Origin of the sequence: Streptomyces sp. NPDC047000, from assembly GCF_040644295.1 — a bacterium.
GTDB lineage: Bacteria > Actinomycetota > Actinomycetes > Streptomycetales > Streptomycetaceae > Streptomyces.
The window spans coordinates 224,249-280,613 of record NZ_JBEYWE010000008.1 but is presented as its reverse complement, the minus strand read 5'-3'; the positions used below and the strand labels follow the sequence as shown (position 1 = coordinate 280,613).

The 56,365-nt window shown below is 73.9% G+C and carries 49 protein-coding genes and 1 pseudogene (2 of these 50 cut by a window edge); 26 read left to right on the top strand and 24 right to left on the bottom strand.

The window, feature by feature from the left end; all coding sequences use genetic code 11:
- From ABZ862_RS16325 to ABZ862_RS16310, 4 genes are all read left to right on the top strand, one after another.
- Positions 1-52, top strand: partial view of a sulfite oxidase-like oxidoreductase gene (locus ABZ862_RS16325; protein ID WP_360958062.1) — the 3' portion only. 554 nt of this gene lie to the left of the window's left edge; 52 of the gene's 606 nt are visible here — the last part of the coding sequence; the start codon falls outside the window, past its left edge; the stop codon is at positions 50-52.
- A gap of 82 nt (positions 53-134) precedes the next feature.
- Positions 135-854, top strand: a complete 720-nt coding sequence (locus ABZ862_RS16320) for a ferredoxin reductase (RefSeq protein WP_360958178.1) — start codon at positions 135-137, stop codon at positions 852-854.
- Positions 855-1,134: 280 nt separating this feature from the next.
- A complete protein-coding gene (locus tag ABZ862_RS16315; RefSeq protein ID WP_360958060.1) occupies positions 1,135-2,103 on the top strand; it encodes an acetylxylan esterase in 969 nt (322 codons plus the stop codon).
- Positions 2,104-2,283: 180 nt separating this feature from the next.
- Positions 2,284-3,060 (top strand): GntR family transcriptional regulator, encoded by a 777-nt coding sequence (locus ABZ862_RS16310; RefSeq protein WP_360958057.1) that lies wholly within the window; start codon positions 2,284-2,286, stop codon positions 3,058-3,060.
- Here the strand turns inward: ABZ862_RS16310 and ABZ862_RS16305 are convergent.
- Positions 3,038-3,805 (bottom strand): class I SAM-dependent methyltransferase, encoded by a 768-nt coding sequence (locus ABZ862_RS16305; RefSeq protein WP_360958054.1) that lies wholly within the window; start codon positions 3,803-3,805, stop codon positions 3,038-3,040. The genes ABZ862_RS16310 and ABZ862_RS16305 overlap by 23 nt on opposite strands.
- A 119-nt stretch (positions 3,806-3,924) precedes the next feature.
- Between ABZ862_RS16305 and ABZ862_RS16300 the strand changes: the two genes are divergently transcribed.
- The 3 genes from ABZ862_RS16300 to ABZ862_RS16290 all read left to right on the top strand — a co-directional run bounded on the left by ABZ862_RS16300 (position 3,925) and on the right by ABZ862_RS16290 (position 7,710).
- On the top strand, positions 3,925-4,323 hold the full coding sequence (locus ABZ862_RS16300) for a nuclear transport factor 2 family protein (protein WP_360958052.1): 399 nt from the start codon (positions 3,925-3,927) through the stop codon (positions 4,321-4,323).
- A gap of 629 nt (positions 4,324-4,952) precedes the next feature.
- The gene (gene rho / locus ABZ862_RS16295; protein ID WP_360958049.1) at positions 4,953-6,110 is read left to right on the top strand and encodes a transcription termination factor Rho; all 1,158 of its coding nucleotides are present in this window, start codon (positions 4,953-4,955) and stop codon (positions 6,108-6,110) included.
- Between the two features lie 295 nt (positions 6,111-6,405).
- Positions 6,406-7,710 (top strand): serine hydrolase, encoded by a 1,305-nt coding sequence (locus tag ABZ862_RS16290; RefSeq protein ID WP_360958045.1) that lies wholly within the window; start codon positions 6,406-6,408, stop codon positions 7,708-7,710.
- Positions 7,711-7,934: 224 nt separating this feature from the next.
- On the opposite strand, the pseudogene ABZ862_RS16285 reads toward ABZ862_RS16290, so the two are convergent.
- The 9 genes and pseudogenes from ABZ862_RS16285 to ABZ862_RS16245 all read right to left on the bottom strand — a co-directional run.
- Positions 7,935-8,810 (bottom strand): annotated as a pseudogene (locus ABZ862_RS16285) (glycosyltransferase 87 family protein); the annotation flags it as partial.
- Positions 8,807-10,210 carry a polyprenol phosphomannose-dependent alpha 1,6 mannosyltransferase MptB gene (mptB, locus tag ABZ862_RS16280; protein ID WP_360958042.1) on the bottom strand — a complete coding sequence of 468 codons (1,404 nt, stop codon included), beginning with the start codon at positions 10,208-10,210 and terminating at the stop codon, positions 8,807-8,809. The pseudogene ABZ862_RS16285 and the gene mptB, both read right to left, overlap by 4 nt.
- Positions 10,211-10,410: 200 nt before the next feature.
- Complete coding sequence (locus tag ABZ862_RS16275) at positions 10,411-11,247, bottom strand: undecaprenyl-diphosphate phosphatase (RefSeq protein ID WP_360958040.1); 837 nt, start codon at positions 11,245-11,247, stop codon at positions 10,411-10,413.
- Positions 11,248-11,382: 135 nt separating this feature from the next.
- Positions 11,383-11,757, bottom strand: coding sequence for a fluoride efflux transporter CrcB (gene crcB, locus ABZ862_RS16270; protein ID WP_360958037.1), 375 nt, complete (start codon positions 11,755-11,757; stop codon positions 11,383-11,385).
- Complete coding sequence (locus ABZ862_RS16265) at positions 11,754-12,167, bottom strand: DUF190 domain-containing protein (protein ID WP_360958034.1); 414 nt, start codon at positions 12,165-12,167, stop codon at positions 11,754-11,756. The genes crcB and ABZ862_RS16265 overlap by 4 nt, the downstream gene beginning before the upstream one ends.
- Positions 12,164-12,625, bottom strand: coding sequence for a CrcB family protein (locus ABZ862_RS16260; protein WP_360958031.1), 462 nt, complete (start codon positions 12,623-12,625; stop codon positions 12,164-12,166). Before ABZ862_RS16260 ends, ABZ862_RS16265 begins: the two co-directional genes overlap by 4 nt.
- 196 nt (positions 12,626-12,821) lie before the next feature.
- Entirely contained in the window at positions 12,822-13,163 is a 342-nt protein-coding gene (locus tag ABZ862_RS16255; protein ID WP_360958028.1) for an ArsR family transcriptional regulator, read from the bottom strand.
- A 237-nt stretch (positions 13,164-13,400) separates the two neighbouring features.
- Positions 13,401-14,972, bottom strand: coding sequence for a glycosyl hydrolase 53 family protein (locus ABZ862_RS16250; protein ID WP_360958025.1), 1,572 nt, complete (start codon positions 14,970-14,972; stop codon positions 13,401-13,403).
- 224 nt (positions 14,973-15,196) lie between these two features.
- Complete coding sequence (locus tag ABZ862_RS16245) at positions 15,197-17,218, bottom strand: beta-galactosidase (RefSeq protein ID WP_360958023.1); 2,022 nt, start codon at positions 17,216-17,218, stop codon at positions 15,197-15,199.
- A 283-nt stretch (positions 17,219-17,501) separates the two neighbouring features.
- Here ABZ862_RS16245 and ABZ862_RS16240 point away from each other — a divergent pair, with 283 nt between their 5' ends.
- From ABZ862_RS16240 to ABZ862_RS16215, 6 genes are all read left to right on the top strand, one after another.
- Entirely contained in the window at positions 17,502-18,827 is a 1,326-nt protein-coding gene (locus tag ABZ862_RS16240) for an extracellular solute-binding protein (RefSeq protein ID WP_360958020.1), read from the top strand.
- Positions 18,824-19,801 carry a sugar ABC transporter permease gene (locus tag ABZ862_RS16235; RefSeq protein ID WP_360958017.1) on the top strand — a complete coding sequence of 326 codons (978 nt, stop codon included), beginning with the start codon at positions 18,824-18,826 and terminating at the stop codon, positions 19,799-19,801. Before ABZ862_RS16240 ends, ABZ862_RS16235 begins: the two co-directional genes overlap by 4 nt.
- Positions 19,798-20,703, top strand: a complete 906-nt coding sequence (locus tag ABZ862_RS16230) for a carbohydrate ABC transporter permease (RefSeq protein WP_360958014.1) — start codon at positions 19,798-19,800, stop codon at positions 20,701-20,703. Before ABZ862_RS16235 ends, ABZ862_RS16230 begins: the two co-directional genes overlap by 4 nt.
- Positions 20,700-21,731 carry a LacI family DNA-binding transcriptional regulator gene (locus tag ABZ862_RS16225; protein WP_360958011.1) on the top strand — a complete coding sequence of 344 codons (1,032 nt, stop codon included), beginning with the start codon at positions 20,700-20,702 and terminating at the stop codon, positions 21,729-21,731. The genes ABZ862_RS16230 and ABZ862_RS16225 overlap by 4 nt, the downstream gene beginning before the upstream one ends.
- A gap of 273 nt (positions 21,732-22,004) precedes the next feature.
- Entirely contained in the window at positions 22,005-22,355 is a 351-nt protein-coding gene (locus tag ABZ862_RS16220; protein ID WP_360958009.1) for a VOC family protein, read from the top strand.
- 86 nt (positions 22,356-22,441) lie between these two features.
- Complete coding sequence (locus ABZ862_RS16215) at positions 22,442-22,849, top strand: MarR family transcriptional regulator (RefSeq protein WP_360958006.1); 408 nt, start codon at positions 22,442-22,444, stop codon at positions 22,847-22,849.
- Between the two features lie 75 nt (positions 22,850-22,924).
- Here the strand turns inward: ABZ862_RS16215 and ABZ862_RS16210 are convergent, their stop codons facing one another.
- From ABZ862_RS16210 to ABZ862_RS16195, 4 genes are all read right to left on the bottom strand, one after another.
- Positions 22,925-23,326, bottom strand: coding sequence for an SseB family protein (locus ABZ862_RS16210; RefSeq protein ID WP_360958003.1), 402 nt, complete (start codon positions 23,324-23,326; stop codon positions 22,925-22,927).
- 595 nt (positions 23,327-23,921) lie between these two features.
- Positions 23,922-26,801, bottom strand: coding sequence for a BTAD domain-containing putative transcriptional regulator (locus tag ABZ862_RS16205; protein ID WP_360958000.1), 2,880 nt, complete (start codon positions 26,799-26,801; stop codon positions 23,922-23,924).
- Positions 26,802-26,948: 147 nt separating this feature from the next.
- Positions 26,949-29,984, bottom strand: coding sequence for a BTAD domain-containing putative transcriptional regulator (locus ABZ862_RS16200; protein ID WP_360957997.1), 3,036 nt, complete (start codon positions 29,982-29,984; stop codon positions 26,949-26,951).
- 165 nt (positions 29,985-30,149) lie between these two features.
- A complete protein-coding gene (locus ABZ862_RS16195) occupies positions 30,150-30,674 on the bottom strand; it encodes a hypothetical protein (protein ID WP_360957994.1) in 525 nt (174 codons plus the stop codon).
- 196 nt (positions 30,675-30,870) lie between these two features.
- Between ABZ862_RS16195 and ABZ862_RS16190 the strand changes: the two genes are divergently transcribed.
- On the top strand, positions 30,871-31,623 hold the full coding sequence (locus tag ABZ862_RS16190) for a hypothetical protein (RefSeq protein WP_360957991.1): 753 nt from the start codon (positions 30,871-30,873) through the stop codon (positions 31,621-31,623).
- Positions 31,624-31,679: 56 nt separating this feature from the next.
- Here ABZ862_RS16190 and ABZ862_RS16185 read toward each other — a convergent pair whose 3' ends face one another.
- Together ABZ862_RS16185 and lnt are read right to left on the bottom strand one after the other, a co-directional pair.
- On the bottom strand, positions 31,680-32,159 hold the full coding sequence (locus ABZ862_RS16185; RefSeq protein ID WP_360957988.1) for an NUDIX domain-containing protein: 480 nt from the start codon (positions 32,157-32,159) through the stop codon (positions 31,680-31,682).
- 37 nt (positions 32,160-32,196) lie between these two features.
- On the bottom strand, positions 32,197-33,804 hold the full coding sequence (gene lnt, locus ABZ862_RS16180; RefSeq protein WP_360957985.1) for an apolipoprotein N-acyltransferase: 1,608 nt from the start codon (positions 33,802-33,804) through the stop codon (positions 32,197-32,199).
- Between the two features lie 412 nt (positions 33,805-34,216).
- On the opposite strand from lnt, the gene ABZ862_RS16175 reads away from it, so the two are divergent.
- Positions 34,217-35,182, top strand: coding sequence for an O-antigen ligase family protein (locus ABZ862_RS16175; protein ID WP_360958175.1), 966 nt, complete (start codon positions 34,217-34,219; stop codon positions 35,180-35,182).
- A gap of 28 nt (positions 35,183-35,210) precedes the next feature.
- Here the strand turns inward: ABZ862_RS16175 and ABZ862_RS16170 are convergent, their stop codons facing one another.
- Entirely contained in the window at positions 35,211-35,759 is a 549-nt protein-coding gene (locus ABZ862_RS16170) for a hypothetical protein (RefSeq protein WP_360957982.1), read from the bottom strand.
- A gap of 105 nt (positions 35,760-35,864) precedes the next feature.
- Complete coding sequence (locus ABZ862_RS16165) at positions 35,865-36,650, bottom strand: aspartate/glutamate racemase family protein (protein ID WP_360957979.1); 786 nt, start codon at positions 36,648-36,650, stop codon at positions 35,865-35,867.
- 39 nt (positions 36,651-36,689) lie between these two features.
- On the opposite strand from ABZ862_RS16165, the gene ABZ862_RS16160 reads away from it, so the two are divergent.
- Positions 36,690-37,892 (top strand): glycosyltransferase, encoded by a 1,203-nt coding sequence (locus tag ABZ862_RS16160; protein WP_360957976.1) that lies wholly within the window; start codon positions 36,690-36,692, stop codon positions 37,890-37,892.
- Between the two features lie 54 nt (positions 37,893-37,946).
- On the opposite strand, the gene ABZ862_RS16155 is transcribed toward ABZ862_RS16160, so the two are convergent.
- Complete coding sequence (locus ABZ862_RS16155) at positions 37,947-39,350, bottom strand: TerD family protein (protein WP_360957973.1); 1,404 nt, start codon at positions 39,348-39,350, stop codon at positions 37,947-37,949.
- Between the two features lie 314 nt (positions 39,351-39,664).
- Here ABZ862_RS16155 and ABZ862_RS16150 point away from each other — a divergent pair, with 314 nt between their 5' ends.
- The 4 genes from ABZ862_RS16150 (at position 39,665) to ABZ862_RS16135 (ending at position 44,456) form a co-directional block, all read left to right on the top strand.
- Entirely contained in the window at positions 39,665-40,120 is a 456-nt protein-coding gene (locus ABZ862_RS16150) for a DUF6643 family protein (RefSeq protein ID WP_360957969.1), read from the top strand.
- Between the two features lie 40 nt (positions 40,121-40,160).
- Positions 40,161-40,985, top strand: a complete 825-nt coding sequence (locus ABZ862_RS16145) for an MOSC N-terminal beta barrel domain-containing protein (protein ID WP_360957966.1) — start codon at positions 40,161-40,163, stop codon at positions 40,983-40,985.
- A 310-nt stretch (positions 40,986-41,295) separates the two neighbouring features.
- A complete protein-coding gene (locus ABZ862_RS16140; protein ID WP_360957963.1) occupies positions 41,296-41,901 on the top strand; it encodes a hypothetical protein in 606 nt (201 codons plus the stop codon).
- A 119-nt stretch (positions 41,902-42,020) separates the two neighbouring features.
- A complete protein-coding gene (locus ABZ862_RS16135; protein WP_360957960.1) occupies positions 42,021-44,456 on the top strand; it encodes a right-handed parallel beta-helix repeat-containing protein in 2,436 nt (811 codons plus the stop codon).
- Here the strand turns inward: ABZ862_RS16135 and ABZ862_RS16130 are convergent.
- Positions 44,426-46,885 carry a hypothetical protein gene (locus ABZ862_RS16130; RefSeq protein WP_360957957.1) on the bottom strand — a complete coding sequence of 820 codons (2,460 nt, stop codon included), beginning with the start codon at positions 46,883-46,885 and terminating at the stop codon, positions 44,426-44,428. The two genes, ABZ862_RS16135 and ABZ862_RS16130, sit on opposite strands and share 31 nt — an antisense overlap.
- A gap of 269 nt (positions 46,886-47,154) precedes the next feature.
- On the opposite strand from ABZ862_RS16130, the gene ABZ862_RS16125 reads away from it, so the two are divergent.
- On the top strand, positions 47,155-47,985 hold the full coding sequence (locus ABZ862_RS16125) for a DeoR/GlpR family DNA-binding transcription regulator (RefSeq protein ID WP_360957954.1): 831 nt from the start codon (positions 47,155-47,157) through the stop codon (positions 47,983-47,985).
- A gap of 121 nt (positions 47,986-48,106) precedes the next feature.
- The gene (locus ABZ862_RS16120; protein WP_360957951.1) at positions 48,107-48,580 is read left to right on the top strand and encodes an SRPBCC family protein; all 474 of its coding nucleotides are present in this window, start codon (positions 48,107-48,109) and stop codon (positions 48,578-48,580) included.
- Position 48,581: 1 nt separating this feature from the next.
- Here the strand turns inward: ABZ862_RS16120 and ABZ862_RS16115 are convergent, their stop codons facing one another.
- Positions 48,582-49,631, bottom strand: a complete 1,050-nt coding sequence (locus ABZ862_RS16115; protein ID WP_360958172.1) for a PLP-dependent cysteine synthase family protein — start codon at positions 49,629-49,631, stop codon at positions 48,582-48,584.
- A gap of 501 nt (positions 49,632-50,132) precedes the next feature.
- Between ABZ862_RS16115 and ABZ862_RS16110 the strand changes: the two genes are divergently transcribed.
- Together ABZ862_RS16110 and ABZ862_RS16105 are read left to right on the top strand one after the other, a co-directional pair.
- Positions 50,133-50,456, top strand: coding sequence for a hypothetical protein (locus ABZ862_RS16110; protein ID WP_360957948.1), 324 nt, complete (start codon positions 50,133-50,135; stop codon positions 50,454-50,456).
- Positions 50,457-50,664: 208 nt separating this feature from the next.
- Positions 50,665-51,261 carry an ATP-binding protein gene (locus ABZ862_RS16105; protein WP_360957945.1) on the top strand — a complete coding sequence of 199 codons (597 nt, stop codon included), beginning with the start codon at positions 50,665-50,667 and terminating at the stop codon, positions 51,259-51,261.
- Positions 51,262-51,411: 150 nt separating this feature from the next.
- On the opposite strand, the gene ABZ862_RS16100 is transcribed toward ABZ862_RS16105, so the two are convergent.
- Complete coding sequence (locus ABZ862_RS16100; protein WP_360957942.1) at positions 51,412-52,650, bottom strand: ROK family protein; 1,239 nt, start codon at positions 52,648-52,650, stop codon at positions 51,412-51,414.
- Positions 52,651-52,909: 259 nt separating this feature from the next.
- Here ABZ862_RS16100 and ABZ862_RS16095 point away from each other — a divergent pair, with 259 nt between their 5' ends.
- Entirely contained in the window at positions 52,910-54,052 is a 1,143-nt protein-coding gene (locus tag ABZ862_RS16095; RefSeq protein ID WP_360958170.1) for a methyltransferase, read from the top strand.
- Positions 54,053-54,119: 67 nt separating this feature from the next.
- Here the strand turns inward: ABZ862_RS16095 and ABZ862_RS16090 are convergent, their stop codons facing one another.
- The gene (locus ABZ862_RS16090; protein ID WP_360957939.1) at positions 54,120-54,518 is read right to left on the bottom strand and encodes a luciferase family protein; all 399 of its coding nucleotides are present in this window, start codon (positions 54,516-54,518) and stop codon (positions 54,120-54,122) included.
- Positions 54,519-54,927: 409 nt separating this feature from the next.
- The gene (locus ABZ862_RS16085) at positions 54,928-56,094 is read right to left on the bottom strand and encodes a S1 family peptidase (RefSeq protein WP_360957937.1); all 1,167 of its coding nucleotides are present in this window, start codon (positions 56,092-56,094) and stop codon (positions 54,928-54,930) included.
- Positions 56,095-56,297: 203 nt separating this feature from the next.
- Here ABZ862_RS16085 and ABZ862_RS16080 point away from each other — a divergent pair, with 203 nt between their 5' ends.
- Positions 56,298-56,365 carry the 5' portion of an MFS transporter gene (locus tag ABZ862_RS16080; protein ID WP_360957934.1) on the top strand. It continues 1,165 nt past the right edge of the window, so 68 of the gene's 1,233 nt are visible here — the first part of the coding sequence; the start codon lies at positions 56,298-56,300; the stop codon falls past the right edge of the window.

The window sequence follows — 56,365 nt, the reverse complement described above, 5'->3', positions numbered from 1 at the left end:
CTATCACGCCCGGGGCAACCCCTGGGAGGAGCAGAGGTACTCCGGTGACTGACACCTCCACGGCCGGCCGCACCGCCGGTTCCGCCCCCGTTCCTGTCCCTGCCTCCGGCTTCACGGCTCCGGCCCGTTTCGCGATACCCGGCCGTATCGAGGTCGGGCAGCGGATCGCGGGGGTGTGGCAGCGGGCCGTGCTGACCGAGATCCGGCGCGAGACCCCGCGCGCGTCCACCTTCCGGTTCGCGGTGCCCACCTGGGCGGGCCATCAGCCGGGCCAGTATCTGATGCTGCGGCTGACCGCCGAGGACGGCTACACGGCGCAGCGACACTACTCCATCGCGTCCGCGCCGGACGATTCCGGCCATCTGGAACTGACCCTCGACCATGTCGGGGGCGGCGAGGTGTCCGGCTGGTTCCACACGGTGGCCCGGCCCGGTGACACCGTCGAGGTGCGCGGCCCGCTGAGCGGCTTCTTCGCGTGGCCGGGCGACCGGCCCGCGCTGCTGCTGGGAGCCGGTTCCGGGGTCGTACCTCTGATGTCGATGGTGCGCCACCACCGGGCGCGCCGCCTCGGCGTGCCGCTGCGGCTGCTGGTGTCGGCGCGCAGCCCCGAGGACCTGATCTACGCGGCGGAGTACGGTCCCGAGACCCGGCCGGTGTTCACCCGCGACGCACCGGCGGGGGTGCCGGTGGGCCGGCTGACCGCCGGTCATCTGGCCCCGCTGCTGGCCCAGGCGCCGCCCGGCGGCTGGGAGGCCTATGTGTGCGGCTCGAACGGCTTCGCCGAACACGCCTCACGGCTGCTGGCGGCGGCCGGCCAGCCGGTGGACCGCATCCGCGTCGAGCGCTTCGGCTGACCGCCGGGCGCCGCGGCCAGAACGGCGGGCGCCTGTCGTCGCGTACCGGACCCCGAGGTCACCCGATCACCAAGGCACGGCACGGGCGCCTCCCTCACCCCCACCGCCATAGGTCCCGGCCTCCGCCTTCTCCCCGTGACCAGCAGATCGACTACCCGCCGCACTACCGGCCCAGAGCCATGGACCGATGTCCCGCTCTGGTGAATCCTCCGACCATTCGCGTACGGTGTGATCATCCGCATGGCCCCTTCACGCTGTCTGCTGACAAAGGCGGTTCCGCATGGCCCAGTTCGACCTGACCCCGGAAGAACTCCAGGAGTACCGCAGCGAGTCCGTGGAGCCCGAGGACTTCGACGCCTTCTGGTCCAAGACGCTGCGGGAGGCCCGCGAGCACGATCTGGACGCCCGTTTCGAGCGGGTCGACACCGGGCTGTCGACGGTCACGACGTACGACGTCACGTTCGCCGGGTTCGGCGGGCACCCGGTGAAGGGCTGGCTCACGCTGCCCGCGGCGGCCGCGGAACCGCTGCCGCTGGTCGTGGAGTTCGTCGGCTACGGCGGCGGCCGCGGACTGCCGGTCGAGCATCTGCTGTGGGCGTCGTCGGGCCGGGCCCACTTCGTCATGGACACCCGGGGCCAGGGCAGCGCGTGGGGCGGTGGCGGCGGCACCGCGGACCCGGTCGGCGGCGCGCCCGCCTACCCCGGTTTCATGACCCGGGGCATCGACGCCCCGGAGAACTACTACTACCGGCGGGTCTTCACCGACGCCGTGCGCGCCGTCGAGGCGGCCCGCTCGCACCCGCTCACCGACGCCTCGCGCACCGTGGCGACCGGCACCAGCCAGGGCGGCGGCATCACGATCGCCGTCGGCGGTCTGGTGCCCGACCTGGCGGCCGTCGCGCCGGACGTGCCGTTCCTGTGCGACTACCCGCGCGCGACCACGCTCACCGACCGCCACCCGTACCGGGAGATCGGCCTGTATCTCAAGACGCACCGCGGCCGCGCCGCCCAGGTGCGGCGCACCCTGTCGTACTTCGACGGCGTCCACTTCGCCGCCCGCGGCACCGCCCCCGCCCTGTTCTCGACGGCGCTGGAGGACCAGACCTGCCCGCCGTCCACCGTCTTCGCGGCCTTCCACTCGTGGGCCCACGAGGACAAGCGGATCGAGGTCTACGACTTCAACGACCACGAGGGCGGCGGCCCCTACCAGGACGAGGCCAAGCTGCGCTGGGTGCGCGCCTACACGTGAGCGCCCGTGGGGGCGGGCCGGGCCGGACGGGCCCGGGAGGACGGGCGGCGCGGGACCGGCCACACGGCAGATTTTCGGCCGAACCCGCGGTACGGGCTTCACAACTGGTTTAGACCAATGCTAGATCTAGTGACGCCCCGAGCCCGCACGGCTACGTCTTGTCACCACAGGAGGCGCGGCATGGCCCGCACCACCCGCCCCACCCGCACGTCCCGTTCCGCCCGCGCCCCCCGCGCGGCCGGGGAGGGCGAGGAACAGCCCCTCTACTGGAAGGTCGCGACCCGGCTGCTCGCCGAGCTGCGCGACGGCACCGTCCCGCCCGGCGAGCGGCTGCCCGGCGAGCGCCGGCTGGCCGGGCACTTCGGGGTCAGCCGGGAAACCGTCCGGCAGGCGCTGGAGGTGCTGCGGCGCCGCGGTCTCGTGTCCACCGACCGGCGCGGCAGCCACGCGACCCTGCCGGGGCTCCCGGTGGAGGCCCCGGCCGCGCTCACCTTCCCGGTCGGCGCCCTCGGCGCGGAGCGGACGGCGGGCGACCGGACCACGGTCGCCTGGGAGACGCCGTCACCGGAGCACGCCGCCGCCCTGGGGCTCGCCCCGCACCGGCCGGCCCTGGTGCACCGCTACGAGTACGCCGCGGCCGACGGGAGCGGACACCGCCGGGCCGTGACAACGTTCTCCGCCGTCGCCCTCGCCGAGGTCGAGGAGCTGGGCCGTTACGCCGACCGCGCCGACGGCACCGGATCGGCCCAGCTCCGGCGTGCCTACGACTGGATGCGCAAGGCGGGCCTGACCCTCCATCACCGGGACGCCATCATCCCGCTCGCCGACGCCTCCTCGGTCCGCGTCGTCCGGCAGGTGCGCGACCAGTACGCCCGCCCGCTGGAGATCACCGACCTGCTGATGGACGACCGGCGGGAGGCGCTGGTCTACGAGTTCACGATGCCGTCGGCGGTGTGACGGTCCCGGTGACCGCCCGCCGGGCCACCACCAGCCGGGCCCGCGGGCTGCCGTCGGCGCGCCGCCCGAACCCGGGCAGGGCCCCGGTCTCCACCGTGAACCCGGCACGCGCCAGTTCCCGCCGCACGTCGCCGAGCCGGAAGGCGCGGTAGTACATCACGAACGGCGGCCGCCACACGGCGTTGCGCACCCGCATGACGGCGTCGAAGCCGAGCAGCATCCAGAACGCCCGGCTCGCGGGCCGGGGCGGCGCGAGGACGGGGAACGCGAACACGCCGCCCGGCCGGAGAGCGGAGTGGACCCCGTCGAACAGCCCCGGCAGTTCGCGGGGCAGGAAGTGGCCGTACGCCCCGAAGCTCACCACCAGGTCGAAGGCCTCCCGGAACGGCAGGGCGCGGGCGTCCGCGCGCACCCAGTCGGTCCGCGGGACACCGTCCGGCCGCGCCGCCCGCTGCCTCTCCCGGGCGACGGCGAGCATCCCGGCGCTGAAGTCGACCCCGGTGACGCTCTCCCGGCACACCCGGGCCAGCACGTCCGTACCGGCTCCGGTGCCGCAGCACAGGTCGAGGCCGTCACCGAAGGGCCCGATCCGCTCGAGCGCCGCGGCCACGGCGTCGAGCACGGAGTCAGGGGTGCGGAACGGGGTGTGGTCGAACTTGGGGGCGAGCAGGTCGTAGCCGTGCTCGACGGACGACAACGCCTGGACGGCGAGTTCACGCAGGCTCGGGCCTTCGGGGCTGAACATCCGGCCCAGCGTAGGCCCTGCGCGGCGGGAGGGCGGCACGGGGTGTGGACACCGTGTCGCCCCGGTCACTACGCTCACCTCGCTCAGCATAGTCAACTAGTTGCATATGAGGTGATCGGATGCGCGCGTTCCGCGAGGCCGTCGAGGCGAACGACCTGGACGCCGTCGAGGCCCTGCTCGCCGAGAACGTCGTCTTCACCAGCCCGGTGGTGTTCAAGCCGTACCCGGGCAGGGCGATCACCGCGGCGATCCTGCGCGGGGTGACGCGGGTCTTCGAGGACTTCCGCTACGTCAGCGAGCTGAGCGGCGGCGAGGGCCGTGAGCACGCCCTGGTGTTCACCGCGCGGGTGGGCGACCGGACCCTGGAGGGCTGCGACTTCATCCACCTCGACGAGGACGGGCTGATCGACGCGCTGACGGTGATGGTGCGTCCGCTGTCCGGGGCACAGGCGCTGGCGGAGGCGATGGGCGCGCAGTTCGACCGGATCGCGAAGGAGGCGGAGGCGCGGTCCGCCTGAGCGGCGGCCCGGGATGTCCGGCGCCCGAGCCCCGCGCCCGCGCCGGACCCCGCCCGGCCCGGCCGCGGGGCGGGTCCCCCGGCGCGGGCGGATCCCCCGGCGCGGGCGGGTGAGGCGGCGACAGAGGACGAGGCGGCGCCGGGGGACCGGCTGCCCGGCACCGGTCGGCCGTATCGGACAGGGCTCCACCGGGGCCGCGGACGCGCAGGGTGCGGCCAGGGTTATCCGTCCCGCCGGCTGGCGGCGAGGCCGCGGACGGACGGGAACGGACGGGGACTTCCGCGCACCGAAGGAAGCGGGAAGCGGGCGGGAAGCGCCGTCCTGCCCCTCCGCTCCGCCCGGGTCGGACCGGACCGGACCGTCGGGTGGTACAGTGATGTCAGCACTCGTGTACGCCCTGTTGTGGGCGCCGGTGCCAGTTCGTTTCTCCCGGTTCACCGACCGGTCCACAGGGACAGCCCAGGACGGTCGGTTCTCCAGTACCAGTCCGACGAGCGGCAGACACGTCGCCGCCGGTCGCAGTGCTGTTCCCGCCGCCCTCCCGAGGTGCCCCCAGGGCCCCGTCGCGCGGCCTCCCCCTCCCCACCCGTATGCCTCATGCCGTACGTCCGTGAAAGGACCCGACCCCTGTGACCACCACACTCGAACACCCCCCTGTCCGGCAGCGGCCCCCGGCCCGGCCCGTCACCGGTGTCCTGGACATCGACGCGAGCGGGAAGGGGCACCTGCGCGACGCCGGCTGCCTGGCCACGCCCGCCGATCCGCAGGTCTCCCCCGCGCTGATCCGCCGTCACGGACTGCGCAGGGGAGACCTCGTCGACGGCCTGCACGACGGGCGCACCCTCACCGAGGTCCGGCACGTGGACGGGCGCGCACCGGACACGCTCCGGGGGCGCCGCGCGTTCGGCGACCTCACCCCGCTCCATCCGCGCGAGCGGCTCCGGCTCGAGCACCCGGGGGCCGGGCTCACCGGGCGCCTCATGGATCTGCTCACTCCCGTCGGCAAGGGCCAGCGAGGGCTGATCGTGGCCCCGCCCAAGACCGGCAAGACGGTGCTGCTCCAGCAGCTCGCGGCCGCGGTCGCCGGCAACAGTCCCGGATGCCGCCTGATGGTCCTGCTGCTCGACGAACGCCCCGAGGAGGTCACCGAGATGCGCCGTTCGGTGCGCGGCGAGGTGTACGCCTCGACCTTCGACCGCACGCCCAGGGAGCACATCGCGCTGGCCGGACTCGTCGTCGAGCGCGCCAAGCGGCACGTCGAGGCGGGCGAGGACGTCGTGATCCTGCTCGACTCGCTCACCCGGCTGTGCCGGGCCCACAACAACGCCGCCGCGGCGGGCGGCCGTACCCTCAGCGGCGGCGTGGACGCCACCGCCCTGACCGGGCCCAAGCGGTTCTTCGGCGCCGCCCGGCTCGCCGAGGAGGGCGGCTCGCTCACCATCCTCGCCACCGTCCTCGTCGAGACCGGCTCCCGCGCCGACGACTACTTCTTCGAGGAGCTGAAGAGCACCGGGAACATGGAGCTGCGCCTGAGCCGCGAGCTCGCCTCCCGCCGCGTCTTCCCCGCCGTGGACCTCGTCCGGTCCGGCACCCGGCGCGAGGAACTCCTCTTCTCCCCGGCGGAGTCGGCCGCCTCCCTCGGCCTGCGCCGGGCGCTCCAGGGCCGGGACGGCCAGGGCGGCAGCGGCGGAGGCAGCGGCCTGGAGGCCCTGCTGGAACGGCTGCGCGCCACCCCCGACAACGCCACGTTCCTGCGGCAGATCATGCCGACACTGCCCACCGGGTGACCCGTTCGCGCACCGCCGGCCGGCTCCCCCTCAAGGGCGCGGCCAGCACCGGCAGGCGGGCACACCGACCGCCGCACCGTGGCGCACCGGTGACGCGCACACCCCCGTCCCGCCCGGCAGCGCACCGGCAGATACCGTCACCCCGCGCACTCAGGCGGCCCGGTGACGCACCGCCAGGTCTCCCCGGCCCGCCCGGACCCCGTGCCGGTGGTCCGCTGCGGCATCCGGGTGCCATCGGCACCGCCCCGGCCCGGTCGTCACGGCGTCAGGCGCCCGTATTCCTACGTTGAATCGTATGACTATCGGATTCTCGGCCCGGACGGTCATGGCGACCTGCGCGGTCTGTCTGTCGTCCGCCCTCGCCCTCGCTCCCGCCCCGGCGACCGCACGCACCGGGGCGGACCCCGCCCCTCCGGCCGGGCCGACGGCGCTGACCGCCCGGGCCGCACCGCCCCCGCCGTCCCTGCTCGACCGGCCCGGCACCCAGGTCCGGCCGCGGGCCGGGGCACCCGAGGTACCGGCCGTCTCCGCGCTGTCCTGGCTGGTCGCCGACGCCGGCACCGGCGAGGTGCTGGCCGCCTCGGAGGCGCACCGGCAGCTGCCGCCCGCCAGCACCCTCAAGACCCTGTTCGCGCTCACCGTGCTGCCCGCGCTGCCCGCCGGTCTGGAGCACACGGTGACCTCGGAGGAACTGGCCGGCATCGGCGCGGGCAGCAGTCTCGTCGGGGTCGCCGAGGGGCACACGTACCGCATCGCCGACCTGTGGCGCGGCGTCTTCCTCAGCTCGGGCAACGACGCCGTGCACGTCCTCGCCTCACTGGGCGGCGGCTGGGAGAGCACCGCCGCGCGGATGCAGGCGAAGGCCCGTGAGCTGGGCGCGCCGGACACCCGTGTCGTGTCTCCGGACGGCTACGACACGCCGGGCCAGGTGTCGTCGGCGTACGACCTGGCCGTGTTCGGGCGCGCCGGGCTGCGCAACGCGGACTTCGCGCGCTACTGCTCCACGGCCAGCGCGATGTTCCCGGGCGACGGGTGGCCGTACGGGATCCAGAACACCAACCGGCTGCTGACCGGGGCGAACGGCGTGACGCCGTACCCGGGACTCATCGGGGTGAAGAACGGTTACACCACCGACGCCGGCAACACCCTGGTCGCCGCGGCGCGCAGGGACGGCCGGACCGTCCTGGTCACCGTGATGAACCCGCAGTCGGGCGGGGGCTTCGCGGTCTACGAGGAGGCGCGCGAGCTGCTCGACTGGGGGTTCGCGTCCGCCGGTCACGTCGACCCGGTCGGCTCCCTCGACGCGCTGCGGCCCGACGCCCCGGCGCACGCCGCTCCCGCCGGGCGGCCGGTCGCGGCGACGCCCGTACGCGGCACACCGGCTGCCGGGGCGGCCTCCGGGCCCTGGTGGCCGGTGACCGGCGCCGTCGGGGGCGCCGCGCTGCTCGGGGCGGCCGCCGTGGCGCTGGTGCTGCGCGCCAAGACCGGCAGGTCCGGCACGCCCGGCACATGCGATACGCCGGACACGCCTGCCGGACCCGCCACGCCCGGCGCACCCGGGGGCCGGTCCGCCGGGACCGTCACGTCCGCGCGCGACTGACCCACGGGCAGCCGCAGCAGCAGGCCGAGCGTGATCCAGGTGTAGACGTTGCTGCCGAGGAAGCCGTCGAGGCCGGACGCGTCGTGGAACCACAGCCACACCACGCTGGTGCACAGCACCGCGTACAGGGCGCCCGCCAGCCGCGGGCGCCCGGCGCGCACCAGTACGGCGAAGGAGGGCAGCAGCCAGACGAGATGGTGCACCCAGGTGATCGGGCTGACCAGACAGGCAATCAGGCCGGTGAGGGCGAACGCGGCGGGCAGGTCGCCCGCGGTGACCGCCCGGCGGGCCCGCAGCGCCCACACGCACAGGACCAGCAGGACGGCGGCCGCCCAGACCGGGCGGTCCGTCACGCCGAGCCGGGCGAGGACGCCCTGCAACGACTGGTTGGAGACGTAGTCGAGACGGCCGACCCGGGCGGTGTCCCACAGGGCCGTCGTCCAGTAGAACCGCGAGGCGTCCGGGGCGATCAGGTGGGCCAGCAGAGTGGCCCCCGCGGCGACCGCCGTGGCCACAGCCGCGGCACGCCGGCGGCGGGCGAGCAGCAGCAGCCCGATGAACACGGCGGGAGTGAGTTTGACCGCCGCGGCGAGGCCGATCCCGGCGCCCGCCCAGCGGTGGTGCCGTCCGCCGAGCAGCCGTCCGTCGGCCAGGACCAGGGCCAGCAGGACGAGGTTGACCTGACCGAAGCTGAAGGTGTCGCGCAGCGGTTCGTACAGGGCGAGGAGGCAGGCGGTCAGCGCCCGGCCGTACCAGCCGTACCGCCGCAGCGCGGGCCCGGCGAGGAGGTGGACGGCCACGGCGAGGGCGGCGAGGTTCAGCAGGAACGCGAGGGCGATCGCGGTGTGCAGCCCGACCAGGGCCATCGGCAGCATGGCGACGGCGGCGAAGGGCGGGTAGGTGAACCCGTACCCGGTGCCCGGGACCCGGTAGTCGTAGACGCGGCCCCCGTGGTGGATCCAGGTGTGCACGGTGCCGTGGTAGACCCGCAGGTCGAACCAGTCGCGCAGCAGCGGCACGGTCGCGGTGAACGCCGTCACCGCGGCGGCCAGGGCGGCCAGCAGGACCAGGCGGCCCCGGTCGGTGCCCGGCAGGGTCATGCGGTGCGCTCCAGTGCCGGGGCCGGCAGGGGCCGGGTCGCCTGGCGGGCCTGCCACAGGACGACCAGGGCGAGGAGGCCGCCGCAGCCGGCGAGCAGCAGCTGTCCGGTGTCGGCGGCGGCGCCGCTGGGCAGCGCGGCGAGGGCGAGCACGCCGGTGACGGCGGCCATCCGGTGCCGTACGGAGGTGTCGGGCGCGGCGGCGGCGATCAGGAAGAGGCCCCACAGTGCGTACCAGGGGCGGATCGCCGGGCCGAGGGCCGCGACGGCGGCGAGGCTGAGGCCGAGGGCGTAGACGGGTGTGGGACGCAGCCGGACCCAGACGGCGAGGACGACGCCGGCGGTGATCACGAGCCCGAGCCCGTGCCAGACCGGGACGGCGAGGGGCGCGAGGCCGCTGCCGAGCCGTTCGAGCAGGGCGCCGGTGGCGCGGCCGAGGAGGCTGGTGAGGGCCCAGTTGTGCGGGGAGACGGGGGTGTCCAGGGCGCGTATCCAGCCGTAGCCGGTGCCGGTGGCGGCGGTCGCCAGGGCGGTGGTCGCGAGGGAGGCGGCCAGGGTGATGGGCACGGCACGGGCCGGGTGCCGTCCCGCCCGGATCTGGAGGACGGCCACCACGACGAGTCCCAGGGCGGCGGGTGCCTTGACCAGTGCGGCCAGGGTGATCAGCACGGCGCCCAGGACGGGGCGGCGGCCGAGCGCCGCGACCAGGCCCATGCCGAGCAGCCCGAGCATGATCGCGTCGTTGTGGGCCCCGGCCACCAGGTGCAGCAGCACCAGCGGGTTGAGGGCGCCGAGCCACAGCGCGGCGGCGGGGTCGGCGCCGCAGTGCCGGGCCAGCCGGGGCAGCGCGGCCGCCATCAGGGCCACACCGGACAGGGCGACCAGCCGCATGCCGATCAGCCCGGCGGGCAGTTCGCCGCGGGTCAGCCGGGACAGGGCGGAGGCGACGGCCAGGAACACCGGCCCGTACGGCGCCGCGGTGTGCCGCCACAGCGGGGCCACCTCGTCGGCGAGCGGTCCGCCGAGCCGGTCCGGGCCGTGGGTGTAGACGTCGATGTGGGCGTCGACCATGGCGCCCTGCGCGAGGTAGCTGTAGACGTCCCGGCTGAACAGCGGCGGAGCCGGCAGCAGCGGGGCCGCCCAGACGGCGAGGACCAGCAGCAGGGCGCGCGGCGAGGGCGGCCGGGGGCCGCGCAGCACGCCGCCGAGCAGTGCCCAGGCGGCTGTCAGCAGCACGACCCCGAAGTACACGCAGACGACGCCGAGCGCGGCGCGTGCCTCGGCGGTGCCGATGAGGTCCCGGACCGGGAGGGCCCCGGCGGTCTCCCCGCCCAGCGCGAGGACAGCGGTACCGGCCAGGCCGAGAACCTGGCAGCGGCGGAGGTCGACGGGGAGAGCCATGGCCAACACCCAGGCAGCATGGCGGCACCGGGTGGCCGCGGACCGACGCCCCGCCCTCCGCCCGGCGACCTGCGCGTGACCGGAACGTGAGCGGCACCTCGCCGGGGCGTGCGGCACGCCGTCCGGCGACGTCACGCGGGGCGTGCGGGGCGTGCGGCCCGGTTGGACGGGCCGCACGCCCCGGCGGGGCACCGGAGGTCTCAGGCGTTCAGCACGCCCGTGCCCAGCAGCCCGAGCAGTACCGCGCCGATGATGATCCGGTAGATCACGAAGGCGTTGAAGGAGTGCTTGGCGACGAACTTCAGCAGCCAGGCGATGGAGGCGTAGGCGACCACGAAGGAGACGATCGTGCCGACGGCCAGCGGCATGGCGCCCACGCCGGTGCCGAGGGCGTCCTTGAGCTCGTAGAGGCCGGCGCCGGTCAGGGCGGGGATGCCGAGGAAGAAGGAGAGCCGGGTGGCGGCGACACGGTCGAGGTCCAGGACCAGCGCCGTGGACATGGTGGCGCCGGAGCGGGAGAAGCCCGGGAAGAGGAGGGCGAGGATCTGCGAACTGCCGACCCACATCGCGTCCTTGAACGTGGTGTCGTCCTCGCCCCGCTTGTGGCGGCCCATCTGGTCGGCCGCCCACATCACACCGGATCCCACGATGAGGGACGCGGCGACCACCCACAGGGAGGCCAGCGGGCCCTCGATGAGCGGCTTGGCGGCGAGGCCCACGACCACGATCGGGATCGTGGCGTAGATGACCCACCAGGCGAACTTGTAGTCGTGGTGGTAGCGCTCGTTCTTGTCGAACAGGCCGCGGAACCAGGCGGAGACGATCCGCACGATGTCCTTGAAGAAGTACAGCAGCACCGCGGCGATGGCGCCGACCTGGATGACGGCCGAGAAGCCGACCACCGCGTCGTTGTCGACGGGGATGTGCATGAGCCCCTCGGTGATCTTCAGATGTCCGGTGGAGGAGACGGGGAGGAACTCGGTCAGTCCCTCCACGACTCCGAGGACGGCGGCCTGACCGACGTTGATGACGCTCATGGGATCCAGTTCTGAGGAAGTGAATTGGTCGACAGTGCTGTAGACAGTCTGGGACAGTCTTTTACCAGGAAAAGCTCTCAGGTGTCCTGCCCGGTGCCGCGACAGGCGGCGTTCGCCCTGTCGCGGCGCCCGGCACTAGGCCCACAGCGCCTGGGCGATCGACGCTCCGGCGAACGCCGCGCCGAGACCCGCGAAGACGCTCCCGGCCACGTTGGCCGCCGCGTAGAACCCCGCCCCGGACTCCGTCAGGCGCAGTGTCTCGTACGAGAAGGTGGAGTACGTCGTCAGGGCACCGCACAGGCCGGTCCCCAGGAACAGCTGCAGGTGCGGGCCCGCCGCACCGGCCGAGACGGCACCGGTGAGCAGACCGAGGACCAGACAGCCGGTGACGTTCACCGCGAAGGTGCCCCAGGGGAAGACCGAGTCGTGCCGGGACTGTACCGTGCGGTCGGTGAGGTAACGCAGCGGGGCGCCGATCACGGCTCCCGCGACGACCAGCAGCCAGTTCACGAGGACTTCTTACCCTTCACGTCCGTTCCGGCCGGTTCGCCCGGTGCGCGCGGATGCCCCGCCGGGGTGCCGCCGTCGCGGCCGACGTAGCGGATGACCTCGCAGTCGTCGAGGATGACCAGCCCCTCGCCGACCAGCTCGTCGAGTTCCGGCAGGAACGCCCGCACCCGCTCCTCGGTGTCGACCACGACGACGGCGACCGGCAGGTCCTCGCTGAGCGACAGCAGCCGCGCGGTGTGGATCAGGGACGAGGCACCGAAGCCCTCGATGCCGCGGAAGACGCTGGCCCCGGCGAGGCCCGCGCGGTGGGCCCGGTGCACGATCTCCGTGTAGAGGGGCTTGTGGTGCCAGGTGTCGTTCTCGCCGATGAAGATCGTCACGCGCAGGGCCCTGCCGGTCAGCCTTGTCATCGCTGCCTCCGCTCCAGGACGCGGCGGGTCGCCGTCACGGCCAGCCACACCGCCGCCATGGCCGCGAACAGGGTCGCGGCGAGATAGGCGAGCCCGGTGCGGGCGTGGCCGGAGTCGACCAGTTTCTGGATGTCGACGGTGTACGTCGAGAAGGTGGTGAAGCCGCCGAGCACACCGGTGCCGAAGAACGGCCGTACCAGCCGGTGGGCGGCCCACACGTCGGTGATGAGCACCATGAACACGCCGATCACGGCGCAGCCCGCGGCATTGACGCCCAGGGTGGTCCAGGGGAACGCGCCGGGCCGGACCGGCCACCCCAGGCCGGCCGCGTACCGGGCCGTGGCGCCGATGGCTCCGCCGAGCGCGACGACCGCGACCACGGGGACCTGGGCACGCCAGGAGGGCCGCCGCGGGGTCTCGGGCCGCACGCGGAGGCTCTCGGTCTCCGGGGCTGTCATGGTCGTACGTCTCCTGCCTCGGCCCCACCGCCGTACCACGCGGGGTGATCTTGGCCGGGCAACAGCGTACCGCCGCGCGCGGACCCGGGTCACTTCGCGGGGGTCGCCCGCGGACCGGGCCCGCGTCGCGTACGGGAACCCTCCGGGCCGTCCGGCCGGGAGGTGCGGCGGTGAGACGCCGCCGGGACCGGAGCCTTCAGCGGCGTGCGGTCTGCCGGTCGGGGGCGGTCCGGGGGCGGGGAAGCCGCACGACGCCCTTCTCGAACATGCCCGACACCTCGGAGATGCGGCTCTCGTCGCGCCGGTAGAAGGTGCGGCTGCCCATGTCCTTGCTGCTGAGCAGCCCGAAGGCGGTGAGTACGGTGAGGTGGGTCTCCGCGGTCCCGCGGGACACCCCGAGCTTCTCCGCGACGGCGTCGGAGGTGACGCCGTCGGTCACCGGGTCGCCGTGCTGCTGGGGATGCGGGAAGTGGGTGGCAGGGTCCTTGAGCCAGTCCAGGATGACCACCCGGGTCTCGCTGATCGGGATCCTCAGCATCGCGTTCCCCTCCATTGGAGCCGCTCCGTACCACCGCATGCCGGGCGGCCCCTGGGGGTCCGCTCGGCATGGTCCACTCTCTCGCACCCGGGGGCCCGCGCGCCCGGGCCTCCGTGGCCCTCGGCCGGGGCCGAAGGGCCTTGCGCCCGGGGACGGCCGGGGTCCCGGGCCCCTGGCCGGGTCCCCGGGCCGTACACCCGGGTCCAAAACCGGACGTCACCGGTCAGCGGTCAGCGGTCAGCGGTGGCCGAACCAGGACATCGAGGCGAGCGCCCTGTCGTCGAAGCCGAACAGGGCCTGGTTCTCCCAGCCGTTGCCGGAGGAGGCGTCGGCGGGGTCCCAGCCGTTGCCCGTGACGGCGGTCCAGGTGGCCTCCCAGTAGAAGACACCGAGGCCGCGGCCGTTCGGGACGGCCTCCACGATGCTCGCCACGTCGTTCATCCACCTGGTCTGCCCGGCCGTCGTCGCCGGGTAGCCGGAGACCAGTTCACCGGTGGTGTCGATCTGGTTGACCAGGAAGTCGTCGCTGTCGAGCCGGAAGGGGTAGGCCGTCTCGGCGACGAACACCGGCTTGCCGTAGCGGGCCGCCGCGTCGTCGAGGGTGGTCTGGAAGTCGGACAGCGGCCCGTGCCAGTAGCCGTAGTACGACAGCCCGATCGCGTCGAACCTGACGCCGTGGGCGACCGCGTTGTCGAACCACCACTCGGTGCCCGCCAGATCGCCGCCCTGGGCGAGGTGCAGCGCGACGACGGTCGACGGGCTGACGGTCTTGGCCGCGGAATAGCCGGAGTCGAGCAGCCCGGCGAGCTGGGACCAGTTGGACGTGGAGCCCTCGGGCCACAGCAGACCGCCGTTGATCTCGTTGCCGATCTGGACCATGTCGGCGGTGGTGCCCTGGGCCTTGAGCGCGTTCAGCACGTCGTAGGTGTGGTTGTAGACGTCGGTCCTGAGCTGACTGTACGAATGGCTCGCCCAGGCCGCGGGTTCGGTCTGCTTGCCGGGATCGGCCCAGGTGTCGGAGTAGTGGAAGTCGACCAGCAGCTTCATGCCCTGCGCCTTGATGCGCTTGGCCAGGGCCAGCACGTGCGACTTCTCGTTGTAACCGTCGGCCGGGTTCACCCACACCTTCAGCCGGGCGTAGTTCATGCCGTACGACCTGAGGACCGTGAGGGCGTCCCCGCTGCTGCCGGATGCCGTCCGGTACACCCCGCCCTTGGCCTCGCTCTTGGCGAGGGAGGAGATGTCGGCACCGTGGACCGAGGTGCCGGTGGTGCCGGAGGTGAAGGTCAGGTCGTCGACGTTGATCCAGTTCCCGGCGTTGGCGTCGCTGTGGACACTGACCGTGCACTGGTTGTTCGTCACGCTGACGGGCACCACGATCCGGATCCAGCCGCTGGACGAGACCGGCAGATCGGTGCGCTGTTCGCTGCCGCCGCAGTTCTTCAGCGCGAGGTACGCCGCGTTCTGGCCGCCGCCGGAGCGGACCCAGGCGGTCAGGTGGTAGGAGCCGTTGGTGAGGCCCGAGAGGTACTGGTAGGTCTCCACCGTGTAGGCGGAGGACGAGTAGTGGCTCAGCCGGTAGCTCCCGGAGTGCCCGCCCGCCTCGGTGTAGGAGGCGCCCGTGTCGCCGTACTCGGACCAGCCGCCCGGCACGGCCGTGCCCGTGCCGTCGGACTCGAAGCCGCCGTTGGTGAGGGTGCTCGCGGCCTGCGCGGTCTGGGCCGGCAGGGCGACGAGGGCGAGGCCCGCCAGGAGCGGCAGCAGCAGGGCCCTGACCGCGCCGGCGGTACCGATGCCTCTGACAGCCATGACGGTCCGGGTGAAACCGGTCGCACCGGCACGGCCGGCGCCGTCGGTGCGTCTGGGACCTGAGGTCCTGGGGCGGGGCATTCCGGGGTGGAACATCAGCATCCGTCGTCCCTTCGACGTGATGGGGAGGGGGCGCCCCCGGGCCGTCGCCCGTCGTACGGGGCGCGGGCCCCTCCGCGCGCAAGCCGGCCAGGGGCCGGGACCGCGGGCGGAGGGGAGTCGGCTCAGCCGTCGAGGCGTACGACCCGCACGGCTCCCGCCGGGACCGCGAGGCGGCCCGCGGCACGCTCGCCCGTCAGCAGCTCGGTGCCGGACGTCTCCAGCGGCACCTTCGCGTCGGCGGCGGTGTGGTTGATCGCGAACAGGTACTCGCCCCGCTCGCCGGAGCGCCGTACGACCTCCACGTCGCGGGGCAGATCGGCGCGCGGCGCGATCCCGGCGTCCTCGGCGGCGGCGCCGAGCACGGTGTCCAGGGCGCGTGCGTCGAGGCGGGTGGACACGTACCAGGCGGTGCCCTCGCCATGCCGGTGCCGGGTGACGGCGGGACGGCCCGCGGCGAGCCCGTCGGCGTACGTCCACACGGTCTCGGCGCCGTGCGGCACCACGAACTCCGTCCACACGTCGCCGCTCGGTCCGGCCCCGCCGGGTCCGGTGAGCCGCACCCGCTCGCCCTGGAGCAGCGGTGCGAACTCCTCCACGGTCAGGCCGAGGACCTCGCGCAGGGCGCCGGGGCAGGCGCCCTCATGGACGGCGTCGTGCTCGTCGACGATGCCGGAGAAGTACGACACCACGAGCGTGCCGCCCCGCTCGGCGTACGCGGTGAGGCGCTGCCCGGCCGCCTTCGTCATCAGATAGAGCGCCGGTACGACGACCAGGGGATACCTCGACAAGTCGGCTTCCGGGTGGGCGAAATCGACGGTGAGGTGGCGGTCGTAGAGGGCCTCGTAGAAGGTGTCGGCGCGCTCGCGCGGGTCGTGGTCCTCGCTGGGCCGCCAGTCGAGGTTCTGCGCCCACCAGGACTGCCAGTCCCACAGCACGGCCGCGTCGGCACAGGTGCGGGTGCCCCGGACGGTGCTCAACGAGTCGAGGGCGGCGCCCAGTTCGACGACCTCGCGCCACACCCGGGTGTCGGTGCCGCCGTGCGGCAGCATCGCCGAGTGGAACTTCTCGGCACCGTGCCGGGACTGGCGCCACTGGAAGAACATGGCACCCTCGGAGCCGCGGGCCACATGGGCCAGCGAGTTGCGGGCCATCTGGCCGGGTGCCTTGGCCGGGTTGCGGGGCTGCCAGTTGACGCCCGAGGTGGAGTGCTCCAGCAGCAGCCAGGGGGCGCCGCCCGCGACGGAACGGGTGAGGTCGGCGGCCATGGCGAGGTTGACGTGGGTGCGGCGGCCGTCGGTGATCAGGTAGTGGTCGTTGGTGACGATGTCGACCTCGCGGCCCCAGGCCCAGTAGTCGACCGAGTCGCACTGGCTGAGGGCGGTCATGAAGTTGGTGGTGACCGGCACGCCCGGCGAGAGGCGGTGCAGGATGTCCCGCTCCGCGGTGAAGTTCTCCCGCATGGTGGCGTCCGCGAAGCGCCGGTAGTCCAGCGCCTGGCCGGGGTTGACCACGGTGGGGGTGGCGCGCGGCGGGTTGATCTGGTCCAGACCGGTGTAGTGCTGGCCCCAGAAGGCGGTGCCCCAGGCCGCGTTGACCGCCTCGACGGTGCCGTGGGTGCGGGCCAGCCAGCGGCGGAAGTGAGCGGCGCAGGAGTCGCAGTAGCAGGCCGAGACGGGGACGCCGTACTCGTTGTGGACGTGCCACATCGCCAGCGACGGGTGGTCGCCGTACCGTTCGGCGAGCCGGGTGGTGATGCTCGCGGCGGCGGCACGGTAGTCGGCGTTGCTGTGGCAGATGGCGCCGCGGGAGCCGAACTCGTGGCGCACGCCTTCCGCCGTCACCGGCAGGGCCTCGGGATGCGCCCGGTAGAACCAGGCGGGCGGCGCCACGGTGGGCGTGCCGAGGTCGACCCGGATGCCGCTGCCGTGCAGCAGGTCCAGCACCCGGTCGAGCCAGCCGAAGTCGTACTCCCCCGGGGCGGGCTCCAGCAGGGCCCAGGAGAAGATCCCCACGCTCACCATCGTGACGCCGGCCTCCCGCATCAGCCGGACGTCCTCCTCCCAGACGTCTTCCGGCCACTGCTCGGGGTTGTAGTCGCCACCGAAGGCGAGCCTGGTGAGGCCCTGGGGGGTGGTCTCCGGCATGGATCTCTCCCGTTGATCGATCATATGGGAACGTTCACACACAGCGGTGGCGGTGTCAGCCCAACATAACCGCACAGCAACAACCATTGACAAGTGTCCGGGATGTTTCTCTACTGTGAACGCTCACAGACGCACGGCGACACCTCGCGACGGTCGGGACCGCTGCCGTGCGGGGCCCGCGACCGGGCCCGGAGCTGGGGCTCACGACCGGGCCGAAACGCCCGGAGAGCCGCATGGCAGGTCCTCCGCACAAGGCGGCGGACCCTGGTCAGGGGAGAGATCCATGCCGAACACCAAGCGCCCGCGTCCGCTCAGAAGCACGGCCTGCGTCCTCGCCGTCACCCTCGGCGCCACCGCCCTCGCCGCCTGCGGCTCGGGCGACGACAGCACGTCCGGGTCGGGCCCGGTGTCACTGACGTACTGGTCCTGGGCGCCCGGCATGGACAAGGTCGTCGCCCTGTGGAACAAGGGGCCGGGCAAGAAGGCGCAGATCACCGTCACGGTGAAGAAGCAGGCCTCCGGCGACACCCTGGTCACCAAGATCCTCACCGCGCACCAGGCGAAGAAGGCCCCCGACCTGGTCCAGGCCGAGTACCAGGCACTGCCGACGCTGGTCAGCAACGACGCGCTGGCCGACATCTCCAAGGAGGTCGGCGACGCGAGGAGCAAGTTCGCCGACGGTGTCTGGCAGCAGACCACGCTGGGCACGGACGCGGTCTACGCGGTGCCGCAGGACATCGGGCCGATGATGTTCTACTACCGCGCGGACCTGTTCAAGAAGTACAAGCTCACGGTCCCCACCACCTGGGAGCAGTTCGCCGAGACCGCGCGCAAGCTGAAGAAGGCCTCGCCCGGCACCGACCTCACCACCTTCTCCGCCAACGACTCGGGCCTGTTCGCCGGTCTCGCCCAGCAGGCCGGCGCCAAGTGGTGGACCACCTCCGGCGACAAGTGGAAGGTCGCCATCGACGACGCGGCCACCCAGAAGGTCGCCACGTTCTGGGGCGGCCTGGTCAAGGAGGGCGTCATCGACAACCAGCCGATGTACACCCCGTCCTGGAACAAGGCCCTGAACACCGGCAAGCAGATCGCCTGGGTCAGCGCCGTCTGGGCGCCCGGCACCCTCACCACCGCGGCGCCGGACACCCAGGGCAAGTGGGCCATGGCCCCGCTCCCCCAGTGGTCGCCGTCCGAGAACGTCACGGGCAGCTGGGGCGGCTCCTCCACCGCCGTGACCACCGACTCCAAGCACCGGACGGCCGCAGCGAAGTTCGCCGCGTGGCTGAACACGGACGGCGACGCGCTCAACGCCCTCGCCAAGGAGAGCGGCATCTACCCGGCATCCACCTCCGCCCAGCTGTCCGGCGCCTTCGCCGAGCCGCCGGCGTACTTCTCGAACCAGGCGGACTTCTACACCAGGGCCGCGGCGATAGCGAAGACCACGGCGCCCTCGGCATGGGGCCCGAACGTGAACGTCGCCTACGCCACCTTCAACGACGCGTTCGGCGCCGCCGCCAAGGACAGGTCGGACTTCGTGGCGGCCCTGCACAGCATGCAGGACGCCACCGTCGCCGACCTGGAGAAGCAGGGCTTCGGGGTCTCCCGGTGACATCCGCCGCCCGCCGGAAGCCGTACGGGGTCAAGGGGGCCCCGTACGCCCACCCGTCTCCCACCGCCACCCTCAAAGGAGCGCTCCGCGCGCCCTACTTCTTCCTCGTCCCCGCGACCGTCCTGTTCGCCCTGTTCTTCGCGCTCCCCATCGGCTACGCCGTCTACCTCAGCTTCCGCAAGGTGCATGTCTCCGGCCTCGGCCTGGGCTCGGGCGCCCGGCGCGAGATCTGGGCCGGCCTGGAGAACTACCGCGACGCCCTCGGCGACAGCGAGTTCCACAACGGCGCGCTGCGCGTCCTCGGCTACGGCTGCATCGTCGTCCCGGTGATGCTCGGCCTCGCGCTGCTCTTCGCGCTGATGCTCGACACCGAGCGGGTGCGGCTCGCGCCGTTCTCCCGGCTGGCGATCTTCCTGCCGTACGCCATCCCGGGCGTCGTGGCGGCACTGCTGTGGGGCTTCCTCTATCTGCCCGACGTCAGCCCCTTCTACTACGTGCTGGAGAAGCTCCACCTCCCCCGGCCCGGTCTGCTGGACGGCGGGCCCCTGTATCTCGCGCTGTCCAACATCGCGGTGTGGGGCGGCACCGGCTTCAACATGATCGTCATCTACACCTCGCTGCGGTCCATTCCGGCGGAGGTGTACGAGGCGGCCAGGCTGGACGGCGCCACCCCGCTGCAGATCGCGCTGCGGATCAAGATCCCGATGGTGACGCCGTCGCTGGTGCTGACCTTCTTCTTCTCGATCATCGCCACGCTCCAGGTCTTCAGCGAGCCGACCACCCTCAGGCCGCTCACCAATTCCGTCCGCACGACCTGGAGTCCGCTGATGAAGGTGTACCAGGACGCCTTCCACCGGGGGGACGTCCACTCGGCCGCCGCCGAGGCCACCCTGATCGCCATCGCCACGCTGGTGCTGTCCTTCGGCTTCCTGCGGGCCGCGAACCGCCGTACCAAGCAGGAAGAGGCACCATGAGCTCCCTAGCCGTCCCCGCTGCCGGGCCCGCCGCGGACACCGCGCCCGGCACCGCCCGGCGCCCGCCGCTGCGCCGCCGGATCGCCCTCGTCCCCACCGTCACCCTGCTGCTCGGCGCCGTCTACTGCCTGCTGCCCGTGGCGTGGGTGGTGATCGCGTCCACCAAGTCGGGCCGCGAACTGTTCTCCACGTTCACCTTCCTGCCCGGCTCGGGCTTCGTGGCCAACATCAAGGATCTCAGCGCCTACCGCGACGGCGTCTACTGGACGTGGATGGGCAACTCCGCCCTCTACGCCGGTCTCGGCGCCCTGCTGTCGACGTGCGTGTCGGCGCTCAGCGGCTACGCCCTCGCGGTCTACCGCTTCCGGGGCCGCGAGACGATGTTCAACGTGCTGCTCGCCGGGGTGCTGATGCCGCCGGTGATCCTGGCGATCCCGCAGTACCTGCTGCTGGCCAAGGCCGACCTCACGGACTCGTACCTCTCCGTGCTGCTCCCGCAGATCCTCTCCCCCTACGGCGTCTATCTCGCGCGGATCTACGCGGGCGCGGCGGTCCCCGCCGACGTGGTGGAGGCCGGGCGGGTGGACGGCGCCGGCGAGTGGCGGATCTTCTCCCGGATCGCGCTGCCCATGATGATCCCCGGCCTGGTGACGGTGTTCCTGTTCCAGTTCGTGGCCGTGTGGAACAACTTCCTGCTGCCGTACATCATGCTCAGCGACGACGAGAAGTTCCCGCTCACCCTCGGTCTCTACACCCTGCTGGAACAGGGCTCCAACACTCCCGCGCTCTACACGCTGGTCATCACCGGCGCGTTCCTCGCGGTGCTGCCGCTGGTCGCCCTGTTCCTGTTCGTCCAGCGGTTCTGGAGTCTGGATCTGCTGTCCGGGGCCATAAAATCGTGACCATGAACCAACCGGGGGGCCGGCGCAAGCCGCCGACGATCCATGATGTGGCACGCGAGGCGGGTGTCTCCCGGGGCACCGTCTCGCGCGTCCTCAACGGCGGGCACTACGTCAGCCCGGCCGCCCAGGAAGCCGTCGACGCGGCCATCCGCAGGACGGGCTACGTCGTCAACCGGCACGCCCGCTCGCTGATCACCGGCCGCTCCGACTCCGTCGGCTTCCTGCTGACCGAGCCGCAGGAGCGGTTCTTCGAGGACCCCAACTTCAACGTCCTGCTGCGCGGCTGCACCCAGGCGCTGGCCGCGCACGACGTGCCGCTGCTGCTGATGCTGGCGGGCACCGGGGACGAACGGCGGCGCATCACGCGGTACATCACCGCCGGGCACGTCGACGGGGTGCTGCTGGTCTCCAGTCACTCCGGGGACCCGGTGGCGCAGGAACTGCGGGAGGCGGGGGTGCCGCTGGTGGCGTGCGGCAAGCCGATCGGACTCGGGTCCAAGGTCAGCTATGTGGCCGCGGACGACCGGGACGGCGCGCGCGACATGGTGCGCCATCTGCTCTCGCGGGGCCGCGGCCGCATCGGCGTGGTCACCGGCCCCCTGGACACCCCGGGAGGTGTGGAGCGGCTCGCCGGGTACAGGGAGGTGCTCACCGAGGCCGGCATCGGGGTCGACGAGGAACTGATCGTCTCCGGGGACTACAGCCGGGCCAGCGGCGAGACGGCCACCGAGCGGCTGCTGGCGCGGGTGCCTGACATCGATGCCGTGTTCGTCGCCTCCGATCTGATGGCGCAGGGCGTGCTGACCGCGCTGCGGAGGGCCGGGCGCCGGGTGCCGCAGGACGTCGCCGTGGGCGGCTTCGACGACTCCCCGGCGGCCACCGCGGCCAGCCCCACCCTCACCACGATCCGCCAGCCGTGGGACCGGATCAGCGCGGAGATGGTACGGGTGCTGCTCGCCCAGATCGGCGGGGAGGACCCGGCCGCGGTGATCCTGCCGACGGAGCTGGTGGTGCGGGAGTCGGCGTGAGGCGTACACGGCCTGCGGCGTGCGGCGGGAGCGGGGCGCACGGCACGGGCGTGCGGCGGGCACCGCACGGGGTGGGCTGGTGGCGGGTTCGAGAACCGGGTGACGGGTCGTGCCGGACGACGGGTCGTGCCGGGTGCGGTAGCGGTGGGGGACGGTGCCCGGCTCCGGAAGCGGTCAGGATTCGAGAAGCCGCGGCCCGCGCCCCCGGCCTAGCGTGAGAACACCGACAGCGACCGTCGGGCCCTCACGTCCAGGAACTTCCAGGAGCGCATCATGACCACCGGTCTCCAGACGATCGTCTACCCCGTCAAGGACATCGCCCGCGCGAAGTCCGTGTTCGACGCCCTGCTCGGCGTCCCGCCCTACGCGGACGAGCCGTACTACGTCGGCTACAAGGCCGCCGGGCAGGACATCGGCCTCGACCCCAACGGCCACGCCAAGGGCATGACGGGCCCGGTCCCGTACTGGCACGTCACCGATCTGCGCGAGCGGCTCGCGGCGCTGCTGGACGCGGGCGCCGAACTGCTCGAGGACGCCCGGGACGTCGGCAACGGCAGGCTGATCGCCTCGGTGAAGGACCCCGACGGCAACCTGATCGGGCTGTTGCAGGACCCGACCTCCTGAACCGGCGCGCACGTCCTGCCCGCAGGTCAGCCGGCCGTACTGGTTGCACGATCAACGACCGGCCGGGACGGTGTTACCGTGCGGGTATGGACGTGGAGACGGCCGGCGGCGGCACCCGGCTCGAGGAACGGTGGCGGGACATCCTTTCCGTGCACGCCCGCACGCTGTGCGAGATCGACCGGGTCCTGCATCCCTACGGCCTGGGGGCGAGCGACTTCGAGGTCCTCGACATCCTCGCCGCCGAGTCGCCCCGGGAAGGTGACCACTGCCGGGTGCAGAACCTGGCCGGGCGGATCCACCTCAGCCAGAGCGCGCTGTCCCGGCTGATCGGGCGCCTGGAGAAGGACGGTCTGGTGAAGCGCTCCGTCTGCGCCGAGGACCGCCGCGGGGTGTGGGTCGAGCTGACCGGCAAGGGCCGTGCCGTGCACACGGAGGTGCTCCCGATGCAGCGGGCGGCGCTGGAGCGGACACTGGCCCCGCCCGAGGAGTCCTGACCCGGGTCGGTCCTCCCCGGCCGCGGGTGCGCGGCGCGGCGGGGGCGGCCCCGGCCCGTACGGCGGGGCACGGGCTCACGGCCGGGCGAGCAGCGTGCGGACGCCGTCCGCGGTGAGCGTCAGACCGTGGTCGGAGCTGCCGTCGATGGTGAGCGCCAGATCACCGGCGGGCCACTGCGAGGCGAGGGCACCGAGCGGCACCAGACGGTAGCGGGAGACGAACGGCAGCAGGTCGACCATCTCGGCCTCGGTCGTGAACACCGGTACGACCTGCTCACCGCCGGGCTGTTCCAGTACGGGCAGCGCGACCGCGGCCGGGTTGTGCGCGTCCTCCTCCGCGACGTCGTCCGGCACGGGCACAAGGACCTCGCTGCTCGCGAGCGCGTCCAGCGCCGACGTGTCCTCGGTGTTCTCGGCCAGCACGTCCAGCGCCTGCTGGGCCGGAGTGGCACTCGAGTGGTTCGCGGGTGTGTCCATGGCAGTTCCCCTGATCGCAGCGTTCGTGGGCGCCCGGCACTGACCGCTCCCGGGCGGGGCCTGGAACGCGTACCCGGCCACCGGCGGACCATGCACACAACCCCGCCCCCTGCCTTCTACGGGTCCCGGATGCCGTAGAGGTCGGGGGCGGGGAAGTGTGCGGCCTGAGTCGTTGTCGTGATGACGATCGTGATGACGGTTGCCGACGGTTGCCGGCAGCTACGGACAGATGCCGTGGCACAGGAGGTGCCGGTCGATGTGACGGACGTGATGACGGACGATGACGGTGTGCTGTGTCGTGGTCGGGTCGGGTTCGTGTCGCGTACGGCTAGCTGTCGGGTACATGTCCCCGGGGCGGTCCGGCCTTCATGGAGCACACCTCCATCCGTCACACGGCGCTGCCGTTGTGTTCGCCCCGGGGGTCGAGGCAGCGCGGGCGCCGATCCGGTGGGACGGGGGAACCACGATGGCCGAAGCCGGTGCTCGCGCTGCTTCAAGGATCGGCACGCGGCGCCCCGGGCGAGAGGGACGAACGGTTCCCGTCAGGGGACCGTTGGCCACTTGAGAGCGTCTGCGGCGCCTGTGAGCTGGGCTTTCATGTCGACGGCCGCGGACCGCCGCCGGTCCGAACCGACGCGATCAGGGTCGTCAGCCGGTCCGTGAGGTCGTTCAGGGACAGTCCGGCGCCCTCGCCCGCGTGGCGGGCGTAGGCGGCGGGCGAGAGGGCGTCGCGTACCGCGGCGGCCTCCCGGGGCCCGTCGAGCGGATCCATCAGCTCCGGTGAGAAGCCGACGCGCCGGCCGATGGCCTGCACCGCGCCCAGCACCGTGGCGCCCTGCGCGGCCCGGCCCGTCAGGGCGAGCGCGTGGGCGGCGGTGTGGAACAGCACCAGGCGGGAGGTGACGTCGTCGTGCCGGTCGAGCGCCGCCAGGATGTCCGCGGCGATGTCCAGGGCGCCGTCGCCGTCACCGCGGTCGCACGCCGTCTTCATACCGCCCCATGCCGAGGAGCCGGCGGCCCAGTCGTGTCCGCAGGAGTTCGCGACGGTGATGGCCTCGGACAGCAGCCCGGCCGCGGCCGGGAGGTCCCCCATGACCCTCGCCAGCATGCCCCGCACCATCAGTGCCTCTGCCACCAGCCACTCCTGGCCGCTGCGCCGGGCCGCCGCGACGGCGTCGCGAGCCAGGGCGGGCGCGTCGACCGGCTTCCCGGCGAGCACTCCGAAGTGGGTCCGGCCGACCAGTGCCGATGCCAGGACGACGAGGTCGCCGCACTCCCGGGCCTCCTGCTCCGCCAGCAGCACGGCGTCGTACGCCCGGTCCGGGCGGCCCGCCAGATAGCTCAGTCCGCCGACGGCGAGCCGTGCCCGGCACCGCACGGCGGGGTCCGCGTCCGGGACGGCGGCGAAGGCGTCCCGCATCCGGGCGAGGCCCTCACGGATGTGCCCCATGCGGTACCAGAACCAGTACAGCGCGCCGCCCAGCCGCAGCGCGTACCCGCCGTCCCCGGCCGCGAGTGCCGTGGTGAAGGCGGCCCGGAACTCCGGCTGGTCGCGGGACAGCCCGCGCAGCGTCTCGGCCGCCTGGGAACCGTGCAGCAGCCGTTCGGCGTTCTCCGCCCGTGCCAGCGCCCACGCACGGTGCCGGTCCCTGGCCCCCGCCAGCTCGCCGGGACCGATCTCCCGCAGTGCGAACTGCCGCAGGGTCTCCAGCATCCGGTAGCGGCGGGGTGCCGAATCCGGCTCGACCGCCACCAGGGACTTGCGGACCAGGCCGGACAGCGGGGGCAGTACGGGAGTGCGGCCGCCGACCGCGGCCGCGGCGTCGATGTCGAACCCGGCCGCGAAGACCCCCAGCCGGTGGAACAGCCGCCGTTCCGGCGCGTCGAGCAGCCGGTGGCTCCAGGCGACCGTCTCCTCGATCGTGCGGTGCCGCTCCGGCACGCCGACCGGACCGCCGACGAGGACCTCGAAGCGGTCGTGCAGCGCGTCGGCGATCTGGCCGACGGACAGCACCCGGCACTGTGCGGCGGCGAGTTCGATGGCCAGGGGGATGCCGTCGAGGTCGGCGCACACACCGGCGATCCGGTCCAGGTCGGCGGGGTCGGGCGACCAGGCGGGCAGCGCGGTGGCGGCCCTTTTCAGGAACAGTTCCCGGCCGTCGCCGGCCGGGTCGAGCGGCGGCACCTCGTAGCAGGCCTCGCCGTCGACGCCCAGTGCTTCCCGGCTGGTGGCCAGCACCCGCAGCCCGCCGCAGCGGGCCAGGAGCACCCCCGTGAGGGCGGCGACCGGTTCGAGCAGGTGCTCACAGTTGTCGAGCACCAGGAGCAGTTCGCAGTCGGCGAGCACGTCCGCCAGGTGCGCGGCGGAGCCGATCCCGGGGACACCGACGGCGTCGGCGACGGTGGCGGCCAGCAGCTCGGGGGAGGTGAGCCGGGCCAGTTCCACGAGCCAGGGCCCGTCGTCGTCGCGGCGGCGCCGGGCCGCCTCCAGCGCCAGCCGGGTCTTGCCCACTCCGCCCGGCCCGGTGAGGGTCACCAGCCGGTAGTGCTCCAGCAGTTCCCCGACGGCGGCGATGCCGGCCGTCCGGCCCACGAACCCGGACAGCGCGAACGGCAGATTGCCGCCCCGCTCCGGCGCCTGCCCGGACCGGGCGGCACCGTCGCCCGGGGCCGCGGGCCCCGGCCGGACCGGGACGGCCGGTGGTTCGAGCCGCGGGTCCCGGGTGAGGACCGCCGACTCCAGGTCGCGCAGCGCGGGTCCCGGATCGATGCCGAGTTCGTCGGCGAGGCGCAGCCGTACGGTACGCAGCGCGTTCAGGGCGTCGGTCCGCCGTCCCGACCGGTACAGCGCCAGCGTGAGCAGTTCCCAGCAGCGCTCGCGCAGCGGGTACTGCTCGACCTGTGCCCGCAGTTCGCCGACGACGGCCGCGTGTCTGCCCGTCGCGACGGCGGCGGCCAGCCGGTCCTCGTGCACGGTGGCGCGCAGATTCTCCAGCCGGGCGGCTTCCGCCGACACGCACGGCACATCGGTGAGATCCGCGTAGGCCGGACCGTGCCACAGGTCCAGGGCGTGGCCGAGGAGTTCGTGTGCCGCTTCCGGAGCGCCGTCGTCCAGCGCCCTGCGGCCCCGGACGGCCAGTCGGGTGAAGTGTTCGGCGTCCACGGCACCGGGTCCGGGCCGCAGCGCGTAGCCCGGCCCCTCACGGACCAGCAGCCGGGAGGGGGCGCGTGCGGCACGTCCCGGCTCGAGGGCCTTGCGCAGTTCGGACACATAGGCGTGCAGGGTGGTCGCGGAGGGCGGGGATCCCTGCCACACCTCGGACATGATCCGCTCGGCGGCCACGGTACGGCCCCGCGCCACCAGCAGCACCGCGAGCACCGCCCGCTGCCGTGCCCCGCCCAGTCCGATCCGGTGCCCGTCCCGTTCGGCCCGCAGGGGCCCGAGCACCGACAACCGCAGCCCGCCGCCGTCCATCCGACACCCCCGTGTCCCCGCCCGGATCCCGCCAGAGCGTAGTCCACCCGTCGGCCCGGGCCCAGGCCCACGGGACCAGCCGGGCACGGGCCGCAGCGTGCCGTCAGTGGTTCGCCGTACCGGCCGGCACGGACCGCCCGGCGGCGGTCAGCGACCGGCGACCAGACCGGCCAGCAGGGCGCCGGCCTCCTCCCGGGACAGCGTCCGTCCGCGGGCCGCGTGGCGCTCGTACTCCTGCGCGGGCAGTGCCCGGCGTACGGCGGCCGCCTCCCGGGGCCCGTCCAGCGGGTCCATCGACTCCGGGGAGACGCCGGCCTGCCCGCCGATCGCCTCGACGGCGCCCATCAGCACCGCGGCCTCTTCGGGACGGCCGGTGAGGACCAGCGCCCGGGCGGCGCTGTGGGCCGTCACCAGCCAGAACGGTGCGTCGCCGTAGCGGTCCATACCGGCCAGGACGTCCCCGGCGATCGCCAGCGCCCCCGCTCCGTCCCCGCGGTCCGAAGTGGTCTTCATGGCGCACCAGGCCGCGCCGTCGGCGGCCCAGTCGTGACCGCAGGACCGGGCGGCCGTGACCGCCTCGCGCAGCACCGCGTCCGCGCCCGGCAGATCCCCGAGGACCCGCTTCAGCATGCCCTGGACCATCAGCGTCTCCGCCTCCAGCCACCTCAGGGCGGTGCGGCGGGCCAGGGCGACCCCGGTACGGGCCAGGCCCGCGGCACCGGCCGGCGCGCCGGCGAGCGCGCCGAAGTAGGCGGCGTACGTGAGGGCGCTCGCCTCGGTCACCAGGTCGCCGGCCTGCCGGGCCTCCCGGGCCGCGGTCCGGGCCGCCCGGTGGGCCGGGACCGTCTGCCCGGCCAGGTAGCTCAGGCCGGCATGGGCGAACCGGGCGCGTGCCCGGGTGCCGGGATCGGCGTCCGGCGCGGCGGCGAGGGCCTTGTCCAGCCAGGCCAGGCCCTCGGTGACCGGTCCCCGGCGGAACCAGTACCAGAACAGCGCACCGCCCAGGCGCAGCGCGTGGTCGGCGTCCCCGGCCGCCAGGGCGGAGGCGAACGCGGCACGGAACTCGGCCCGGTCCCGGCCGAGCCCGTCGAGGAGTCGCGCGCCCTGCGGGCCGCGCAGCCTCGGCTCGTCGTGCTCCGCTCTGGCCAGGGCCCAGGCGCGGTGGCGCCGCTCCGCCCGTGCCAGTTCGCCGGGCGCGAGTGCGTTTCGCGCGTAGTGGCGCACCGTGTCGAGCATGCGGTAGCGGCGTGGTGCGCTGCCGGGCTCGACGGTCAGCAGGGACTTGCGGACCAGGGCCGACAGCGGGGCGAGCACCGGAGTGACGTCCGTGACCGCGGCGGCCGTCTCCAGGTCGAAACCGGCGGCGAGGACGCCGAGCCGGTGGAAGAGACGGCGCTCGGCCGGTTGCAGCAGCTGATCGCTCCAGGCGATGGTGTCGTACAGGGCGCGGTGGCGGGCGGGCCGCCCGGCCGCCGCCGAGGTGAGAAGGGTGAAACGGTCGTCCAGGGCGTCGGCGATCTGGCCCACGGACAGCGTGCGGAACTGCGCCGCGGCCAGTTCGACGGCCAGCGGGATCCCGTCCAGTCCGGCGCACAGGCCGGTGATCCGGACGCGCTCCCGGGGCCCGGGTGCCCAGCCCGGCTGGGCCGCCGCCGCGCGGCGGCAGAACAGTTCGGCCGCGTCGGTCGCCGCGGGCAGCGGCGGTACCTCGAGAACCGCCTCGCCCTCCACGGTGAGCGGTTCACGGCTGGTGGCGAGGATCCGCAGGCCGCCGCAGCGGGCCAGCAGGGTGTGGACCAGTTCCGCGGCCGAGGGCAGCAGGTGCTCGCAGTTGTCCAGGACCAGCAGAGTGCTGCGCCCGCCGAGCAGGACGGCCAGCCGGTCGGTGGAGCCGGTGGGCGGCAGGCCCAGGGCGGTCGCGCAGGTGGCGGCGAGGAGTTCGGGCGCGTGCAGCCCGGCGAGTTCCACGAGCCACGGTCCGTCGGTGTCGGCGCGGGCACGGGCCGCCTCCAGCGCCAGCCGGGTCTTGCCGACGCCGCCCGGGCCGGTCAGGGTGACCAGCCGGTGCTCGGCCAGCAGGCCGCCCACCGCGGCGAGATCGGTGCCGCGGCCGACGAGACCCGATGTGGCGAAGGGCAGGTTGCCGTGGACGGGGGCCGCCGCACTGCGGGCGGAGGTACGTGCCCGTGGACCGGTGGCCGTAGCGGTGGCGGCCGGGGCAGGGGACGCGGGGACCGGGAGAGCCCTGACCGGAGAATCGGGGGCCCCAGCGGGGAAAGCGGCGGCTGCGGAAGCCGCAGCCGGGTGGGGCGCGGTCCCGGTGGTCACCGCGGCGCCGGTGGCGGAGCCCGCCGCGGCACCGGTGGCGGTGACCGTGCCGGGTCGGGGCCGCCCGGCCGGCGCGGCCAGCAGGACCGGATCCTGCGCGAGGATGGCCGCCTCCATGGCGCGCGGCCCGGCTCCGGGTTCGATCCCCAGATCGTCGGCGAGCCGCCTCCGTAAGGTGCGCAGTGCGGCCAGGGCCTCGGCCTGCCGCCCCGACCGGTACAGGGCGAGCGCCAGGAGTTCCCAGCCGCGTTCCCGCAGCGGCTGCTCGGCCACCATCGCTTCCAGCTCGCCCACGGCCGCGCCGTGCTGTCCCGACCGGACGGCGGCCGCCAGCCGGTCCTCAGCGGCGGTGGCCCGCAGTTCCTCCAGACGGGCCCGCTCCGGTGCGGCGAAGCCGGCGTCGGCGAGGTCGGCGTAGGCGGGCCCCCGCCACAGTGCGAGCGCCCGGCCGAGCAGCTCCTGGGCGCCCTCCGGTTCGCCCGCGTCCAGCGCGCGCCTGCCCCGCACGGCCAGCTCCGCGAACTCCTCGGCGTCGACCGCGGCGGGGTCGATCCGCAGCGCGTATCCCGGCCCCTCGCGCACCAGCAGCCCGGCCGGTGCCCGCGCCGCCCGCCGCGGCTCGAGCACCCTGCGGAGTCCGGACACACAGGCGTGGAGGGTGGTCGGCGAAGGGGTCCTGGAACCCTCCCACACCTGGGAGACGATCCGGTCGGCGGTCACCACCGCGCCCCGCGCGATGATCAAGGTTGCCAGGACGGACCGCTGGCGTGGCCCGCCCAGCGGCGCTTCCCGCCCGTCGACCTCCGCGCGGAGCGGCCCCAGTACCCCCAGCCGCACATCGACGGCGCTGCCCACGGCGTACCCCCCGGCTCATCGCCTGGAGAGTATGCCCAATCGGCCGCCCGGCCGGGAAGGCCGCCGCGCCGGACGGCCGCCGCGGGGTTCTCACCGGATCCCGCGGTCACCGGACCCCGCGGCCTCCGGCAGGGGACCGGCCGTGGGCGGCCGGCCCCCCGTGGTTCAGCGGGTCCAGCAGCCGGGGGTCCAGGTGACCGTGGGGTACTCCTGGTAGCTTCCGCTGCCGCTGTAGGCGGTGGTCGTGCTGCCGTCCGCGTAGTGGTCGACGACCTGGACGCTGTAGTTCTTGGTCCGGTAGACGACCCGCGGAGTGCGGTCGGGACCGGTCGTCATCCAGTAGGGGCAGTAGGAGACGAGGTCCCGCACGGTCGTCTCCCCGCCGGCGGCGGTGCGGAGCTTCGCCTCGACGGCCTGCCGGGTGGCGTCGTCGACGGTGCCGAGTGCGACGGCGGTACGGCTGCTGTCGAAGTGGCACGCCTCGTAGTTGCCCTGCGGGTCCCCCGGCCCCCAGACCTGGAACGCGGTGCAGTCGCCCGCCGCCGTGCCCACGGTCGCCGTGCTCAGTTCGACGGTGCGGCTGGTCGGTTCGTCCGCGTGGGCCGGAGCGGCCCCGAACATCAGGGCGCCGGTCAGAGCGGCGGCCGGTACGGCGCCGAGCCGGACGGCGCGTGTCGTTTTCACAGACATCGTTCAGTTCCCCCTGGACGGTCCGCACGGGCCGTTGCCCGGTGCGCTCCGCAAGCCTGGACGACCGCGCTCGGCATCCGCTTGGACCCTCGCTTCCAAGCCGCTCCGAAGTCGTTGCCAAGTACGGCGGGTGACGCTCGTGGGAGCCGCCGGGGACCGCCGGACGGCACATCTTCGTACACATGGGGGAACGCTGATGAGGATTCGTCACAGACGGCGCGGCAAGGCCGCGGGCTCGCTGGCGGCGGCGCTCGCCGGCCTGGCCGTGCTGGTCCTGCCCACGGCCGCACCGGCGCACGCGGCTTCGCCGTGCTCCAGCGACAATCCGCCGGACTGGTGCTTCGAGGAGCCGGGCGACGGGCTCAACGACCCTTACGGAACCCTGAGTCCGGTGACGCGCTCGCCGGGCGGGATCATGGTGTCGGGGCAGGCTCACGACCCCGACGGCGGCCCGGTGTCGGTCACCTTCAGCATGGGCGGCACGACGGTGGGCACGCTGACCACCGACTCGGGCGGGGCCTACTCCGGTTTCCTGGGCGTTCCCACGGCCACGGGCACCGTGTGCGCGGTCGCGAACAACATCGGAGCGGGCACGGACGCGGGGATCGGTTGTTCGGCACTGAGCGTCTCCCACGACCCGGTGGGCAGCCTCGACACCTACACCGTGTCCGGTTCGTCGGTCGTCGTCGAGGGCTGGGCGCTCGATCCGGACACAGCGGGACCGGTGCAGGTGATGGTCGAGTACGGCGGCCACGACTACGGGCCCTACACCGCGGACGTGTCACGGCCGGACGTCGCGGCGGCGTACCCGGGCTACGGCGACCGGCACGGCTACCGCGTCACCTTCACCCCACCGGTCCTGTACGGCTGCAATTTCGCGTTCGGTGTCAGGGTGCTGAACACCGGTGCGGGGACCGACTCCTGGCCGGGCTTCTGGATCTGTTCCTGAGACCGGCCGCACGCCTGCCCGGAGGCCGGGCCGGGACGGGCAGGCGTGCGCCGGTGTCATCCGGAAGCGGCGGTGAAGAACAGGGCCGGTTCGTCCGTCAGGGCCTGCTTGATACGGAAGTGCTGCCGCTCGGTCAGGGTGGGCAGCGCGTCCAGGTCGAACCAGCCGACCTGGAGGGACTCGTCGTCGTTGACGCGGGCCTCGCCGCCCACGGCACGGCAGCGGAAGGTGATGTCCATGAACTGGCAGCGGTCGCCGTTGGGGTACGTGACCTCCCGCCCCGACCTCACCAGGACCACGCGTTCGGGCACGCAGCGCACGCCGGCCTCCTCGTACACCTCCCGTACGGCGCAGTCCGCGGGCTGTTCGCCGGGGTCGGGGATGCCGGAGATCACCGTCCACCGGTGGTTGTCGGCGCGCTGGCCGAGCAGTACCCGCCCGGCGTCGTCGAACACGACGGCGCTGACGCCGGGCAGCCACAGCAGCTGATGGCCCGCCGAGGCCCTGATCTCACGGATGAAGTCGGGAGTAGGCATACCTCGACCCTAACCGCGCACCGGCTTCCGGCCGACCTCAGCCGGCCGCGCGGCGGCCGCGCAGGCCGGAGCCGATCGCCCAGCCCAGGCCGCCCGCCGCGACCAGCACCAGGGCGATCTCCGGCAGGATGCCGAGCCGGGTGGCGGGGGTCCGGGAGGTGCGCAGCGGCACCTTCTCGACCAGGTGACCGGCGACGAACATGCCGGTCCTCCGGGTGATCCTCCCGTCCGGCATGATGATCGCGCTGACACCGCTGGTCACCGGGACGGTGACGGTGCGGCTGTGCTCGACGGCGCGGATCCGGGACATGGCGAGCTGCTGGTAGGTCATCTCGCTGCGGTCGAAGGTCGCGTTGTTGCTCGGCACGGAGATCATCTCGGCGCCGTGGGTGACGGTGTCGCGCACGGCCCAGTCGAACGCGGCCTCGTAGCAGGTCGCGAGGCCGACCTCGGTGCCGCCGATGTCGAACACGCCGGGCCTGGTGCCCCGGCTGAAGTCCTGGCGGACCATCGAGGTCCAGTTCTTGTTGATCGCACCGAGCAGGGAGCGCAGCGGGAGGTACTCGCCGAACGGCTGCACCTGCCGTTTGTCGTAGGTCTGCACGGGTCCCTTCTCGGGGTCCCACAGGATCTGCTCGTTGAGGAGCCTGCCGTCCTTCTCGACGACTCCGCCGACCGAGATCGGCACGCCGATCGCCCTGGCCGCGCCGGAGATGACCGCGGCGGCGTCCGGATTGGCGAAGGGGTCGACGTCGGAGGAGTTCTCCGGCCACAGCACGAAATCCGGCTTGGCGGTCCTGCCTGCTTCGACCTCGGCGGCGAGCTTCAGCGTCTCCCGCGCGTGGTAGTCGAGCACGGCACGCCGCTGGGCGTTGAACTCGAGGCCGGAGCGCGGCACGTTGCCCTGGATCACGGCCACGGTCGCGGTGCCGTCCTCGGCGGCGTCGCTGACCAGGGGCCGCGCGGCGAGTGCGCCCGCCACCGGTACGGCCACGCTGAGCAGCGCCGCGGCCGCCGCGCCCTTCGGCACGGCACGCCCGCGGCCGCCCTTTGCCGCGACGCGGACGGTGTCGTACAGCCCGAAGCCGCACAGGACGACGGCGAAGCCGAGTACCGGGGTGCCGCCCACCGCGGCCAGCGGCAGGAACACGCCGTCCGCCTGCCCGAAGGCGATCTTGCCCCACGGGAAGCCGCCGAACGGCACGCGCGCGCGGACCGCCTCGCCCGCGGTCCACACGGCCGCCGCCCACAGCGGCCACAGCGGCAACTTCGACACCGCGGCGATCCCCGCGCCCACCAGCGCCACGAAGACCGCTTCCACGACGACCAGGGCGAGCCAGGGGCCCGCGCCGACCTCCACGCCGGTCCACACCAGCAGCGGCAGCAGGAAGCCGAGGCCGAAGAGGTAGCCGAGGCCGAGGGCCGCCTTCCAGCTCCGGCCTCGCAGCACCCAGCCGAACACGGCGAAGGCGGGCAGCGCCAGCCACCACAGCTGGCGCGGCGGGAAGCTGACGTAGAGGAGCACTCCGGCGAGTGCCGCGGCGGCGGCCGGGACCAGGGCGGCGGGCCGGAAGCGGCGCCGGGCGGGCGCCTCCTGCGGCTCCAGCCCGTCCGGCCGGCCGACGGATGTTGCGGTGACGGTCACCCGGGGAGTCTACGGCGGGTGCAGGAGTACCTGACAGGACGGTCGGGACGGCGGGATCCGACGCGGGATCCGGAGCGGGCGGAACCCCCGGTGCGGCAGGGCCACCGGGAGGCGCCGGGACGGAGCGGCGGATCGTGGGGTTCCTGCGGAAGCCGTCCACAAAACGGTGATCAGCCGTTACGGTGAGCGGAGCCTCTGCCGCGCGGCTGTGACCGGCCGGCCGGCGGGGTCGTCAGCATCACGGGTCGGGGGCGACCGGGGTTCGGGGGGCGACGGGGTGGGATCCACGCACATGACGGCCGCGGCCGGACCGGCCGGGGACGGCGGCCACGGCGACGACACCGGCGATGCCGGTGACCGCGGCGGCAGAACGGACGTCAGGGACGACCGGAGTGTCTCGGACGCGGTGGGAATGGTGCTGCTCGGCGCCGGTGCCGTCTGGTCGCTGGTGACCGCGGCGGCGCACGACGGCCGCCCGGAGGGCGTCCTGCTGGCACTGCTCGCCGCCGGTGCGGGTTACGCCTCGGGACGCATCACGGGGGCGCTCTGCCCGGTCGCCGCGCCCGCCGCGGCGGCGCTCGCCGGGCTGGGGCTGGCGGTGGGCATGCCGCACCTCGCGCCGGGGCCGCAGTTCGCCACCCCGCTCGGGCACGCCGGGGCGACCGCGGCACTGCTGGTCCTGGCCACCGGCGCCGCGTGCTGCGCCGCCTGGGCCACTCCGGCACCCGCGGCGCGGCTCGCGCTGCGACTGCTGGCGGCCGCGGTGGTGGTGACGTCCGCCGCCGTGGGCTCGGCCGCTGGGGCGCTGCTGGGCTGCGGGGTGCTGCTGGGCTCCCTCGCGGCCGGCCGGGCGCACCGCAGGGGGCCGGTCCTGGCGGGTCTGCTGCTCACCGCGGGGGCGGTGGGCGCGGCGGCCTGGGCGCTCGCCGGGAACGTCCTGCCGGACGGTCTCACCGCGGCCCTGGAGGACCGGCTGTCCGAGCGGCGGATCAGGCTGTGGCAGGACGCGTTGCACCTCGCGGGCCGGGACCCGGCACTGGGCGTGGGCCCGGGACGCTTCGGGGAGCTGAGCCCGGCGGCCGGGCGGTCGCCGCTGCCCGACGGCAAACCGCACTCCGCGCCGCTGCAACTGGCGGCCGAGCAGGGGATCGTCGGGGTGGTGCTGCTGGCGGCGGCGTTCTGCTGGGTGCTGTACGTCCTGCGGCGCAGCCCGCGGTCCGCGCCGGTCGTCCTGAGCGCGGGCGCCGCGCTGACGGCGGTGGCGGTGATCGCGGCGGTCGGCGACGCGCTCAGCTTCACGACGGTGTCGGTGGGCGTCGGCGTGCTGGCCGGACTGGCGACGGCCCGCCCGATCACCGACGGGGCATCCGGGGGCTGAGGCCGCGGAGGATCCGGGGGCTGAGCGGTCAGTGCAGGGGACCGGGGGAGGCGGACGGGCGCAGCCGGTCGCGGATGACGCGTACGGCCGCCTCCGCGTCGTCCACGGTGACGGTGAACGTGTGGCCGTCCCACAGCCGCAGCACGATGCCCTCGCCGCGCCGCACGACGACGGCCGTGCCCTTCTCGGGCCGCCAGCGGTAGCCCCAGCCGCCCCAGTGGCGCGGGGTGACGCACGGGGCGAACTCGGCGCCGATCACGTCGTGCAGCGGGATGCGCCGGCGCGGCACACCGATGTGCCCGCAGCGCACCTCCAGCGACTCCCGGTCGACCTTCAGGGCCACGTGCACGAAGGCGAGCGTGCCGAACATGATCAGCAGCCCGGCGGCGATACAGCCCACGACGGACATCACGAGCGGCGCCGTCCCCGACGTCCACGCGGAGTCCACGGCGAGCTCGATCCCGAGCGCCGTGCAGGCCGCCCCGGCCAGCGCGGAGACCCACTGGAACCGGTTGGTGGCCCGCCCGGTCCAGACATCGGCCTGCGGACCGTCCTCGTCCTCACGCTCCTCGCCCATGCCTATGAGACTACTCAGATTCCGCTCCGCGGACAGCCGGCAGCACAGAGTGAGCACCACCCCCGGCGCCCCGGGCCCCGCCGGTCCCCAAGGCGCCCGCGCGTCTCAGCGGGCCGGACTGGCCACCGTCAGCAGCCGCCCCTCCGCGTAGGCCAGCGCGGCCCCGGGCAGCTCCCCCTCCCGCCCGCTCAGAAGCACCGTCAGCGACCCCTCGGCCGGGACGCCGGAAGCCGGGGACACCCCGAGCCGCCGCAGCGCCTGTGCGGCGACCGCGTCCGCGGACCCGTGCAGGACGAGCGGCGGGCGCCCCGGCCGCTGCAGCGCCGCCCGGATCCGCTCGGCGACCAGTTCGTAGTGCGTGCACCCGAGCACGACGGTCGTCACGTCGTCCGGCGTCAGCGCGGCCGCCGCCGCCACGGCGGAGCCGATGGAGTCCTCGTCCGCGTGCTCCACGGCCTCGGCGAGCCCCCAGCACGGCACCTCGGTCACCCGCACCCCGTCGGCGTGGGCGTCGATGAGGCCGCGCTGGTAGGGGCTGCCGGTGGTGGCGGGCGTCGCCCAGATCGCCACGGGTCCGCCGCCCGCCGCGGCCGGCTTGATCGCCGGAACGGTGCCGATGACCGGCAGCCCCGGTTCCAGCAGGGCCCGCAGCGAGGGCAGGGCGTGCACGGTCGCGGTGTTGCAGCCGATGATCAGTGCGTCCGGCCGGTGCGCGGCGGCCGCCTCGGCGACGGCCACGGCGCGCCCGGTGAGGTCCTCGGGGGTGCGCGGTCCCCAGGGCATGCCGTCGGGGTCGAGGGAGAGCACGAGATCCGCGTCGGGTCGCAGGCGCCGTACCGCGGCGGTCGCCGCCAGCAGGCCGATTCCGGAGTCCATGAGCGCGATCTTCACGCGGCAACGATAGACGATGGGGCCTCGCCGCCCGGCTCCGTGGGGCAGACTGCGCCCGTGAGCGCCATCGCGTGGACCGCCGCCGTATCCCTCGCCGCCTGGCTGTGGCTGCTGTTCTGTCAGGGTTTCTTCTGGCGCACGGATGTGAGGCTGCCGCCGCACCGGGATCCACGGGACTGGCCGGACGTCTGTGTCGTCGTGCCGGCGCGCGACGAGGCCGGCGTCCTGCCCGCGAGCCTGCCGTCGCTGCTGGCGCAGGACTATCCAGGACGTGCGGAGGTCTTCCTGGTCGACGACGGCAGTTCGGACGGCACGGGCGGCCTCGCACGCGAGCTGGGCGAGTCGGCACGGCGCGCGGGCGGGCTGCCGCTGACCGTGGCCTCCCCCGGCGAGCCGCCCCCGGGCTGGACAGGCAAGCTGTGGGCCGTACGGCACGGCATCGGGCTGGCCCGTACGCGTGAGCCCGAGTACCTGCTCCTGACGGACGCCGACATCGCGCATGCCCCGGACAGTCTGCGGCTGCTGGTGGCGGCGGCGCGCACCGGCGGGTACGACATGGTGTCGCAGATGGCGCGGCTGCGGGTGGCGAGCGGATGGGAACGGCTCGTGGTGCCCGCCTTCGTCTACTTCTTCGCGCAGCTCTACCCGTTCCGCCGGATCGGCAGGCCGGGCTCGCGGACGGCCGCCGCGGCGGGCGGCTGTGTGCTGCTGCGCACCGACGCGGCGGTCCGGGCGCGGATCCCGGACGCCATCCGGCACGCCGTGATCGACGACGTGGCGCTGGCCCGCGCGGTGAAGGGCGGCGGAGGCCGCATCTGGCTGGGGCTGGCCGAACGGGTGGACAGCGTGCGGCCGTATCCGCGGCTGGGCGACCTGTGGCGGATGGTGTCGCGCAGCGCCTACGCGCAACTGCGGCACAGCCCGCTGCTGCTGGCCGGTACGGTCGCCGGTCTCGCGCTGGTGTACCTGGTGCCGCCCGTGGCGCTGGTCGCGGGCGTGGTCACGGGGAGTTCGGCGGCGGCGGTCCCGGGCGGTCTGGCGTGGGCGGTGATGACGGGGACGTACGTCCCGATGGTGCGTCACTACCGGCAGCCGCTGTGGCTCGCTCCGCTGCTGCCGTTCACGGCGCTGCTGTATCTGCTGATGACGGCCGACTCGGCGGTGCAGCACCGCCGGGGGCGCGGCGCGGCCTGGAAGGGCCGCACCTACGCCCGTCCGGACACGGTCGCCGACGAGGGCTGAGGCGGGATACGGAGGGGGTGACGGGGGCCGCGGGGACGGCCGGCCGCGGCGGGGCTATTTGCGTCCCGGCGTCCAGTTCATGCCCCAGCCGTAGGCCCGGTCGATGGTGCGCTGCGGACTCACGCCCCGTTCGGTCACCAGATAGCGGGCCTCGCGCTGGACGACGAGGTCGTCGCCGGTGCGGGTGATGAGGGCGAGCGCGCACACCGTGGAGGGGACGGTGCACTCGTCGAGGGCGAAGTCGATCGGCGCGCCGTGCTGCGGCCGGAGGGTGACCGTGGCATGCAGGTCGGCGAAGGAGCGGGCGCCCTCGTAGATGGTGACGAAGACCAGGATGCGCCGGAAGTCCTGCCGGTGGTCGAGGTTGACGGTGAGGTTCTCGCCGCTCGTCACGGCACCGGTGCGGTCGTCGCCGTCGAGGTGGATGTACGGGGGCAGGTGCAGCGAGCCGAAGGCGTTGCCGAGTGCCTGGACGACCCCCTTGCGGCCGTCGGCGAGTTCGAACAGCGCGCACAGGTCGAGGTCGAGGTCCCGGTGCATGGCCATGGCCCGGCCCCGTTTGCTGCCCCAGCCCGAGAACTGCTTGCGCACCTCCCAGTTGAGGTTGACGCGCAGGGCGCCGGAGGTGCCGCCCTGCTTGGTCAGCGACACGGAGGGAGCCGCCTTGGTCAGGGTCACCTTGGTCAGCCGGACGGGCGCGGGAGGCGCCGACGGCGGCGCGGGCGGGTACGGGGTGACCGGCGCGGCGGGCGGCTGCGGGAAGGCCCCCGGCAGCGGCGCCGGGGGCGGCACCGGGACGGCCGGCGCGGCGGGCGGCTGCGCGGCGGCCGGCCGGGGAGGAGCCGCCGGCGGAACGGCGGCGGGAGGCGCGGCGTACGGCGCCGCGGGAGGGGTTGCCGGCGCGACGGACGGTGCGGGCGCCGCGGGGTGCCGGGGTTCGTCCACCGTGATGCCGAAGTCGGTCGCGAGGCCCTCGAGTCCGCTGCTGTAGCCCTGTCCCACGGCGCGGAACTTCCAGGCGCCCTGACGGCGGTAGAACTCGCCGAGCACGAAGGCCGTCTCGACGCTCGCGTCGGCGGGGTCGAAGCAGGCGTGCACGGCGCCGTCCGCGGCGTCGCGCACCTCGATGCGGAGGCCGGGCACCCGGCCGAAGGTCCCGCCGTCGGCGGAGGCGGCCACGACGACGGTCTCGACGGTGTCCTCGACGCGCGCGAGGTCGACGAAAAGGGTGTCGGTGACCTGTCCGCCGGCATTCCTCTTGCCCTCGTGGCGGACCGCCTGCGAGGAGTGGACGGGTTGGTTGTAGAAGACGAAGTCGCCGTCGGAGCGCACTTTTCCGCTCACCAGCAACAGCGCCGACGCATCGGCGTCCGGGACGTCCGGACCGGACCGCCAGCCCAATTCCACGCGCAGCGCCGTCGTCGGCACAGGAGTGTTCGACCCTTTCGGCATCGACATGTCCGTCCCCCATCGCGGGTCGCCGCGCCGGTCCGTGCCGGGCGGTCCATTGACTTTTCTGCTCGCTCAACCTATTACCGGCGGACGGCGCACGCCCAGGGCCGTTCGGCGGCGGTTCGGTCACCAGCGGAAATGATCGATCGCCAACCGTCGGTAACCCTCTGGGAACTCGGCCTTTACGCAATCAGAACCGTACCCGGCGCCCCTTTTCGGGAAGTTCGCTCGGATTACGGCGTCCGCGTCACCGCCGACACGGAAAACAACCCTCTTATCGGTCTCCCCAACCAGCACATCGTGGGCTTACCTTATGTGTCATGACCTCCCCCCGCTCCACTTATGGTGGCGGCTACTACTCCGCCTCCTTCCCGGACACCCCGATCTACGACTCGCTCGTGGCCGAGCGCGGTACCCCGCAGATCGCCCCGATCCGGGTCCCCGCCGCGTACGAGCCGAGCAGCCACCTGCCCGCGCTCCCGTCGGCGCTGCCCGCTCTCCCCGCGGGCCCCTCGCACCTCCAGGCGCCGCCGTCCTACGGGTACCCGCACATGGCGCAGCCGGCCCCGCTGCAGCAGGCGCCCGCCGCCTACATCCCGCAGCAGGCGTCGGCGCCGCGCGGCTACCCGGGACCGCAGCAGCAGCCGCTGCCGCCGCGCCCGATGGCGGCCGGCACGGGCTACGAGGCGATGCGCCCCGCGGCACCGCGGCCCGCCGCCCCGGCTCCCTACCAGGACCCGTACAACAACAGCCCGCAGCAGTACCGCGGGTACTGATTCCGCCACGGCTGTCGGTGCCGCCTGGCACGATGGCCGCATGGGGAACGCGCGGCTGCAATCGATCCATGTCCACCCGGTGAAGGCGTTCCGGGGCCTTGAGCTCCGGGAGGCCGCCGTGGAGCCCTGGGGGCTGGCCGGGGACCGGCGCTGGATGCTCATCGACGACGGGGGAAAGGTCGTCACACAGCGGGAGCAGCCGCGTCTCGCGCTGGCCGCCGCCGAGCCACTGCCCGGCGGCGGCGTCCGGCTGTCCGCGCCCGGCCGCGCGCCGCTGACCGTGCCGGTGCCCGGCCTGGTGGGCACGGTGACGGCGGACATCTTCGGCACCGAGGTGGAGGCGGTGCCCGCCGGCGGGGAGGCGCACGCCTGGTGCAGCGGGTACCTGGAGGCCGGTGTCCGCCTGGTCCACATGGACGACCCTGCCACCCGCCGCCCCGTCGAGTCCGGCTACGGGCTGCCCGGGGAGACGGTGAGTTTCGCCGACGGCTATCCGCTGCTGGTCACCGCGCAGGCGTCCCTCGACGCCCTCAACGCCCTGATAGCCCGCGGCGACCACGCCGACGAGGGCCCCCTGCCCATGAACCGGTTCCGGCCGAACGTCGTCGTCTCCGGCACCGCCGCCTGGGCGGAGGACGGCTGGACGCGCATCGCCGTCGGCGAGGTCGTCCTCCGGGTGCCCAAACCCTGCGGGCGGTGCGTCGTGACCACCACCGACCAGGACACCGGCAGGCGCGGCAAGGAGCCCCTGCGCACCCTGGCCCGCCACCGCCGCCTCGACCGGGAACTCGTCTTCGGTCAGAACCTGGTGCCGGAGAACCGCGGCACGATCCGGGTCGGCGACCCGGTCGAGATCCTCGGCTAGTACCGCGACAGGCAACGTCTGCCCGGGAAAAAGCGGCGTCCGGTGCGTGCTCCGTCCGGGGCCCTGCTCGAAGGGCCCGGGGAGTGCCGGGCGTCTCGGCGGCGCGAGCGTCGCCGGCACCGGTGCCGCGGCCGGGCGCGGGAACCGGTGAGCGGGGCCGGGCGTTGGCTTCCATGAGCGGTTCATGAGAGGCACCGCGGTGCCTCCGGGCCGCGGGCGCGCGGCCGGAGTGACGTCGCTCTCTCTTTCGGCCGGGCACGCGTGGGCGGCCCCGGCGGGGGCTGTCATGGACGGGAAGGGGGTGAGGGCCGTGCGAGCCATCGGCGGACTCTGGCGCTGGCGGCACAACCCGCTGCGCAGGACGACCGACCTGGTCGAGGCGTGGCTGGCCCTCGCGGCCCTGTTGCTGGTCCTGGCGGGCGCCCCCGTCGTCGGCGCGGCCGTCGGCACCGTCGCGCAGGACTCCCTCCAGCGGTCCGTACGCGACCAGCGCGGCGCCCGGCAGCTCGTGACCGCGACGGTGGTGCGCAGGCTCGGCCAGGCCGTGGTGGAACCCGATCTGGAGGCCGGTACCGCCCAGGGCATACGCAGCCGGGTCCGGGCCACCTGGACGGCGCCGGACGGCACGGCGCACCGCGGCACGGCGACGACGGCCCTCAGATCCCCCGCGGCGGGCGACCGCTTCACGTTCTGGACCGACCGGCACGGCCGCCCGGTGCCCCGCCCGCTCGACCCGGCGACCGCGACGGCACACGCCGTATTGGCCGGATGCGGCGCGGCGATGCTCGCGGCGCTGCTCGTGGAAACCGCCAGACGGGTGATCGTCTGGCGTATGGTCCGTCGCAGATACGCCCGTTGGGACCAGGCCTGGGACAGCGCCGGGCCCGACTGGGGCAGGACCGGTACCGGCAGCTGACGGCGTTCCGGCTCTGGTCACCCCACGGCCCGCGCGCACGCTACGGTGGGGCGGCCGGGCACGCGGCATCGGTCCGCCGGCGGGCCGTCGGTACGACGAGGTGGGGGCACAGCAACGCCATGGCACAGGGCACGGTCCAGGTGACGCACACCGGCGCATCGCGGTGGCGGCGCCGAACGGGTGAGTACGCTTCGCTCGCCGCGGCCCTGGAGGCCGCGGCGGAGGGCGACGTACTCACCGTCGCCCCGGGTACCTATCGCGAGAACCTCGTGGTCCAGCGGGCGGTGACGCTGCGCGGGCCGGAGGGTTCACCCGGCTCGGTGCGCATCGCACCGCTCGACGGGGTACCGCTGACCGTGCGGGCCTCCGCGGTGGTGCAGGACCTGCATGTGGAGGGACAGGACACGGCGGCCCCCGCGCTGCTCGTCGAGGAGGGCACCCCCGAGCTGCTCGGCATCCGGATCGTCACCCGCTCCGCCACGGGTATCGAGGTGCGCGGCGGCGCGCGTCCGACCGTGCGGCGCTGCACCGTGGACAACCCGGCCGGCATCGGCATCGCCGTACTGGACGGCGGGGGCGGGGTGTTCGAGGAGTGCGAGGTCGTCGCGGCCGGGCAGTCCGGCGTGGCGGTGCGCGGCGGAGGCCGTCCTCGGCTGGAGCGCTGCAAGGTGAGCCGTGCGTCCGGCGCCGGGCTGACCGTGACGGGCGAGAACTCCTCCCTGGAGGCGGTCGGCTGCGAGGTGTACGAGGTCCGCAGCAGCGGGGTGCAGGTGACCGCGCGGGCCACCGCGCATCTCACCGACTGCGAGGTGCACCGCACCACCGCCGACGGTGTCACCCTCGACACGGACGCCGTGCTGACGCTCGCCGACTGCCGGATCCACGACATCCCGGAGAACGCGGTCGACCTGCGGTCCCGTTCGGTGCTGACGCTGACCCGCACGACGGTGCGTCAGTTCGGGCGCAACGGTCTGTCGGTGTGGGACCCGGGCACCCGGGTGGACGCCAACCAGTGCGAGATCTCCGACAGCACGGGCGATTACCCGGCGGTGTGGGTCAGCGACGGCGCCACCGCCGTACTGGACTCGTGCCGGGTGCACGACGTGCCGGACGCGCTGTTCGTCCTGGACCGCGGCTCGCGCGCGGACGTCGTCGACAGTGATCTGTCCCAGGTGCGCAACACGGCGGTGTCGGTGAGCGACGGCGCCACCGCGCAGCTCGACGACTGCCGCATCAAGGACGCCGCCACGGGCGCCTGGTTCCGCGACCACGGCAGCGGCGGCACCCTCAACAACTGTGTCCTCGACGGCAACCAGACCGGTGTGATCGTCACCAAGGGCGCCGACCCGACGATCGAGCGGTGCACGGTGGAAGCGCCCGCGGAGGCGGGGTTCTACGTGTCGGCGGGCGGCCGGGGCAGTTTCCTCGGCTGCCGGGTCACGGGCAGCGGCGGCTACGGCTTCCATGTGATCGACGGCTGCCGTACGACGCTGAGGAAGTGCCGTACGGAGCGCTGCGCGCGCGGCGGTTTCGAGTTCGCCGAGGGCGGCCCGGACGACGGTTCGGGCTCCGGGCCGGTGGTGGAGGACTGCACCAGCGACGAGAGCGGCGGAGTACGGCCGCCCGGCCCCCGGGAGACGGCCGTGCAGACGGCGGACCGCTCCCCCGGGCTGCTGGGCGCGATCCCGGGCCAGCGCGGCACCGGGCCGGAACCGGCCGCCGCCGTCCCGGCCGCGGATCCGGCCCGGACCTCCAAGGCCGTGCTGGGCGAACTCGACGCGCTGGTGGGCCTGGACAGCGTCAAGCGTGAGGTGCGCGCCCTCACCGACATGATCGAGGTGGGCCGCCGCCGTCAGCTGGCGGGTCTGAAGGCGGCCTCGGTGAAGCGGCACCTGGTGTTCACGGGGTCTCCCGGCACCGGCAAGACGACCGTGGCACGTCTGTACGGTGAGATCCTCGCGTCGCTGGGTGTGCTGGAGAAGGGGCATCTCGTCGAGGTGTCCCGGGTGGACCTGGTCGGCGAACACATCGGCTCCACCGCGATCCGTACCCAGGAGGCGTTCGACCGGGCGCGCGGCGGGGTGCTGTTCATCGACGAGGCGTACGCGCTGTCCCCCGAGGACGCCGGGCGGGACTTCGGCAAGGAGGCCATCGACACGCTGGTGAAGCTGATGGAGGACCACCGCGACGCGGTCGTGGTGATCGTCGCCGGCTACACGGCCGAGATGGAGCGCTTCCTGTCCGTCAACCCGGGTGTGGCGTCGCGTTTCTCCCGCACCATCACCTTCAGCGACTACCGGCCCGAGGAACTGCTGCGGATCGTGGAGCAGCAGGCCGACGAGCACGAGTACCGGCTGGCGGAGGGCGCCTCGGAGGCGCTGCTGGCGTACTTCACGGTGCTCCCGAAGGGTGCCGCGTTCGGCAACGGACGTACGGCGCGGCAGACGTTCGAGGCCATGGTGGAACGGCACGCGAGCCGGGTCGCCCAGGTGGAGGAGCCGAGCACGGACGATCTGACGCTGCTCTACCCCGAGGATCTGCCGGATCTGTCCTGAGCCGGGCCGCCGCCGGGCTGCGGGTTCTCGGGCATCCGGCCCTCCGGCGGCGTCTCCAGTCGGCGCGGGCCGGGCAGGCCGGGGCCGAGCCGGGCCAGCAGGCGCGCGCGTTCCTCCGCGAACACCGGGTCCGCCTGGTAGTCGGAGTGGCCGAGGACCGGCGCGGGCAGCGGGTGCAGCGCGGTACGGCCGTAGGCCAGGGGGTCGTCGAGCGGTGGATGGTCCACCTCGGGGCCGCAGTCGCCGGGCAGCCGCACCGGACCGCCGATCGGGTCGGTGAGCCGGTACAGATTCCGCCAGCAGGCCATGTCACGGTGCAGGGCGGCGAGCGCGGCGGGCCCGAAGTGGGCCGGGAACCAGCGGGCGTAGAGCCGTTCGAGCGGCGAGCCGTAGGTCAGCAGGGCGACCCTCCCGCGCACGGACGGGGTGAGCTGCCAGGCCGCCGCGGCCGCGAGGACGCTGCCCTGGGAGTGCCCGGACAGCACCAGACGGCCGCCCGTGGCGCGGGTCCAGGTCACCACCCGCCAGGTGAGGTCCGGGACGGCGCGCTCGGCGTAGCAGGGCGGCGCGAAGGGATGGGCGGCGCGCGGCCAGAAGGTGCCGACGTCCCAGAGGATGCCGACGGTGCGGCGCGCGGAGGCGTCCTTGTAGGCGCGTCTGCCGCAGGTGACGAACAGCAGGCAGCCGAGGCCTGTCAGCCAGGAGCCGACGCCTTGGGCGACCTGGGCGGCACCGTCGACGAGGGCGTACGTCCCCCGCGCGGCCTCGGCGGGCGTCCGGCCGGTCGTCCAGGCGCCGGCCAGCGCTCCGGCGCCGAGCAGCAGCAGGGTGACGGCGGTGACACCCACGAGCGCGGGCGCGTGGTCGGTGAGCGTGGCCGTGGCGCGGACGGCGGCGATGTGGCGGGTGCGGGCCGGGTCCCGGGGCTCGCCGGGGTGGGAGGCGTCCACCACGGCGCGCTCGGCGCGGGCGAGCCGCCGGGTGCGCCGTGCCAGGCGGGCGCCGTGGACGAGCAGGACGAGGAGCAGCACCGGGATGACGGACGCCTGCCAGGTCAGCAGCACGGGCGGTCCGGGGAGGGAGGTCCCGGTACCGTCCAGCCAGTCGGACACGCGCTGCGACGTCCCGCCGGAGAACACCCCGCCCAGCGCGCAGGCCAGCAGGGCGACGGCGGGGCCGCCGAGGCCGCGCAGGGCGGTGCGCGGGACCGCGCGGGTCTTTGCCGTCCGGGCGGAGCGGGGAGCGGGGGCGAGGGTGCGGTGCAGCAGGTGGGCGACCACGGCGAGGGCGACCACGAGCAGGACCTGGGCGAGCGTGAGGGCGGTGAAGACGGCGTCGCCGGTCAGCCGCCCCGAGGAACGCCAGCCGGGGCGTGACCAGCCGGCGTGGAGCAGGACGAGGAGCAGCAGGGCGAGCGCGGCGAGCGGCAGGCCCCGCGCCAGGCGGGCGTCGGTCTCGCGGTCGAGGCGGTGCTCGGTCCGGCCCTGGCGGCACACCACCCACAGCACGGCGGCGGCCCCCACGGCGAGCGCCGCCTCCAGCAGGCCCCCGAGCAGGACGAGGGGGGCGTCTCCACGAGGTCCCCGGTCGAAGCGGGCCGTGGGCACCGCGACCGTGGCGGCGACGGTGAGCAGTCCTGTGGCGGTGTGGGCGGCACGCAGCCGGGCCACCAGGCGGCGCCCGTACCAGAACCCGGGCAGGCCGAGCGCGGTGCCGCCGGACTCCTCGTCGGGTTCGGGGGCGCGGGCGAAGGGCTGCTGGGACTCGTAGGCGCTCCAGGTGCGGTGGGAGAGGTACCAGAGCAGACCGGTGAGCGCCGTGGGCGCCAGGGCGGCCACGGCGAGCCTGCGGCCCGGCGCGCTCCACCAGCCGCCGGAGAGGTCGGGAGACAGGAAACCGAGCCAGGAGTGGCGCGCGGCACAGACCCGGGTGCCCGCGCACTGCCAGGCGGTCAGGTCCAGGGCGACCTCGCAGACGGCCGCGACGAGCAGGGCCGTCAGGGTCAGTCCGGCGAGCCGGACCAGCAGGCCGTAGAAGCGGACCGTACGGGTGTGCCCGCGGGCGGCCGGTCGCATCCAGTGGGCGAGGTTGACGACCATGAACGGGAGCAGCAGCAGCCACAGGGCGCGGGCGGCGTTGCCGGAGGTGAGGTTGCACCAGACGTACGCCTCACGCACCGGGCCGTCACGGCGGCCGGCGGGCCGGGACTCCGCGTCGGCGTCGTCGGCGCGCCGGAAGACCGCCGCGGTGTCGTCACCGGTGACCCGGACGGTGCGCGTGTCGCCGAGCATCTTCTCCGGCGTGGTGCCGCCCACGCCGTGCACCAGGAGTTCGAGGGCGGACCCGGCCCGGTCCGTGCGCGCGTCACGCCCGTCGCCGCCGTCCGCCGCGTGTCTCGCGGCCCGTTCCTCTGTCAGTTCCCCTGCCATCGCGCTTCCCCCGAGACCTGCCGCCGGCCTTGCCCCTGCGGGCTTCAGGTTCTCCACTCCGGAGGCGGCGCACACCCGCAGTCACGGAATCTCCCCGATACGAGCGACTTCTCGATACGGAGAGTGACACCCTGCGGACAGGAGGGTGCGCGGTCGCCGCCGCGGCGTGCAAGGATGGGACGTCCGCGCACCGACCCGGGTGAACGGGCTCGTGGGGGCCGGTGCGCAGGGCGCGTCGGACGGGTCGAGGCGAAGGGACCGGAGCGTACGTGAGCGAGAATCAGAACCTCCTCGCGGAGCAGCGGCGCTCCCTGATCCTGGACGAGGTGCGGCGCCGCGGCGGCGTCCGGGTCAACGAACTGACCCGCAAGCTCGGCGTGTCGGACATGACCGTGCGCCGTGACCTGGACGCGCTGGCCCGCCAGGGGGTCGTGGAGAAGGTGCACGGCGGCGCGGTGCCGGTCGTGGAGGCCAGTACGCACGAGCCCGGGTTCGAGGCGAAGTCCGGTCTGGAGCTGACCGCCAAGGAGGACATCGCCCGGGCGGCGGCCGAACTGGTCAAGCCGGGTTCGGCGATCGCCCTGTCGGGGGGCACGACGACCTTCGCGCTGGCGCACCGGCTGCTGGACGTGCCGGATCTGACGGTGGTCACCAACTCGGTGCGGGTGGCGGACGTCTTCCACTCGGCGCAGCGTTCCACGGGTCCGCGGCAGGGCGCGCCGACGGTGGTCCTGACCGGCGGGGTGCGCACCCCGTCCGACTCCCTGGTGGGTCCGGTCGCGGACCAGGCGATAGCGGCGCTCCACTTCGATCTGCTGTTCCTCGGGGTGCACGGGATATCGGTGGAGGCGGGTCTGTCCACGCCGAACCTGGCGGAGGCGGAGACCAACCGGCGCCTCGTGCAGTCCGCGCGCCGGGTGGTGGTGGTCGCCGATCACACCAAGTGGGGTGTGGTGGGGCTGAGTTCGTTCGCGACGCTGGAACAGGTCGACACGCTGGTGACGGACGCGGGACTGCCGGGCGAGGCGCGCGCGGAGATAGCGGAGCATCTGCGGCGGCTGGTGGTGGCGGGCGAGCCGGAGGCCGAGGACGACGTCTGAGACGTCCTGGGGGCAGACAGCTGACGCCGCGTCAGCTACGGTGGCGTGGCCCCGGGCCGCCGTGCGGCACGGGGCCGCACACGAGAACAGGGCTTCCGGCTTCCGCGAGGAGGTTGCGCGCATGGTGCGTCGTCTGCGCCCCGTGGGGATCGAGTTCACCGCGAGCGCCCCGGTACGGCTGGTCTTCACGCGGGATGCCGCGGCGGCTCCGGAAGCGGTCTTCCGGGCTCTCGCCGAGGATGTGCCGGGCTGGGCCGAGTGGTTCTCGGCGGTCACCTCCGCCCGGCGGACGGCGGACGGCGCCGGGCGCGAGATCCGTCTTTGGGGCGGCACCCGCTTCGACGAGACGGTCCTCGTCGCGGAACCGGCCGAGGTGTACGCCTACCGGGTCGACGCGACCAACGCGCCGGGCGCCCGCGCGCTGGCCGAGGAGTGGCGTCTCACGCCGGCCGGCACCGGCACCCGTGTGCGGTGGACGTTCGCCGCCGACGGCACGGCGGTGTTCCGCGGGGTCCTCGCCCTGGCGCGTCCCGGTCTCGGCCGCGCCTTCCGTGCCGCCGTGGCCTCTCTGGACCAAAGGCTCACCGGGGCGTGACCTACCCGGACCACACCCCCGTCGCGAGCAGCCTGTCGATCACCGCGCCGTAGGGAGCGATGTCCAGGTCCTGTTCCGCCAGCCAGGCGTCGGAGAAGTACTTGTCGAGATAGCGGTCGCCCGAGTCGCACAGCAGCGTCACCACGCTGCCCCGCCGCCCTTCGGCCACCATCTCGGCGACGATCTTCAGGGCGCTCCACAGGCCGGTCCCGGTCGAGCCGCCCGCCTTGCGGCCCATGACGCCTTCCAGGGCCCGTACGGCGGCGACACCGGCGGCGTCGGGCACCTGCATCATGCGGTCGACGGCGCCGGGGACGAAACTCGGTTCCATCCGGGGCCTGCCGATGCCCTCGATACGGGATCCGCAGTCGCGGGTGACGTCCGGGTCGCCGGTGGTCCAGCCGTCGAAGAAGCAGGAGTTCTCCGGATCGGCGACGCAGATCCGGGTGTCGTACTGCATGTAGTGCACATAGCGTCCGAGGGTCGCCGAGGTGCCGCCGGTGCCCGCCGTGGCCACGATCCACGCGGGTTCGGGGAACCGTTCCAGACGGAGCTGGCGGAAGATCGACTCGGCGATGTTGTTGTTGCCGCGCCAGTCCGTGGCCCGTTCCGCGTAGGTGAACTGGTCGAGGTAGTGGCCACCGGTCTCCGCCGCGAGGCGTGCCGCCTCCTCGTACATCCCGCGCGGGTCGTCGACGAAGTGGCAGCGGCCGCCGTGGAATTCGATGAGGCGGCACTTCTCGGCGCTGGTCGTACGGGGCATCACCGCGACGAAGGGCACGCCGATCAGCTGGGCGAAGTACGCCTCGGAGACGGCGGTCGAGCCGCTGGACGCCTCGATCACCGGGCGGTCCGGGCGGATCCAGCCGTTGCAGAGGGCGTAGAGGAACAGCGAGCGGGCGAGGCGGTGTTTGAGGCTTCCGGTGGGGTGGGTGGACTCGTCCTTGAGATACAGGTCGATGCCCCACTCCTCGGGCAGCGGGAAGCGCAGCAGATGTGTGTCGGCGGAGCGGTTGGCGTCCGCCTGGACCTTGCGGACCGCCTCCTTCAGCCAGGCACGATGAGCGGGGTCGCTGTGGTCGACGTCGGCGGTGGCGCGGGGCCGGGTTCCGGCCGAGGACCCGGGCCGGGTCTGTGCGGTCGTCCCGGGCCGGCTCTGTGGGGTGGTGCTCACGGATGGGCTCCTTACACGTCACGGGCGACGGCTCGTGAGGCGGCCGACGCCCCGATGATAGGCACCGCGACCTACGCTTCCCATCTGCATAAACATGGCTTTGACGGGCTCAAAGGGGGGCCTGGGGCGCGGCCCGTGGCGGGGTCGGGGGGCGCAGTCGCGACGAGTGCTCCGGACACCCCCGGCGAGCCCGCCGTGCGTACTGGTGCTCACCGCCGGTCGAGGGCAGACTGCACCGGGTGGGACCAAGTCCCGGACGAGAGCGGCACACTGGGTCCGGGACACCGGAGAACGGAGTCCCGAGACGCCGGCCACGGACCCTGTGACAGCGCGGGAGTCCGGTCCGGCGGACCGACACGCACAAGGGGGCGGAACGCCATGGCGGAGCCGGAGTTCTCGGCTACGGGTGTGCGGATCGGGAAGCGGCTGCGGTCGCTGACCCGGGCCGGGCAGATCCGTATCAACGACGGCAGGCTGGAGTTGCTCAACAGCTACGGCAGCGAGATCGACTCCGCGCCGGTGCAGGCGGTGCGCGCGTCGCGGCCCTGGTTCGCCCCGGAGGACCGGGCGCTGGCCGACGTGAACGGCACGCGGTATCTGCTGACCCTGGCCGACCACGACCCGGCGCCGGGCGAGCCCGGGCCGCCGACGGCACGCCGGTTCGTCGAGGCCGTACGCAGGGCGGCCGGCCGACGGGGCTGAACCGGGGCGCGGACACGGCCGGGCCACGGCGAGTTGCGGAACCTCACCGGCCGGGCCACGCTTGTCACACGTCACTCTGGGTTTACCGGCGATTACGCTGCGAACCAGCCCGCCGGTCACGCCAGCAGGCGGCGGTCTTCCGCCGGCACCCTGCTGGATCGATCCGAACTCCGTGTTCTTCCGGACCTCACGTCGGGGAGTCGCAGCCGTGATCAGTCACCCAAGCAGGCACTGCACGGTGGAGCTCCAAGCCCTGCCGTCGCGGATCGGCCAGGTCCGCAGAATCGTATCCGCGCAGTTGCGGTACTGGCATCTGGATCCGTTGATAGACCGGGCCGCCCTCGGTGTCACCGAGTTGCTGTCCAACGTCCACCGGCACGCAAGCCCGGACAAGACGTGCATCGTCGAGATCGAACTGCGGCCCGACCGGCTCACCGTGTCGGTGCGTGACCGCGACCCCCGCCTGCCGGTGGTCGCGGAGGCGGAGCACGACGCCACCACGGGCCGGGGGCTCGCCATGGTCGCGGCGATGAGCGAGAGCTGGGGCGCGCGTCCGGACGGCGACCGGGGCAAGGTCGTGTGGTTCACGCTGCCCACCGCCGCACGGCCGCAGCCCGTCCCGGCCCGCCCGCCGCTGCGGCCGGCGGAACGGGAGACACCGGTGCGCCGCTTCGCCGAGGCCGGGCACCCGGTGGAGCAGCCGGCCGGACACCCGGCCCCGGTCGCGGCCGGAGTCCTCTCCGGAGGCGACCCCGGGGAAAGCACGCCCGCCCACGCACCCGTCCGGTCGGCCGTTCCCGGCTGAACCGGCTGAACCGGCTGAACCGGCGAAGAGGAGCGGGCGGCGGCCCCTACGGGCACGGCGCGGACGGCTCGTACGGGCCGGGACGGCACGGTGGACCCGACGGTCACGCCGCGCGGTCCCGGCCCGCTCGTCCGGGACCCGGCCGCCGGGTCAGGTGAGGGCGGCCAGCGGGTCGTCCAGGACCGGCTGCCAGGCGAGTTCGGCCGCGCCGACCAGGCTGTTGTGGCTCAGGGCGCAGGCCCGGATCGGGACCTCTCCGCTCTGGCCCCACAGACTGCGTCCGGCGACCACGGCGCGCAGCCGGTCGGGGTCGGCGTCGAAGAGGGTGCTGTGCAGGCCGCCGAGGATGACGCGGTCGGGGTTGAGGATGTTGACCAGTCCGGCCAGGCCCAGGCCCAGCCGGTCGATGAGGGTCTCGGCCGCGGTGCGGACGGCCGGGTCGTCGTAGTGCTCGCGCACCAGGTCGTGGGCCTGCTGGAGCAGCGACCCCTCGGGGCCGGGCCGCCGGCCCGCCGCGACGAGCAGGGCCAGCGGGTCGGCCTCCACGTCCAGGCAGCCCCGGCTGCCGCAGTGGCAGGGGCGTCCCTCGGGGGTGACGGTGAGGTGGCCGACCTCCAGGGCGAGGCCCGAACTGCCCGTGTGCAGCCGCCCGTCCAGCACCAGCGCCCCGCCCACGCCGCGGTGCCCGGTGGCCACGCACAGCAGGTCGCGGGAGCCGCGGCCCGCACCGTGCCGGTGCTCGGCGAGGGCGGCGAGGTTGATGTCGTTGCCCGTGAACGCCGGTCCGGGGATACCGGCGTCGCGCACCCGCTCGGCGAAGATCCGCCGTACGGGCGCGCCCGCGGGCCAGGCCAGGTGCAGCGGGTTGAGGGCGAGGCCGTCCGGTTCGGCGACCGCCGAGGGCACCGCGAGCCCGGCGCCCGCACAGCGCCGTCCGGTGCGGCGCAGCAGGTCGGCACCGGTCTCGACGACGGAACCGAGAACTTTGGCGGGGTCGGCGTCGACGGTCTCGCAGCCGGGCGCGGTGGCGACGATCCGGCCGCCGAGCCCGACCAGCGCGGCGCGGAAGCCGTCGGCGTGGACCTGCGCGGCGAGCACCACGGGACCGTCCTCGGCGACCGACAGCCGGTGCGAGGGCCGCCCCTGCGAACCGGCCGCCGCGCCGGGCCTGGCGTCCACGCGGATCAGCCCGAGCGCCTCGAGTTCGGCGGCGACCGCGCCCGCCGTGGCCCGGGTGACCCCGAGTTCGGCGGTGAGTACGGCCCGGGTGGGCGCGCGCCCGGTGTGCACGAGCTCCAGCGCCGGACCGAGCGCACCCCGCCCCCGGTCCAGCCGTGCTCTGGGGGCGCTTCTCTCTCCCGCGGCCCCGGGGTCCGTCATACCGCTCATGACGCCGAGTGTCCCATGATCCACAGCCCGTGTGACCGCCGCGGCGCCCAGCACGGCATCCGATGACATGTACGGCGATCCGGCCGGTATGCGTCCGAAACCGCCCGGACCCGGATGTGTTCCCCGGCGGCCGGCACCGCGCCGGCCGCGGCCCGGGCGGTGCCGCGCGCGCCCCGGGGCACTCCGCGGCGGGCCGACCGGGGTGGGCCGCCGGGGAGGAGGCCCCGCTCGGCTAGCCTGAACAGCGATGAACGACCGTATGACGACCCCGTGGGGCGAGCCGGCGCTGAGCCGCTTCCCCGAGGACCCTCGTGAGAGGCTGCGTGCCTGGGACGCCTCCGACGAGTATCTGCTGACGCATCTCGCCGAGCGGCAGGTCCCGCTGTCCGGTGCGGTGGTGGTCCTCGGGGACCGCTGGGGCGCGCTGGTCACGGCGCTCGCGGCGCACGGGCCGGTACAGATCACCGACTCCTGCCTCACGCAGCAGGCGACCCGCGCGAACCTGGCGCGGGCCGGGGTGAGGACCGGTGCGGTGACCCTCCTGACCACACAGGACCCGCCGCCCGCCCGGGTGGACGTCCTGCTGGTGCGGGTGCCGAAGAGTCTGGCGCTGCTGGAGGACCAGCTGCTGCGCCTCGCGCCCGCGGTGCACGAGGGCACGGTCGTCGTGGGCACCGGCATGGTGAAGGAGATCCACACCTCGACCCTGCGGTTGTTCGAGCGGATCCTCGGCCCGACCAGGACCTCGCTCGCGGTGAAGAAGGCCCGGCTGATCCTCTGCACCCCGGATCCCTCGCTCGTGCGGGCGGCGAACCCATGGCCGTACGGCTACACGCTGCCCGACGGGATCGGCGCCGTGTCCGGGCGGCCGGTCGTCAGCCACGCGGGCGTGTTCTGCGCCGACCGGCTGGACATCGGCACCCGCTTCCTCCTCGGGCGGCTGCCCGCGGTGCGGGCCGGGCAGCGGGTGGTGGACCTGGGGTGCGGCAACGGGGTCGTCGGGACGGCGGTGTCGCTGGCGGAGCCGGGGGCGGAGGTGCTGTTCGTGGACGAGTCGTTCCAGGCGGTGGCCTCGGCGGAGGCCACGTACAAGGCCAACGGGGTTCCGGGGCATGCCGAGTTCCGGGTCGGGGACGGTCTGTCGGGGGTGCCGGACGGCAGCGCCGACCTGGTGCTGAACAACCCGCCGTTCCACTCGCACCAGGCGACCACCGACGCGACCGCGTGGCGGATGTTCACCGGGGCGCGGCGGGTGCTGCGGCCGGGCGGCGAGCTGTGGGTGATCGGCAACCGGCATCTCGGCTACCACCTCAAGCTGGCGCGGCTGTTCGGCAACTGCCGTACGGTGGCGGCCGATCCGAAGTTCGTGCTGCTGAGGTCCGTGAAACGGGAAGAGGCGTAGACCCGCTCGTACGGCCGTCCCGCGGGCGGCGGTCCCGCACCGGCCACGGCGATGCCGCCGCGGTGTGTCAGCCGCTGCCGAGGTCCACCTTCACGAAGCCCGCGCCGCGCTGGTCGTTGCAGCCCACCGGGGCGGTGTCGGCGGCCCGGGGGATCCGCTGCTGCTGGGCCTGGAGCGCGACGCTCACCAGGGTCAGCAGCAGATCGATGTCCGAGGAGGCGTCCAGCCGTATCGTCACCCACTGCGAACGGGGGACGATACGCACCGCGTCGGAGGCGCGGAGATCGCGCGCCAGCCGCCGGATCGCGCGCTCGGTGAGCAGGAGGTCGACGTCGCGTCCCGAGTGGAAGTGGGCGATCTCGCCGTGTACCGAGGCGAGCGCCTGGCCCAGGCCGCAGCTCGGCTCGACCTGTCTGAGGTCGGGCCAGGTCGACAGTCGCGCATAGGCGTGCAGGGCCAGCGTCATGCCCCCATCATGGACTGCTCACCGCCCGGCAACCAGAACGTGCGTGAGCATTAACCATTTCGCAGTCGTCGATCCGCCCGGTTTCACGCGAATCGCCCCGGTGGCGGATTCCCCCTGGCGGAGACGCATCACCCTCCCGGTCTTGCCCTGACCGCACGGAAGTTGACGGTGATGCCCAGGGGACCGGCCCGCGCGGCGTGTTGGCCGAAAACCACGGGTGCGGTGCGGACGGCCGCATGGACGGCAGCGTGACCGGCACAGTCGTCCGACCGGCTTCGACCGTCTTCGACCGACGGCGACCGCCTTCGATCGGGAGGGACGGGCGACGAAGGCGGCGGGGGTGACGGAGGCGGGGTTCCGCCGGCGCCGCCGCCGCGGCGCCGGCGGAACCCCCGTTCCCGGCGGCGGATCAGTAGGTGTGCAGAGTCAGCCCGTACCGGTTGAGGATCTCGTTGATCGGCTGGAACCAGGTCTCGCCGCCGCTGGTGCAGTCGCCCCAGCCGCCCGAGGTGACGCCCTGGGCCTGGTCGCCGCTGATGAACGAGCCGCCGGAGTCACCGGGTTCGGCGCAGACGTTGGTCTTGGTCAGCTGGTACACCGCGCCCTGGCTGTAGTTGACGGTCTCGTTGAGGGCGAGGACCGTACCGCAGTGCCAGTGGGTGGTGGAACCGGAGCGGCAGACGGACGAGCCGACCGGCGCCACGGCCGAGCCCCGCACCAGCTGGTCGGAGACGGTGCCCCAGCCGAGCACCACCGGCACGGTCCACCAGCCGCTGCCCACGCTCACCCAGGCGTAGTCGTCGCCGGGGAACGAGGAGCCCTGGAAGTTACCGACATAGGAGCCGTCCCAGCCGTAGACGGCGGCGGACGGCGAGCCGCAGTGCCCGGCGGTGACGAATCCGCCGTACACCGAGAACCCTATGGAGCAGCGGACGTTGCCCGTGTAGTACGGGTCGCCGCCGACCGTGCCCGCCGCGAGGGTGCCCGGCGCCTCGGCCACGGATCTCACCGTGACGGGACCGGTCGCGCGGGCCCGGTCCAGGAACCGCTGGACATCGTTGTCGGAGATCCGGGCACGGACCACGTCGACGACGACGGCGCCGGCCTTCTGGTCGACGTACCAGCCGCGCACGCCCGAGGGGGCGGACAGCCGGTCGATGCGCGCCTTGGCGGCGTCGAGCTGCCGCGCGCTGCGCGGGACGGTGCTCAGGACGGCCCCGGTGGCACGGACCGCGGCACGGACGGCGGCGGAGGCGTCCGGGGTGACGGCCACGGTCAGGCGCCCGGTTCTCGCGTCGAACCAGGAGCCGCCGTACACCGCGCCGGCCGCCTTCTGCGCCTCGGGCGCGAGGTTCGCGGCCTTGCGTTCGGCCTTCAGCCGGGCCTCGGCGGCACCCTTGGTCAGCCCGAAGTCGTGCTGCATCGCGGACACCAGACCGGCGGAGGCGGGGAGCTCCGCGGCCGTGGTCCCGGCGGCGCCGGTGCCGCTCGCCGAGGCGGGGAGGGTGCTCGCCGTCCAGCCGCCGAGCATGAGCAGGGCGGCCAGGCCGGCGTGTACGAGTCGCTTGCGTCTCAAGGGAGTTGCCCTTCGTCGTTCCAGCAAGGTGGGGGAGGAACAGCCGATGCATGAGAGCGCTCTCACAGATTGCGGGGCAGATCCTAGCGGCGCCTTTAAGTCAGGTCCATGCCAATGCCCCGGATTCCGGGGAGCAGTTCCGCGAGGCGAGGACGCCCGCACCCTCCCTTGCCCCACCACCGGCATCCGCTTAGCCTGATTTTGTGCCGCAAATAAACAAAACCCGATCGCACAGCGCCGTGCCGGGCGAGGACGACCGTCTCACCCGGCT

What these genes read in the sequence shown, in the direction of transcription:
- ABZ862_RS16315 (WP_360958060.1), top strand. Translation starts at nt 1,135, where the DNA reads ATGGCCCAGTTCGACCTGACCCCGGAAGAACTCCAGGAGTACCGCAGC.
- ABZ862_RS16310 (WP_360958057.1), top strand. Translation starts at nt 2,284, where the DNA reads ATGGCCCGCACCACCCGCCCCACCCGCACGTCCCGTTCCGCCCGCGCC.
- ABZ862_RS16305 (WP_360958054.1), bottom strand. Translation starts at nt 3,805, where the DNA reads ATGTTCAGCCCCGAAGGCCCGAGCCTGCGTGAACTCGCCGTCCAGGCG.
- ABZ862_RS16300 (WP_360958052.1), top strand. Translation starts at nt 3,925, where the DNA reads ATGCGCGCGTTCCGCGAGGCCGTCGAGGCGAACGACCTGGACGCCGTC.
- ABZ862_RS16290 (WP_360958045.1), top strand. Translation starts at nt 6,406, where the DNA reads ATGACTATCGGATTCTCGGCCCGGACGGTCATGGCGACCTGCGCGGTC.
- mptB (WP_360958042.1), bottom strand. Translation starts at nt 10,210, where the DNA reads ATGGCTCTCCCCGTCGACCTCCGCCGCTGCCAGGTTCTCGGCCTGGCC.
- ABZ862_RS16275 (WP_360958040.1), bottom strand. Translation starts at nt 11,247, where the DNA reads ATGAGCGTCATCAACGTCGGTCAGGCCGCCGTCCTCGGAGTCGTGGAG.
- ABZ862_RS16265 (WP_360958034.1), bottom strand. Translation starts at nt 12,167, where the DNA reads ATGACAAGGCTGACCGGCAGGGCCCTGCGCGTGACGATCTTCATCGGC.
- ABZ862_RS16260 (WP_360958031.1), bottom strand. Translation starts at nt 12,625, where the DNA reads ATGACAGCCCCGGAGACCGAGAGCCTCCGCGTGCGGCCCGAGACCCCG.
- ABZ862_RS16255 (WP_360958028.1), bottom strand. Translation starts at nt 13,163, where the DNA reads ATGCTGAGGATCCCGATCAGCGAGACCCGGGTGGTCATCCTGGACTGG.
- ABZ862_RS16250 (WP_360958025.1), bottom strand. Translation starts at nt 14,972, where the DNA reads ATGGCTGTCAGAGGCATCGGTACCGCCGGCGCGGTCAGGGCCCTGCTG.
- ABZ862_RS16245 (WP_360958023.1), bottom strand. Translation starts at nt 17,218, where the DNA reads ATGCCGGAGACCACCCCCCAGGGCCTCACCAGGCTCGCCTTCGGTGGC.
- ABZ862_RS16240 (WP_360958020.1), top strand. Translation starts at nt 17,502, where the DNA reads ATGCCGAACACCAAGCGCCCGCGTCCGCTCAGAAGCACGGCCTGCGTC.
- ABZ862_RS16230 (WP_360958014.1), top strand. Translation starts at nt 19,798, where the DNA reads ATGAGCTCCCTAGCCGTCCCCGCTGCCGGGCCCGCCGCGGACACCGCG.
- ABZ862_RS16220 (WP_360958009.1), top strand. Translation starts at nt 22,005, where the DNA reads ATGACCACCGGTCTCCAGACGATCGTCTACCCCGTCAAGGACATCGCC.
- ABZ862_RS16215 (WP_360958006.1), top strand. Translation starts at nt 22,442, where the DNA reads ATGGACGTGGAGACGGCCGGCGGCGGCACCCGGCTCGAGGAACGGTGG.
- ABZ862_RS16210 (WP_360958003.1), bottom strand. Translation starts at nt 23,326, where the DNA reads ATGGACACACCCGCGAACCACTCGAGTGCCACTCCGGCCCAGCAGGCG.
- ABZ862_RS16205 (WP_360958000.1), bottom strand. Translation starts at nt 26,801, where the DNA reads ATGGACGGCGGCGGGCTGCGGTTGTCGGTGCTCGGGCCCCTGCGGGCC.
- ABZ862_RS16195 (WP_360957994.1), bottom strand. Translation starts at nt 30,674, where the DNA reads ATGTCTGTGAAAACGACACGCGCCGTCCGGCTCGGCGCCGTACCGGCC.
- ABZ862_RS16190 (WP_360957991.1), top strand. Translation starts at nt 30,871, where the DNA reads ATGAGGATTCGTCACAGACGGCGCGGCAAGGCCGCGGGCTCGCTGGCG.
- ABZ862_RS16185 (WP_360957988.1), bottom strand. Translation starts at nt 32,159, where the DNA reads ATGCCTACTCCCGACTTCATCCGTGAGATCAGGGCCTCGGCGGGCCAT.
- ABZ862_RS16175 (WP_360958175.1), top strand. Translation starts at nt 34,217, where the DNA reads ATGGTGCTGCTCGGCGCCGGTGCCGTCTGGTCGCTGGTGACCGCGGCG.
- ABZ862_RS16170 (WP_360957982.1), bottom strand. Translation starts at nt 35,759, where the DNA reads ATGGGCGAGGAGCGTGAGGACGAGGACGGTCCGCAGGCCGATGTCTGG.
- ABZ862_RS16155 (WP_360957973.1), bottom strand. Translation starts at nt 39,350, where the DNA reads ATGTCGATGCCGAAAGGGTCGAACACTCCTGTGCCGACGACGGCGCTG.
- ABZ862_RS16150 (WP_360957969.1), top strand. Translation starts at nt 39,665, where the DNA reads ATGACCTCCCCCCGCTCCACTTATGGTGGCGGCTACTACTCCGCCTCC.
- ABZ862_RS16145 (WP_360957966.1), top strand. Translation starts at nt 40,161, where the DNA reads ATGGGGAACGCGCGGCTGCAATCGATCCATGTCCACCCGGTGAAGGCG.
- ABZ862_RS16135 (WP_360957960.1), top strand. Translation starts at nt 42,021, where the DNA reads ATGGCACAGGGCACGGTCCAGGTGACGCACACCGGCGCATCGCGGTGG.
- ABZ862_RS16130 (WP_360957957.1), bottom strand. Translation starts at nt 46,885, where the DNA reads ATGGCAGGGGAACTGACAGAGGAACGGGCCGCGAGACACGCGGCGGAC.
- ABZ862_RS16120 (WP_360957951.1), top strand. Translation starts at nt 48,107, where the DNA reads ATGGTGCGTCGTCTGCGCCCCGTGGGGATCGAGTTCACCGCGAGCGCC.
- ABZ862_RS16110 (WP_360957948.1), top strand. Translation starts at nt 50,133, where the DNA reads ATGGCGGAGCCGGAGTTCTCGGCTACGGGTGTGCGGATCGGGAAGCGG.
- ABZ862_RS16100 (WP_360957942.1), bottom strand. Translation starts at nt 52,650, where the DNA reads ATGAGCGGTATGACGGACCCCGGGGCCGCGGGAGAGAGAAGCGCCCCC.
- ABZ862_RS16095 (WP_360958170.1), top strand. Translation starts at nt 52,910, where the DNA reads ATGACGACCCCGTGGGGCGAGCCGGCGCTGAGCCGCTTCCCCGAGGAC.
- ABZ862_RS16090 (WP_360957939.1), bottom strand. Translation starts at nt 54,518, where the DNA reads ATGACGCTGGCCCTGCACGCCTATGCGCGACTGTCGACCTGGCCCGAC.